General features: G+C 74.7%; 48 protein-coding genes and 1 pseudogene (2 of these 49 cut by a window edge). 29 read left to right on the top strand and 20 right to left on the bottom strand.

What is annotated here, in order from left to right; all coding sequences use genetic code 11:
- Window positions 1-576 carry the 5' end (the start) of a hypothetical protein gene (locus ACFZBX_RS03585; protein WP_391531297.1) on the bottom strand. The gene continues 2,256 nt to the left of window position 1, outside the view, so 576 of the gene's 2,832 nt are visible here — the first part of the coding sequence; its start codon is at window positions 574-576; the stop codon falls past the left edge of the window.
- Entirely contained in the window at window positions 573-3,932 is a 3,360-nt protein-coding gene (locus ACFZBX_RS03580; RefSeq protein ID WP_391531296.1) for an FtsX-like permease family protein, read from the bottom strand. Before ACFZBX_RS03580 ends, ACFZBX_RS03585 begins: the two co-directional genes overlap by 4 nt.
- Before the next feature lie 332 nt (window positions 3,933-4,264).
- Here ACFZBX_RS03580 and ACFZBX_RS03575 point away from each other — a divergent pair, with 332 nt between their 5' ends.
- Window positions 4,265-4,981, top strand: a complete 717-nt coding sequence (locus ACFZBX_RS03575) for an ABC transporter ATP-binding protein (protein WP_391531295.1) — start codon at window positions 4,265-4,267, stop codon at window positions 4,979-4,981.
- 130 nt (window positions 4,982-5,111) lie between these two features.
- Window positions 5,112-5,438, top strand: coding sequence for a putative quinol monooxygenase (locus tag ACFZBX_RS03570; protein WP_391531294.1), 327 nt, complete (start codon window positions 5,112-5,114; stop codon window positions 5,436-5,438).
- A gap of 91 nt (window positions 5,439-5,529) precedes the next feature.
- Here the strand turns inward: ACFZBX_RS03570 and ACFZBX_RS03565 are convergent, their stop codons facing one another.
- Entirely contained in the window at window positions 5,530-6,450 is a 921-nt protein-coding gene (locus tag ACFZBX_RS03565) for a CAP domain-containing protein (RefSeq protein ID WP_391531293.1), read from the bottom strand.
- Between the two features lie 82 nt (window positions 6,451-6,532).
- Window positions 6,533-7,483 (bottom strand): DUF5996 family protein, encoded by a 951-nt coding sequence (locus ACFZBX_RS03560; RefSeq protein ID WP_391531292.1) that lies wholly within the window; start codon window positions 7,481-7,483, stop codon window positions 6,533-6,535.
- Window positions 7,484-7,635: 152 nt separating this feature from the next.
- Between ACFZBX_RS03560 and ACFZBX_RS03555 the strand changes: the two genes are divergently transcribed.
- From ACFZBX_RS03555 to ACFZBX_RS03530, 6 genes are all read left to right on the top strand, one after another.
- Window positions 7,636-7,863 carry a hypothetical protein gene (locus ACFZBX_RS03555; RefSeq protein WP_391531291.1) on the top strand — a complete coding sequence of 76 codons (228 nt, stop codon included), beginning with the start codon at window positions 7,636-7,638 and terminating at the stop codon, window positions 7,861-7,863.
- Between the two features lie 771 nt (window positions 7,864-8,634).
- Window positions 8,635-10,626, top strand: a complete 1,992-nt coding sequence (locus ACFZBX_RS03550; RefSeq protein WP_391531290.1) for a B12-binding domain-containing radical SAM protein — start codon at window positions 8,635-8,637, stop codon at window positions 10,624-10,626.
- Window positions 10,626-12,287 (top strand): B12-binding domain-containing radical SAM protein, encoded by a 1,662-nt coding sequence (locus tag ACFZBX_RS03545; protein WP_391531289.1) that lies wholly within the window; start codon window positions 10,626-10,628, stop codon window positions 12,285-12,287. The genes ACFZBX_RS03550 and ACFZBX_RS03545 overlap by 1 nt, the downstream gene beginning before the upstream one ends.
- Before the next feature lie 5 nt (window positions 12,288-12,292).
- Complete coding sequence (locus tag ACFZBX_RS03540; RefSeq protein ID WP_391531288.1) at window positions 12,293-12,469, top strand: hypothetical protein; 177 nt, start codon at window positions 12,293-12,295, stop codon at window positions 12,467-12,469.
- Entirely contained in the window at window positions 12,460-13,836 is a 1,377-nt protein-coding gene (locus ACFZBX_RS03535; RefSeq protein WP_391531287.1) for a hypothetical protein, read from the top strand. The genes ACFZBX_RS03540 and ACFZBX_RS03535 overlap by 10 nt, the downstream gene beginning before the upstream one ends.
- The gene (locus tag ACFZBX_RS03530) at window positions 13,829-15,034 is read left to right on the top strand and encodes an MFS transporter (protein ID WP_391531286.1); all 1,206 of its coding nucleotides are present in this window, start codon (window positions 13,829-13,831) and stop codon (window positions 15,032-15,034) included. The genes ACFZBX_RS03535 and ACFZBX_RS03530 overlap by 8 nt, the downstream gene beginning before the upstream one ends.
- 132 nt (window positions 15,035-15,166) lie before the next feature.
- Here ACFZBX_RS03530 and ACFZBX_RS03525 read toward each other — a convergent pair whose 3' ends face one another.
- Entirely contained in the window at window positions 15,167-16,018 is an 852-nt protein-coding gene (locus ACFZBX_RS03525; RefSeq protein WP_391531285.1) for an NAD(P)H-binding protein, read from the bottom strand.
- A 342-nt stretch (window positions 16,019-16,360) separates the two neighbouring features.
- Between ACFZBX_RS03525 and ACFZBX_RS03520 the strand changes: the two genes are divergently transcribed.
- From ACFZBX_RS03520 to ACFZBX_RS03500, 5 genes are all read left to right on the top strand, one after another.
- Window positions 16,361-16,882 carry a MarR family winged helix-turn-helix transcriptional regulator gene (locus ACFZBX_RS03520; RefSeq protein ID WP_391531284.1) on the top strand — a complete coding sequence of 174 codons (522 nt, stop codon included), beginning with the start codon at window positions 16,361-16,363 and terminating at the stop codon, window positions 16,880-16,882.
- Window positions 16,883-17,006: 124 nt separating this feature from the next.
- Window positions 17,007-17,486, top strand: coding sequence for a hypothetical protein (locus tag ACFZBX_RS03515; RefSeq protein WP_391531283.1), 480 nt, complete (start codon window positions 17,007-17,009; stop codon window positions 17,484-17,486).
- 75 nt (window positions 17,487-17,561) lie between these two features.
- A complete protein-coding gene (locus ACFZBX_RS03510; protein WP_391531282.1) occupies window positions 17,562-18,440 on the top strand; it encodes an NmrA family NAD(P)-binding protein in 879 nt (292 codons plus the stop codon).
- Between the two features lie 368 nt (window positions 18,441-18,808).
- On the top strand, window positions 18,809-22,819 hold the full coding sequence (locus tag ACFZBX_RS03505; RefSeq protein ID WP_391531281.1) for a Pls/PosA family non-ribosomal peptide synthetase: 4,011 nt from the start codon (window positions 18,809-18,811) through the stop codon (window positions 22,817-22,819).
- Between the two features lie 138 nt (window positions 22,820-22,957).
- Window positions 22,958-24,301 (top strand): M1 family metallopeptidase, encoded by a 1,344-nt coding sequence (locus tag ACFZBX_RS03500; protein ID WP_391531280.1) that lies wholly within the window; start codon window positions 22,958-22,960, stop codon window positions 24,299-24,301.
- 48 nt (window positions 24,302-24,349) lie between these two features.
- On the opposite strand, the gene ACFZBX_RS03495 is transcribed toward ACFZBX_RS03500, so the two are convergent.
- Both ACFZBX_RS03495 and ACFZBX_RS03490 read right to left on the bottom strand, forming a co-directional pair.
- Entirely contained in the window at window positions 24,350-25,663 is a 1,314-nt protein-coding gene (locus ACFZBX_RS03495) for a YhgE/Pip domain-containing protein (protein ID WP_391531279.1), read from the bottom strand.
- Between the two features lie 153 nt (window positions 25,664-25,816).
- A complete protein-coding gene (locus tag ACFZBX_RS03490; RefSeq protein ID WP_391531278.1) occupies window positions 25,817-27,496 on the bottom strand; it encodes a carbohydrate binding domain-containing protein in 1,680 nt (559 codons plus the stop codon).
- 257 nt (window positions 27,497-27,753) lie between these two features.
- Between ACFZBX_RS03490 and ACFZBX_RS03485 the strand changes: the two genes are divergently transcribed.
- The gene (locus tag ACFZBX_RS03485) at window positions 27,754-29,133 is read left to right on the top strand and encodes a serine hydrolase domain-containing protein (RefSeq protein ID WP_391531277.1); all 1,380 of its coding nucleotides are present in this window, start codon (window positions 27,754-27,756) and stop codon (window positions 29,131-29,133) included.
- On the opposite strand, the gene ACFZBX_RS03480 is transcribed toward ACFZBX_RS03485, so the two are convergent.
- Window positions 29,127-29,636 carry a hypothetical protein gene (locus ACFZBX_RS03480; RefSeq protein WP_391531276.1) on the bottom strand — a complete coding sequence of 170 codons (510 nt, stop codon included), beginning with the start codon at window positions 29,634-29,636 and terminating at the stop codon, window positions 29,127-29,129. The genes ACFZBX_RS03485 and ACFZBX_RS03480 overlap by 7 nt on opposite strands.
- A gap of 281 nt (window positions 29,637-29,917) precedes the next feature.
- On the opposite strand from ACFZBX_RS03480, the gene ACFZBX_RS03475 reads away from it, so the two are divergent.
- Window positions 29,918-30,784 carry a GNAT family N-acetyltransferase gene (locus ACFZBX_RS03475; RefSeq protein ID WP_391531275.1) on the top strand — a complete coding sequence of 289 codons (867 nt, stop codon included), beginning with the start codon at window positions 29,918-29,920 and terminating at the stop codon, window positions 30,782-30,784.
- Complete coding sequence (locus ACFZBX_RS03470; RefSeq protein WP_391531274.1) at window positions 30,781-31,599, top strand: lysophospholipid acyltransferase family protein; 819 nt, start codon at window positions 30,781-30,783, stop codon at window positions 31,597-31,599. The genes ACFZBX_RS03475 and ACFZBX_RS03470 overlap by 4 nt, the downstream gene beginning before the upstream one ends.
- Before the next feature lie 173 nt (window positions 31,600-31,772).
- Here ACFZBX_RS03470 and ACFZBX_RS03465 read toward each other — a convergent pair whose 3' ends face one another.
- Complete coding sequence (locus ACFZBX_RS03465; protein ID WP_391531273.1) at window positions 31,773-33,356, bottom strand: MFS transporter; 1,584 nt, start codon at window positions 33,354-33,356, stop codon at window positions 31,773-31,775.
- Window positions 33,357-33,489: 133 nt separating this feature from the next.
- On the opposite strand from ACFZBX_RS03465, the gene ACFZBX_RS03460 reads away from it, so the two are divergent.
- From ACFZBX_RS03460 to ACFZBX_RS03450, 3 genes are all read left to right on the top strand, one after another.
- Window positions 33,490-34,173: a TetR/AcrR family transcriptional regulator gene (locus ACFZBX_RS03460; protein WP_391531272.1), complete on the top strand. Its 684-nt coding sequence runs from the start codon at window positions 33,490-33,492 to the stop codon at window positions 34,171-34,173.
- A 40-nt stretch (window positions 34,174-34,213) separates the two neighbouring features.
- Entirely contained in the window at window positions 34,214-35,173 is a 960-nt protein-coding gene (gene pip / locus ACFZBX_RS03455; protein WP_391531271.1) for a prolyl aminopeptidase, read from the top strand.
- 147 nt (window positions 35,174-35,320) lie between these two features.
- Window positions 35,321-36,868, top strand: a complete 1,548-nt coding sequence (locus ACFZBX_RS03450; protein ID WP_391531270.1) for an esterase/lipase family protein — start codon at window positions 35,321-35,323, stop codon at window positions 36,866-36,868.
- Between the two features lie 26 nt (window positions 36,869-36,894).
- Here the strand turns inward: ACFZBX_RS03450 and ACFZBX_RS03445 are convergent, their stop codons facing one another.
- Window positions 36,895-37,497 carry a MarR family winged helix-turn-helix transcriptional regulator gene (locus tag ACFZBX_RS03445; protein WP_391531269.1) on the bottom strand — a complete coding sequence of 201 codons (603 nt, stop codon included), beginning with the start codon at window positions 37,495-37,497 and terminating at the stop codon, window positions 36,895-36,897.
- Between the two features lie 94 nt (window positions 37,498-37,591).
- Here ACFZBX_RS03445 and ACFZBX_RS03440 point away from each other — a divergent pair, with 94 nt between their 5' ends.
- Window positions 37,592-38,938 (top strand): MFS transporter, encoded by a 1,347-nt coding sequence (locus ACFZBX_RS03440; protein ID WP_391531447.1) that lies wholly within the window; start codon window positions 37,592-37,594, stop codon window positions 38,936-38,938.
- Window positions 38,935-39,945: a YdcF family protein gene (locus ACFZBX_RS03435; RefSeq protein ID WP_391531268.1), complete on the top strand. Its 1,011-nt coding sequence runs from the start codon at window positions 38,935-38,937 to the stop codon at window positions 39,943-39,945. The genes ACFZBX_RS03440 and ACFZBX_RS03435 overlap by 4 nt, the downstream gene beginning before the upstream one ends.
- A 94-nt stretch (window positions 39,946-40,039) precedes the next feature.
- Here ACFZBX_RS03435 and ACFZBX_RS03430 read toward each other — a convergent pair whose 3' ends face one another.
- Window positions 40,040-40,582 carry a PaaI family thioesterase gene (locus ACFZBX_RS03430; protein ID WP_391531267.1) on the bottom strand — a complete coding sequence of 181 codons (543 nt, stop codon included), beginning with the start codon at window positions 40,580-40,582 and terminating at the stop codon, window positions 40,040-40,042.
- Here ACFZBX_RS03430 and ACFZBX_RS03425 point away from each other — a divergent pair.
- Complete coding sequence (locus ACFZBX_RS03425; protein ID WP_391531266.1) at window positions 40,581-40,904, top strand: hypothetical protein; 324 nt, start codon at window positions 40,581-40,583, stop codon at window positions 40,902-40,904. The two genes, ACFZBX_RS03430 and ACFZBX_RS03425, sit on opposite strands and share 2 nt — an antisense overlap.
- A 35-nt stretch (window positions 40,905-40,939) precedes the next feature.
- On the opposite strand, the pseudogene ACFZBX_RS03420 reads toward ACFZBX_RS03425, so the two are convergent.
- Window positions 40,940-41,116 (bottom strand): annotated as a pseudogene (locus ACFZBX_RS03420) (transposase family protein); the annotation flags it as partial.
- Window positions 41,117-41,151: 35 nt separating this feature from the next.
- Window positions 41,152-41,790, bottom strand: coding sequence for an endonuclease (locus tag ACFZBX_RS03415; RefSeq protein ID WP_391531265.1), 639 nt, complete (start codon window positions 41,788-41,790; stop codon window positions 41,152-41,154).
- A gap of 73 nt (window positions 41,791-41,863) precedes the next feature.
- Between ACFZBX_RS03415 and murQ the strand changes: the two genes are divergently transcribed.
- Complete coding sequence (gene murQ, locus ACFZBX_RS03410; protein ID WP_391531264.1) at window positions 41,864-42,769, top strand: N-acetylmuramic acid 6-phosphate etherase; 906 nt, start codon at window positions 41,864-41,866, stop codon at window positions 42,767-42,769.
- Between the two features lie 76 nt (window positions 42,770-42,845).
- Here the strand turns inward: murQ and ACFZBX_RS03405 are convergent, their stop codons facing one another.
- From ACFZBX_RS03405 to ACFZBX_RS03390, 4 genes are all read right to left on the bottom strand, one after another.
- A complete protein-coding gene (locus ACFZBX_RS03405; RefSeq protein WP_391531263.1) occupies window positions 42,846-43,250 on the bottom strand; it encodes a hypothetical protein in 405 nt (134 codons plus the stop codon).
- A 165-nt stretch (window positions 43,251-43,415) separates the two neighbouring features.
- The gene (locus ACFZBX_RS03400; RefSeq protein WP_391531262.1) at window positions 43,416-44,495 is read right to left on the bottom strand and encodes a hypothetical protein; all 1,080 of its coding nucleotides are present in this window, start codon (window positions 44,493-44,495) and stop codon (window positions 43,416-43,418) included.
- A 148-nt stretch (window positions 44,496-44,643) separates the two neighbouring features.
- Window positions 44,644-44,880 (bottom strand): hypothetical protein, encoded by a 237-nt coding sequence (locus ACFZBX_RS03395; RefSeq protein WP_391531261.1) that lies wholly within the window; start codon window positions 44,878-44,880, stop codon window positions 44,644-44,646.
- A complete protein-coding gene (locus ACFZBX_RS03390) occupies window positions 44,859-45,230 on the bottom strand; it encodes a hypothetical protein (protein ID WP_391531260.1) in 372 nt (123 codons plus the stop codon). Before ACFZBX_RS03390 ends, ACFZBX_RS03395 begins: the two co-directional genes overlap by 22 nt.
- Here ACFZBX_RS03390 and ACFZBX_RS03385 point away from each other — a divergent pair.
- Window positions 45,112-46,026 (top strand): tetratricopeptide repeat protein, encoded by a 915-nt coding sequence (locus tag ACFZBX_RS03385; RefSeq protein WP_391531259.1) that lies wholly within the window; start codon window positions 45,112-45,114, stop codon window positions 46,024-46,026. The genes ACFZBX_RS03390 and ACFZBX_RS03385 overlap by 119 nt on opposite strands.
- A 177-nt stretch (window positions 46,027-46,203) precedes the next feature.
- A complete protein-coding gene (locus tag ACFZBX_RS03380) occupies window positions 46,204-50,094 on the top strand; it encodes an amino acid adenylation domain-containing protein (RefSeq protein WP_391531258.1) in 3,891 nt (1,296 codons plus the stop codon).
- 49 nt (window positions 50,095-50,143) lie between these two features.
- Here the strand turns inward: ACFZBX_RS03380 and ACFZBX_RS03375 are convergent, their stop codons facing one another.
- Entirely contained in the window at window positions 50,144-50,479 is a 336-nt protein-coding gene (locus tag ACFZBX_RS03375; protein WP_391531257.1) for an ArsR/SmtB family transcription factor, read from the bottom strand.
- Window positions 50,480-50,579: 100 nt separating this feature from the next.
- On the bottom strand, window positions 50,580-50,927 hold the full coding sequence (locus ACFZBX_RS03370) for a hypothetical protein (RefSeq protein ID WP_391531256.1): 348 nt from the start codon (window positions 50,925-50,927) through the stop codon (window positions 50,580-50,582).
- Between the two features lie 373 nt (window positions 50,928-51,300).
- Between ACFZBX_RS03370 and ACFZBX_RS03365 the strand changes: the two genes are divergently transcribed.
- A complete protein-coding gene (locus tag ACFZBX_RS03365) occupies window positions 51,301-52,953 on the top strand; it encodes a cytochrome bc complex cytochrome b subunit (RefSeq protein WP_391531255.1) in 1,653 nt (550 codons plus the stop codon).
- Between the two features lie 72 nt (window positions 52,954-53,025).
- Here ACFZBX_RS03365 and ACFZBX_RS03360 read toward each other — a convergent pair whose 3' ends face one another.
- Window positions 53,026-53,403 carry a hypothetical protein gene (locus ACFZBX_RS03360; RefSeq protein WP_391531254.1) on the bottom strand — a complete coding sequence of 126 codons (378 nt, stop codon included), beginning with the start codon at window positions 53,401-53,403 and terminating at the stop codon, window positions 53,026-53,028.
- Between the two features lie 335 nt (window positions 53,404-53,738).
- Here ACFZBX_RS03360 and ACFZBX_RS03355 point away from each other — a divergent pair, with 335 nt between their 5' ends.
- From ACFZBX_RS03355 to ACFZBX_RS03345, 3 genes are all read left to right on the top strand, one after another.
- Entirely contained in the window at window positions 53,739-54,182 is a 444-nt protein-coding gene (locus ACFZBX_RS03355) for a hypothetical protein (protein ID WP_391531253.1), read from the top strand.
- Complete coding sequence (locus ACFZBX_RS03350) at window positions 54,179-55,258, top strand: polyprenyl synthetase family protein (protein ID WP_391531252.1); 1,080 nt, start codon at window positions 54,179-54,181, stop codon at window positions 55,256-55,258. The genes ACFZBX_RS03355 and ACFZBX_RS03350 overlap by 4 nt, the downstream gene beginning before the upstream one ends.
- A gap of 145 nt (window positions 55,259-55,403) precedes the next feature.
- Window positions 55,404-55,897, top strand: partial view of a cupin domain-containing protein gene (locus ACFZBX_RS03345; protein WP_391531251.1) — the 5' portion only. 178 nt of this gene lie beyond the right edge of the window; 494 of the gene's 672 nt are visible here — the first part of the coding sequence; its start codon is at window positions 55,404-55,406; the stop codon falls past the right edge of the window.

Genomic DNA, 55,897 nt, shown 5'->3' with positions numbered 1-55,897 from the left:
GATGCCGACGGTCTCGGCGACGCCGCGGCTGATCGCGATCGGGACGGGCCCGTCCTTCGCGGGGGTGCCCGGCCAGTTGCCCTCGGCGAGCGTCACGTGGTCGCGCAGGCCCTGGACGTAGAGCAGGTCCATGGCCGGGTCGGCGTCGTCGGGCCTGGCCAGGCCCGGGTTGGTGAGCAGGCGCGGCTTGACGCTGCGGGCGCCGTAGACCGGTCCGCCGGGGCCGACGCCGAGCAGGCCGGTGCGCGCGGCGAGCCGGGCGGCGTCGCTGTCGAGGCGCTCGGCGTTGTCGACCGGTCCGCCGGCGTCGCCGCCGAGGTCGGCGGTGGCGAGGATGCTGGTGGCGGCCGGGCCCCGGTCGTGCAGGAAGTCGCGCAGGCCCTGGTCGGCGGTCCGGTCCAGGAGCCGGGGGAAGGCGGCCGCCAGGAAGACGGTGCCGAAGGCGAGCACGGCGGCGAGCAGCGCGGCCAGCGGGGCCGCGCGCAGCCGGGTGCGCACCCACGCCGCGGGGCGGTGGGCGGCCCCCGGTCCGGAGTCCGCGGGCCGGGGGGCCGCGGTGTCGGCCGGGCTGGTCACATCTCCTCCAGGTGCCGCAGTCGCTGGGCGACGTCGCGCCGGCGACGGCCGCCGAGCAGGGCCGAGAGCAGGGGGACGGCGGCGATCGCGGCGGCCAGCAGCACGGCGGTGCCGAGCGGCAGGTCGACGAGGGCCTCCGGGACGGGACGCCGGGCCGCCGGGGTGAGGACCACGAGCGGCACGATCAGTCGGACGATCAGGGCGCCGAGGGCGAGGCCGACGACGCTGCCGAGGCCGACCAGGAGGGCCTGTTCGGCGGCGGCGGTGCGCGTCAGGCGGCGCCTGGGGGCGCCGAGGGCCAGCAGCAGCGCGGAGTCGCGGGCCCGTTCGCCCGCGGCGGCGGCCGAGGCGGCGCCGAAGCCGATCGCGGCGAGCACGGTGGTGACGACGGCGATGGCGGCGAGCGCGTTCTGCGGGGCCGCGCTGAGCGGGTCGCCGAGCAGGTCGGCGGCGACCTCGTCGCGGAGCTGGAGTCCGGGAGTGCCGGGGGCGGCGCGCAGCGCGGCGGCCGCCTGGGCGGGGACGGGGTCGTCGGGGCCGGTGCCGGGCAGCCACCATTCGGTGGGCAGCGGGGTCTCGCGGCCGGTGGCGGCGAGCGCCCGGCCGACGGTGCCGAGGTCGACGAGCAGGGCCTTGTCGCCGACGACGGGCAGTGACTCCACCTCGCCGGTGATCCGCACCTGCACGGTGGCGAGGCCGAACGGCACCCGCACGGTCGATCCGACGCGGGAGCCGGTGGCGGCCAGGTAGCCGCGGGTGGCGACGCCGGTGACCTCGGCCTGCGGCGGGGCGCCGGCCGGGGTGATGACGGCGCGCTGGGTGCCGCGCTTGCTGATGCTGGGCGCGTAGCGCGCGCTCAGCAGCAGCCGGTCGTCGGACGGCTCGGGCCGGACGTCCACATGGGCGTTGCCCGCGGTGCCGTCGCCGGTGTTGGACCAGCCGAGGCCGGCGGGGACGGCGGCCGGCACGGCGGGGGTGGTCGCGTCGTCGGCGGCGGAGAGCCGGTGGACGGTCAGCAGGCCGCCGTCGGCGGGGCCGAAGGAGAGGGTGACTCCGATGACGGTCAGCGGCGCGGACACCGAGCTGAGCCCGCCGTCGGTGAGCACGGAGAGGTCGACGGTGGCGCGGCCGCTGCCGAAGGAAGGCACGCCGATGAGCGGGGCGACGAAGGAGACGTCGTGGCGGTCGCGCAGCAGCAGCCAGACGTCCGGGGCCCTGACCGCGGGTTCGAGTGCCTCTCCGGGCTCCGGCCGCCGGGCGTTGGGGGTGAAGGTGACCTCGGCCTCGATGCGCTGCGGCCGGCCGGGCAGCGGGATCCCGGCCGCGGCGCCGGCGGGGGCGCTGCCGGCGAGCGGGGTGAAGAGCCGCTTCGGGTCCTGTCCGTCGAGCAGGTCGGGGCGGACCGGGACGCGTTCGGCGAACGCGGCGGCGTTCAGGGCGAGGATCTGGCCGTGGCCGTTGGCGGGCAGGGACTGCTCGCCGCGGCTGACCGGGAGGATCCGGTCGCCGCCGGGCAGGGCGGCGAACCGGCTGCCCTGGCCGAGTGCGTCGGTGTGGGCGCCGTGGATGCGCAGGCCGCCGGCGGTGGCGAAGGAGGCCTGGTCCTGCTGGGAGGTGTTCCAGGTGGCGTGCTGGCCGAGCGCGAGGACGCCGGTGGAGACGCCGAGTACCAGCAGCAGGACCGGTCCGGCGGCCCGGCCGGGTTGGCGGGCGAGCTGCCAGCCGACCAGGGCCGGCCCGAGGCCGCGGCCTCGGGCGGCGATCCGGGCACCGAGGCGGGCGGCGAGCGGCAGCAGGCGCAGCGCCAGCAGGGTGCCGGCGCCCAGGGCCAGGGTGGGGGTGGCGATCAGGACCGGGTCGAGGCCGAGGCGGCCGTCCGCGTCCGGCGACAGCCCGCCGCTGTACTGGGAGAGTTGCTGGTAGGCGAGGACGGCCAGGGCGAGCAGGGCGAGGTCGGCGCCGGAGCGGGCGGCGCCGGCGGCCAGGTTCTGGCGTCGGCCGGCCCGGCGCAGTACGGCGGCGCCGGCGCCGCGCAGCAGGGCGGGTACGGCGGCGAGCAGCACGCACCCGAGGGCGCAGGCGATCGCGACGGGCCAGAGGGTCCAGCGCAGCGAGGTGTCCAGCGGGACGTGGCGCAGCGGGCCGAAGCCGCCGAGGACGCGCAGCAGTGCCGGGGCGAGCAGCGGGGCGAGCAGGGCGGCGGGCAGCGCGAGCAGCAGGGCCTCGGTGGCGGTGAAGCCGCCGAGGCGCAGGCCGGAGGCGCCGCGGGCGGCGAGCAGGGCGTTCTCGGCCTGCTGGCGGCCGGCGATGAGGTGGACGACCAGCAGCAGGGCGGCGGAGGCCAGCACGATCAGCTGGAGGGCGCCGATCAGCAGGGTGGAGCGGGCGACCAGGGCGCCGGAGTCCAGCTCCCGCAGCAGCTCGGGCAGTTCGGTGCGGGCGACCAGTCCGGCGTTCTTGTCGAGCTCGTCGCGGGCCGGGGCGATCCGGTCGCGCAGGGCGTCCACGGTGGCGGCGCCGACGCCGGTGAAGTCGGCGTCGACCAGCCAGCTGCGGCCGTTCTGCGGGATGCCGGCGGCGGTGAAGGCGGTGTCGTCGACAAGCAGCGGACCGTAGGTGGTGAAGCCGCCGACCAGGGTCTCGCGGCCCTCGACCGGGTCGAGCCGCCAGTAGAGGTCGGCGGGGTCGTTGGCCCGGTAGACGCCGGTGATCCGGACGGTGAGCGGGGCGCCGCCGTAGCGGTCGGTGAGCCGGACCTCGGCGGGGAGGGCTTCGGCGGCGAGGCCGAGGCGGGTGAGCGCGGCCTGCGGGACGGCCGCCTGGACGGCACCGGGGGTGCCGGGCGCGGCGGCGGCGGGCCAGTCGCCGGCGAGCAGGCGCACGTACTGGCGGTCGAGGGCGGCGAGGAGGGTGAGGTCGTCCTCCTTGGCGGCGCCGGGCTGCGAGGTGGGCTGGGCGGCGGGCTGCGCGGTCGGCTGCGGGCCGGCCGGGGTGCCCGGTCGACTGCCCGTCGGGGCAGTACCGGCCTCCGCCGCCGGGGCGCCCGGCAGGCCGTAGGACCGGCTGCGGGACAGGCCGCGGGTCTCGGTCGGCAGGTCGCCGAAGAGGGCGCGGGCGTACTCGCCCACCGCCGCGTCGTCCTTGTCCCGCTGCCCCAGCCCGTGCTCGGAGTTGACCACCACGGTGGTCCTCGGGTGGCCGCGGCCCTGGAGGGCCTGGCGCTGCCCGATCTCGCCGATGGTCTGCTGGAAGGCGACCAGCGCCGTCAGCACCGCCGTCGTGATCAGCACGGTGAGCAGGGCGGCGGCGGCCAGGGGCAGTCGCCCGCGCAGACGGCGCACGACGAAGCCGAGCATCCCGTTCCTCCCCCGGTCCTCATGGTGTCCGCGCGGCGTCGCCCGTTCCGGGCGGACGTTTCCCGTGCGCGGATGGGCGCCCGTCGAGGGCGCCGTCACGGTGATCACCGGCGCTTGATCACCGGATAGCGGACGATGCTGTCAGATCCGGTCTGAGAAAGGAAGGGACTTGCGCGAAGGATGAAAGTAGTGAACAAATGCTGCAAACCACGGTCGGACCGATAGTGACGGAATGTCAGGTTGACCGGCTTTCCCAGGCCATGAACACTTCAATGAATTCCCGGTGCCGCCCCGTCGGCGGGGCGCGCCGTCGCACCCAGGGGGGACACCGCATGACGCAGCAACCGGCCGGCACCGTGACCGCTCCCATGGTGGCCGTCACCGATGTCCACCGCAGTTTCGGCACCGGCGAACGGGCCGTGCACGCCCTGCGCGGTGTCTCCTTCACCATCGGCCGGGGCGAACTCACCGCCCTCAAGGGCCGCTCCGGCTCGGGCAAGACCACCCTGCTCAACCTGGTCGGCGGTCTCGACAGCCCGACCGGCGGCACCATCACCCTGGACGGCACCGAGCTCGGCGGCCTCGACGAGGACGGCCGGCTCGCCCTGCGCCGGGACCGGCTGGGCTTCGTCTTCCAGTCCTTCGGCCTGCTCCCGGTGCTCACCGCCGCCGAGAACGTCGGCGTCCCGATGCGGCTGCGCAAGGTGCCGGCCGCCCAGCGCGAGGAGCGCGCCCGCACCCTGCTGGGGCTGGTGGGCCTCGCCGACCACGCCAACCAGCGCCCCGGCGAGCTGTCCGGCGGCCAGCAGCAGCGCGTCGCCATCGCCCGGGCCCTGGCCAACGAGCCCGACCTCATCATCGCCGACGAGCCGACCGGCCAGCTGGACTCGGAGACCGGCCGCTCGATCATGGAGCTGCTGCGCGCGGTGGTGCACAGCGAGGGCGTCACCGTCCTGGTCGCCACCCACGACCCCAATCTGATGGAACTCGCCGACCGGGTGGTCGAACTGCGTGACGGCCGCGTCGTCGAGGAGGCCCCGGTCGGCTGAGGAGGCTGCTCCCCCGCTCGCCCCGTGTCGCAGAGAACCCGTCTGACCTGCGACGATGGTGGCCGTGCGCGCTGACCGGCCACCACCGACCGGGTGGCCGCGCGCACGCGTGAAAGGAAAGGCAGCCCCCATGATCTTCATCACCGTCAAGTTCGCCGTCCGCCCGGAGCGTGCCGACGGCTGGCTCGACCTCGTCGACGACTTCACCCGGGCCACCCGCGAGGAGCCCGGGAACCTCTTCTTCGAGTGGTCCCGCAGCATCGAGGACCCCAACGAGTTCGTCCTGGTCGAGGCGTTCCGCGACGGCGACGCCGGCAAGGCGCACGTGGAGTCCGTGCACTTCGTCAAGGCGATGGAGGACCTGTCCTACGCGGTGGCCGCCAAGCCGCGGATCGTCTCGATCGAGATCCCCGGCATGGACGGCTGGGCGGAGATGGGCGAGATCACCCCCCGGTGACCTCCTCGGGCCGGTCCCCGGTTCCGGCTCGCAGGGTGCTGCGGGCCGGAACCGGGGGGCCTGGCGGGCTCAGCCGGCTGGGCGATCCGGGCTAGCGGGCGCCGAAGTCGGCGTTCCAGGAGGCCGCGCCCACGTGGGAGAGGCCGACCTCGGTGTAGTCGCCGATCATGATGTTGAAGTGCAGGGAGGACCGGACCCACCCGTCGAAGGCGGCATCAATGGTGGTGGGACCGTAGAAGGCGATCTCGCCCCACCCCCGCGTCCAGTTGTAGCCGAGGCTCTTGGCGATGGCGGCCGAGTCGCAGAAGTGGCCGGAGACGTGCCGCTGGTCCATCTGGCCGGCGTTGCACTGGGCGGCCCGGGCGAGCGTCGCGTCGAGCCGCACCGGCGCCTTGCCGTACTGGGCGCGCAGCTCGTTGAGGCGCTGGAGGAAGCGCTGCTCGGCGGAGGACGGCGGGGGGACGTCGTTGACCGGCACCAGGTCGAACCGCTGGGCCGCGCCGCCGTCGCAGGTCTCGACGGTGACCTCGCGGTCCAGGCCGTGGTAGGTCAGGCAGCGGTTGTCCCGGGCGTTGTGCACGTACGTACCGCCCTCACCGGCGTTCTCCAGCGTCCACTGCTGGTTGTCGCCCGCCCACCAGTGGATGAACTGGGTGGTCCGGCCGTCGTTGAGGTCCATCTCGATCACGCGCTCGGTGCCGTTGACGGAGCGGGTGAAGTCGACCCGGCCGCCCGGCTTGTTGGAGATCCAGAACCGGGTGGAGGCGTCCTGGTAGCCGCGCGCGACGATCCGGGAGGCCTCCCCGTCCGCGGTGGCCAGCGCGTGGTGGTTCTGGTGGTCCTGGATCGTGATCAGCTGCTCGACCACGGCCGTTGCCGCGGCGTTCGGGGGCACGGCGCCGGCCGGCGCGGCGGCCAGGGCGAGGCCGCTCGCGGATATCGTGCAGGCGGCGAGCGCCAGCCTCGCCAGCCGGGCACCGGGGCCGGCGGTCCGGGCGGAGGTGTCTGACACAAGGTTCTCCTTCGGCTCGAAGGCCCGCGGCCGGTTGCGGCGGCGGGCACGAGCAGAACACCAGGAGGGTGTCGACAGACCGTCAGCGATCGGTGGACGCGCGGGCCGTCACCGGGTCGGTGACGCCGCCGGGCGAGGCCTCGCCGCCGATGTCCCAGCCGGCGAGGGCGGCCGCCGGCTGGTAGACGGACTCGTAGAAGTCGAGGACCGCGGCGCGCGGGTCCGGGCCGGCGCGCACCTCGTCGTAGTCCAGGACCGCCAGATGGCCGCCGTTCCGCTCGACCCAGCGGGCGGCGGCGGGGCGGAGCGGGTGGTCGGCGAGGCCCGCGGGTTCGGGCGCCGCGTAGGAGTAGAAGGCCGGCCTGGGGAAGGCGTCGTCGCCGAACCAGAAGCCGGCGCTGATGACCTCGCGGGAGTACGCCTCCCGGGTCACCGGGTCGACGCTCGGGGGCTGGTCGATCGCCCGGCCGGAGAAGCGGGTGACGGCGATGTCGAAGGTGTGCCAGAAGTGGTGCACCGGGCTGATCTTCCCGCAGAACCGGGCGGCGGACTCCTCCAGGACCAGGTTGACCTGCCCGAGCACCTGCCAGTAGCGGTTCACCCAGAACGGGTCGTAGGCGGCGTGCTCGGTGTCCTCGGTGAACGGCCGGCCGGCGTCCGGCAGGTCGAACGGGTGCGGGAGCGCGAGGGCCACCGGCACTCCGACCGCGGCGAGGGCGTCCAGCGTCTGCCGGTAGAACGACGCCACCGACTGCCCGGTGAGCGGGAAGGACACCGTGCGGCCGTCCGACGAGCAGACCACCAGCCGGTGGCCGACGAAGTCGAAGTCCACGCAGAACGTCCCGCCCCCGTCCCCCACGGCCATCGGCCGGGTGGTGATGCCGCGCCCGGTGAGGTAGTAGGGGACGTTCCACCAGTGGTTGCGCCGCACGCTGCGCGCCAGCCGGATCTTCCCGACGACCTGGGCGAACCGGTGCACCGTCGCCTTGGAGTCCTGCCACCGCGCGAGCGGAATCGGAGGAAACAGCTCCATGGGCCCAACGTAGGTCCGCCGGAGCGGCCCCGCACCCGGGGATGGCCGAAACCCGCCCGCGAACGGCGCGCGATCCCTACGCCGGGACCCCTCGGGGCGGGGTGCGGACCGTGGGGGTTCCGGCTGCCGCAACGCATGGGTCTGGGGGCGACGTGATCAGTGTGAGGGTTCCCGAGCGGCTGTCCGAGCGCCCTCTGGTGCTCGCGGCGGACTCCCCGGCGCGGGGTGGGGGCACGGAGCCGGCGGGCGGCGCGGAGCCGCCGCTGGAGGGGCGCGTCGTGCTCGGCGGGCCGCTGACCGCGGTGCTGACCGAGGAGTTCACAGCGGGTGACGCCGAGCTCAAGGCGTTCGTCGCGCAGGAGGCGGCGACGGCCAGCTGACGGCGGGCGCCGGCGCCGCCGCGTCCTTCCTGGACGCCCTCGACCGCGACCCATCGCCCCGGTCCTCGTCACCCACACCGGCCGCCTCGACGACGCCGCCGCCCGCCGCTTCGCGTGGCACCTCTACCGCCGCGTCGGCCCGCGCTCGGACCCGGTCCTGGAGCTGGCGGCGGCCGCGCGGCTCGCCGCCGTGGAGACGGCGGCGGAGCTGGGGGACGTCTACGGCGCGGCCCTGCGGGACGGCCTGTGCGTCCACGAGGGCCCCGCCCCGGCCCGCCGCTGACCGGTGCCCGGCCGTGCGGGCCCCGGGCCTCGGTCAGCGCAGGCTGTCCCACAGGAGCCGTTCGGCCCTGGCGGGGTCCTGGTGGACGGCGGGTGCGGTGGCGGCGGCCGCGCGGAGTCGAGCCGGAGTTCGCGGCCCGTGCCTCCCACAGCACCACCACCGTGGCCTCGATCCGCCTCCGGCTCCGACCGTGACCCGCGGACGCCTGGACCCTACGCAGATCGGCGGAGTCGGTGGACTGCCGTTCGGGCGAGCCGGTGTCCGCCCGCCGGTCGGCGGCGATTCGAAGGCCGGCACCACGGCCCGGCCGCGTTCGCGCACCCCACCGCCGGAAGGGGACGGTGACGAGGGCAGCGGGCCGAGCCGGCGCATTCCCGGTAGCGTCGCGACCATTCTTGACAGGTCTGCGCCACCCTCCCATCCTCAAGGGACACAGGTCCCCGGGCCGGTTCTCCCGGGCTCGACGCCAACGGATCAGGGGGCTCGGCATGCGCTGGTCGCTGGTGTTTCCGCCGTTCGAGGACAAGCGCGACCGGTCCGCCTACTACGTGGCGCCCCCGCTCGGCCTGCTCTCGATCGCCGCCTATCTGGAGGCCGACGGCCACGACGTGGCGATCGAGGACTTCGTCCTGAGACTCAAGACCGGTGACCTGAAAGCCGGGCCGCGCATCTACGACGAGTGCGCCGAGCGCATTCTGGCGAGCGAACCGGATGTCGTCGGATTCGGCACCCAGTGCTCCACCGGCCCGGCCTCGCTGAACATCGCACGGCGCATCAAGGCGGCGCGGCCCCGGACGGCCATCGTCCTCGGCGGCCACGACGTGAGCTTCCTCGGCCCGAGGTACCTGGAGGCGTTCCCCTACGTCGACGCGGTGCTCGGCGGCGAGGCCGAACTCACCGTGCCCAAACTGGCGCGGGCGCTGGACGGTTCGGGCCCCTGGGAGGGCATCGCGGGCCTCACCTGGCGCCGGCGCGGCACCATCACCGCCCGGGCCGGCGAGGAGCGGGTCGCCGACCTCGACTCCTTGCTCGCCCCCAGCTACCACCTGGTCGACGACCTCGGCACGTACTTCGAGCACAGCCGCAAACCCACGATCCTGGTGGACAGCGGAAGGGGCTGCGCGTTCGCCTGCGAGTTCTGCCAGACGACGCTGCTGAACGGCCGCAAGGTCCGCTACCGCAGCACCGCCTCGCTGATCGCCGAGCTCTCCGCGCACCGGGCGCGGTACGGCGGGTTCGAGGCCTATTTCGTCCACGACCTCTTCACCGCACGCCGGGCCTTCGTCGAGGAGCTCTCCCACGCGCTCATCGACGCCGACCTCGGCCTGCCCTGGCAGTGCCGCTGCCGGATCGACGAAGTCGACCGCGAACTGCTCGGCCTGATGAGCGAGGCCGGCTGCCGCATGCTGCTCTACGGGGTGGAATCCGGCTCGGACGAAACACTGTCACGCATGAACAAGAGGCTGCGCCGGGGAGTGGCCTCGCAGACCACCGAACGCGTCCGCTGGACGGTGGACAGCGGGATATTCCCGTCCCTGTCGATGGTCGTCGGAATTCCGGAGGAGAAACCGCAGGACCTCGACGCCACACTGCGCCTCGCCGCCGAGTTCATCCAGGTCGGCCGGGTGAACGCGTTCATCCAGCTGATGAGTCCGCTGCCGGGAACCGCCCTCGCCCAACGGGTGGCGCACCGTCTGGAGTACCGGGCGGAGGACGCCCCCACCGCCTTCTCCCAGGGCATCGAGTTCGCCGACGGCCGCCGGCTGCCCGAGGACGAGGAGCTCATCGCCGCTCTGCCCGACGTCTTCCAGTCGTTCCACGTCGTCACCCCCGACCACGGCGACCTCGACATCTGCGTCGACATCTCGCTCGGGTACTGCAAACTGCTGGAGGTGTACGGCTGGACGTACATCGCCCTCGCCGAGCACCTGGACCTCAGCCTGCTCGAACTGTTCCGGCAGTACCGCGACCGGGTGGCCGCCGACCGCGGACCCGGCGGCCGGCGCGGCCTGGTGGGCCTCAAGGACCACGAGATCTGGGGCGCCTTCGCACGGTTCACGGCCGGCCTGCTGGCATCCGGCGACGCTCCGGTCCCGCTGCGCGAGACGTTCCGCTTCGAATCCCTGGTCCAGGAGATCTCGGTGCTCCCACCGGTCCCGGACGACGGCCCGACGCAGTCCCCCGCCGGCCGGTTCCGGCTGCGCCCGGCGGCCCGGCTGTTCCGCTCGCCGGTCGGACTGCCCTGGACGGACCCGGACTCCGCCGGCCCCCGCGACCACCTCGTGTTCATGGGACCCGACCGGCTGAAGGTGGTCGCGGTCGACGGCGGACGCGCCCGGGCGCTGGAGATCCTCGACCGGGCCGGGCGGCTGGAGGGCGTCGACGAGAGCCTGTTCGCGAACCTTGCCGAACTGCTGCGCCCGGTGGCCGAACTGGGCGTGTTCGAGCCGGTGCCGGTCCCGGCCGGCGTGGCCGGCTGATGTTCCGGGGCCTGGTCGTCCTGGTCCAGCCGCCACTGGCGATGGGGGCCTCCTACCACCTGGCGGAGCCGCTCGGCCTGCTGCTGACCGCCGGCGCCCTGCGCCACGCCCCGGGCGTCGAGCGGGTCGTGGTGGTCGACCAGGCGCTGGAACTGGCCGAGGGCACCCTGCCCACGGGGGCCGGACTGGTCCGCGCGGCGACCGACCGGCTCCTGGAGGTGGCCGCCGACGTCTACGCGTTTTCGGTGCAGTGCGTGGACCTGCCGATCGCGCTGGCGATCGCCCGGGCCCTCAAGTCCGCCCGCCCGGACGCGACCCTGGTGTTCGGCGGCCACCAGGCGAGCCTGCTGGGCCCGGAGATCCGGCGGGCCTTCCCGTTCGTCGACCACGTGGTCACCGGCCCCGGCGAGAGGGCCGCCGGCCCGTTGCGCGCCGGCGCGTCGCCCACCGCCACGTCGCCCGCCGGCCCGGCCGCCGAGTGGACGCTCCCGGCGTACGACCTCGCCGCGCCGTTCGAACGCTACGCCGCCGTCAGCGCGCAGCCGACCGGCCTCGTCGAGGTGGCACGCGGCTGCCCGTACGACTGCGCGTTCTGCTCGATCCCGGCGACCTCCGGACGGCGCGTCACCTTCAAGCCCGTCGACCGCATCATGCACGAGCTCGACGTCCTCGCCGACCGCGGCTGCACCAGCGTCCACCTGGTGCACGACACCCTGACCATCAACCCGCGCTTCACCGCGGAGCTGCTCCGGGCCCTGCGCCGACGCGAACGCCCGGTCGCCTGGACCGGCATGACGCGCGCGGACCTCACCGACCCCGCGCTGCTGCGCGAGATGGCGGCGGCCGGCTGCGAGGGCCTGCTGGTCGGCGTCGACGCGGTCGAGCCGGCCACCCAGAAGCTGATCAGCAAGCGCGCCGGCCGGTACCCGGCGGTGGTCGACCTGGTCCGGTGGCACGCCGAGGCGGGTCTGGCCTCCACCTTCTACTTCCTGGTCGGCTTCCCCGGCGAGGACCCCGCCTCGGTCGAGCACGCGCTCGGCGAGGCCGCGCGGGCGTCGGTGGTCGACCCGGGCAGCTGCCACGTCCAGTACCCGCGGCTGGTCCCCGGCACCCCGCTCGGAGCGGCCGCCGGCCGGGACGGCCTCGTCCTCGACCTGGACAGCCCCTACGCGCAGTGGCTGATGCGCACCGCGGAGGGCGAACCGGAGGTCCTCGACCTCGTCGCCCGCCACCCCGCCGTGTTCTCGACCTACTACGCGAGCACGGGAGGCCAGGACCGGCAGCTGCTGCTCACCCTCGCCTGGACGGCGTCCAAGCTGCTGTCCGCCCTCCCGATGACCCTGGCCGCCCTCGCCGAACTGCACGCGCTGGTGCCGCTGTTCCGCGCCGTCGGGCGGCGGCTGGACGACCCGGCGAGCCTGCGGGAGGCCTCCGTGCGCACCCTGTTGCCGATCGTGAGCGCACACGTGGCGGACACCGCTCCGGCACTGCTCCCATTCGTCCGGTTCGAGGACTGGCTGTACGGCGGGCACGGCGACCACGTCTCCGTGGTCGACCGGGCCGCCGCCCGTGCGGCGGTCCTGGACCGGCAGCCGGTGTCCGCCGCACTGTCGGGCGGGCCCCGGAGGTACCGGCGCACGACCGGCATCGAGGGGAGGTGAAAACCATGGGTCCGACCGGTGCGAGGAACGAGGACACGCTCGGGAGCGAGAAGGCCGACGCGACGGTCTCCGAACTGGAGAACCAGCTGGAGGTCCTCCTCGCGGAGGCGTCCAAGCACGAGCTGTTCGTCCACGAGGTGGCGGTGGCTCCGCGATCGAAGCTGAGGGTCGCGTGCGAGTAGCGCACACACAGGGCCGCGGCGGGCCGCACTCCGGCCCGCCGCGGCCCGCCGCGCCCCGGGTGTACGCCCTCGACGTCCTGCTGCCGCTGGACCACGGGCAGGAACCCGTCGTGGTCGACGCCAACGGCGCGCGGTCCGGCGTCGAGGCGCAGCGGCGGCTCTACGGTGACGACCGGGTCCAGCGGGCCGTCCTGGAGGCGCTCGCCGGCGCGGGCGACGGCACGATCGTCAGCCTGTCCCAGCGCACCTCCCTGGAGCTCCAGGACCGGTTCAGCGCCGAGCGGCTGCGCCGGGCCTGCGGACCGGGTGGAGGCTGGTACGTGGCGGCCGAGGCGTACGCGCCGGCGGGCGATCCGCACGCCAGGCAGCGGGAATCGGTCCACGAGGAGGTGGCCAGGGACCTGGGGATCGCGCTGCTGAGGTACGAGGTCGGGGTGCTCGACGACCGGCCGGTGCTGTTCGGGGCCGACGGGCGGGTGGTCGGCGAGTACGGCGACTGGGAGCCGCGGGGCGTGGTCTGGCCGTACGCGTTCGACCAGCGGACCGTGCCGTTGCGGGCCGACCTGGTGTGCAACCCGCTGGCGTACGCGCTGCCGACGACGGACAAGCTGCTGCTGGCGGCGCTGGTGCCGGGGCTGCTCCCGGTGACGCGCCCGGCCGGTCCGTGGCTGGCCCGGGGGGAGAAGCTGGCGGAGGCGGCCGACTGGGCCCGCGGAGAGGACTTCGTGGTGGTGAAGCCGGCGGCGGGCCGGCGCAGCTTCGGCGTCGTGGTGGTACCGGGCGGACGGTTCGCCGAGGTGGCCGGGCAACTGGGCGTGGTGGCGCCGGACGCCGGACGACTGGACGTGCTCGCCCGGGTGGCGTCGATCGGGATGCTCTGGGGGCAGTGCGGCGAGCTGTCGGCGCTGGTGCAGCCGTACGTGCGGCCCAGGCTGGAACGGAACCCGGGCACCGGGCGGTGGCACGCCGTCGTGGCCCGGGCGACGGTGGTGAGCGACCAACAGGGCGCGCGGTGCGTCGACGCGTGCAAGTTCGTGGCGCCCGTGCCGGCCGGGGAGCGGGCCGGGCGGGCATCGATGATCTTCACTCATTCCGGTGATCCGCTGGTCGAGGGTCTGTCGGCGGCGGACGAGGAGGCCGTCACCGGGTGCGCGGTGCGCTTCGTTGCCGCGCTGGAGGCCGCGGTGGACGTCCGGTTGGGGCACGACGACGCCGCGGCCACACTGCGCGCGGAGACGGACCTGCTGGTCGGGATGCTTGAGGAGGGCAGCGACCTGCCGATCCGCGCCCCGGCCGAACGGCTCAGCGACACGCCGAGGGGGCTCGACCTCGTGGCGGCCGGGTACCGATGGGGACGGCATGGGTGAGGGAGAGGGTTCCGCGGCGGGCTGGTCCAGCCTCGCGCCGCTCGTGATGGGCACGTTCGTGGTGGCGGTCGAGGGTTCGATCCTCACCGGCGTGCTGCCCCGGGTGAGCGCCGACCTCGGTCTGAGCGCCTCGGGCGGCGGACAGGCCCTGGCGGTCTACCCGCTGGTGTGCGTGGTCGGCGCGCCCGCGGCCTCGGTGCTGATGGGCGGGCGCTCGCAGCGCGCGGTCTGCACCTTCGGGCTGCTGCTGTTCGCCTTCGGGAACCTGGTCACGGCGGCCTCGACCGGGCTGGGCATGCTGGTCGCCGGACGGCTGGTGTCGGCCCTGGGCGCCTGTTGCTACCAGCCGGGGGCCGCGGCGCGGGCGGTCCGGCTGGGCCCGCGCAGACGCGGCCGGGCGCTGTCCGTGCTCGCCTCGGGGCTGACCATGGCGACGATCGTCGGCGCACCACTGGGCGTCTGGGCGTCGTCGGTGGTCACCTGGCGTCAGATCCTGGTGCTGCTGGCGGTGCTCGCCGTGATCGTGGCCCTCGTACAGCGGTCGGGCCGCCTGCCGGACGGCGCACTCGCCGCTGCGGGGATGCGCGAGCGGGCCGCCTTCCTCGGCGACCGGCGCCTGCTGTCCGTGGTGGCGCTCTCCTTCGTCGTGGTCGCGGGGGAGTTCGTGGTGTACGCCTACCTGTCGCTGGTCGCGGGCCACGTGGGCGGGCACGAGAGCGCCACGGTGGCCCGGACGCTGATGGTCTTCGGCGTGGGCACGACGCTCGGAACCATCGTGGGCGGGGCGGCCGTCGACGCCCTGGGCTGGCGCACGGTGCTGGTGGGCAGCATGAGCGGGATGACGCTCTGCCTGTTCCTGCTGCCCCTGGCCCACACCGAGGCACTGCTGTGCGCGGTCCTGCTCGGCTGGGGCCTGGCGGGCTGGTCGTTCACCCCCGCCCAGACCTGCCGGCTACTGGAGACGTTCCCGGACCACGGCCCGATGCTGCTGACCTTCAACGCGTCGGCGGTGGCCCTGGGCGTCTCGGGCGGCGGTCTGCTCGGCGGCTGGGCCCTCGGCGCGGTGGGCGTGGCCCGGCTCCCCCTCGTGGCGGGCACGACGGTGGCGCTCGCCCTGTGCGTCCACCTCCTCCAGCCACGGACAGCACCGTCGCGCGCGGCCGGCAGCCCGCGGGACTCCGCCACGGCCGACGCCTGAACGGCCGCCCGCGTGCCCTCTCCATGACCGGTCAGGACGGCAGGATGACCGACTGGGCGTGGTGGAAGACGTTCTGGTCCCACCACGCACACAGACGATCCTGTCGGACGCGGAGCGAGTCGGGGTGGCCGGTCAGCGGAAGTCCGCCAGATGGTCCGCGACCCACTGAGCGAACGGGCGCGCCGGGTGGCCGGTCAGCTTCGCGACGGTGTCGTTCACGGCCAGTGCCGGTTTGCCGGCCGTTCCCACCATCAACTCCAGCAGAGCACCGACGAAGTCGGCGTCCATGAACTGGCTGAGCTGCTGCTGCGTGATCTGCTCGGCCACCTCCTCGAAGCTCAGCTCACGGACCAGGGCCCGGCCGAGCAGCACGACCTGCTCGACGTGCTCGGTCTGGGTCGGCGTCCGCGGCCCGGTCGGCTCGTAGATCCGGCCGAAGTGTTCCGCTTCGCCGAGCACGGCGGCGGCCACCTCGGCGACATCGCGCTCGTGCGCCACCGCAGCGGCCACCGCGGCGTGCGGGCCGCGGACGACGTCGCCGCCCTGGAACCGCATCGCCCGGGACGACGAGCCGATCGCCGGGACGTACAACCGCAGGAACGTCCAGGCGACGCCCGTCGCCCGGATCTCCCGCTCCACCCGCGCGTGGTGGGCGGCGATCACATCGCTCTGCGGGTCCCCGCCTTCGGCGACGGCCCCCGAGGACAGGAACACGATCTGCCGCACTCCTGCCTGCCGCACCCGGTCGAGCAGCGGCTGTACGTCCACGCCGTGGGGCAGCACCAGGAACATCTCGGTGACGCCGTCCAGCGCGGGCCCGAGCGTCTCGGGCCGGACCAGATCACCGTGCACCACCTCCACGCCCTCGGGCAGGCCGGCCAGCTCGGGGGTGCGCGACAGGGCCCGGACCCGCCGCCCGCCACTCGCCAGCACTTCCACCGTCCGCCGCCCGAAGTGCGCGGTCGCGCCGATCACTAGAATCATGACGGATCCCTCCGAATCACCGTTTCGATCAGTGCCTTCCGGCCAGACGGTAGAGACCATCTAGGACAGATTCCGTCCTAAGTGGAGCAAAGCGCTTCAGCCGTCCAGCCGCGCCCGGGACAGCAGCCGCGGTCAGCGTCGGCACCCTCGCCGTCAGCACCCTGGGCCTCTACCTCTCCCACTTCCGGGGCGGGCCCCGCCTCCGGTAGCCCGTCGCCCCGACGACCGACAGAGCCGCGGCCCCGCTCCAGGACACGGAGCGGGGCCGCGGCCCTTCATCGGCGGCCGGACAGGCGGGCGGGCGACTTGACGGCGCATCTGATTAGCCGCCATATTACTTCCATGGCACAGCAGCACGAAGCCGGCAGCGGCGCACCCACGCTCGACCAGGCCCGCCGCCAGCTCTCCCGGTACGGCCTGGCGGCCGACCCGCAGGCGATCCTGGTCGCGGCGCGGCTGATGGCCGCCGGGTCCCGGCTCGGCCAGGCCGGCGAGGCGCATTTCGCGCGCTTCGGCCTGTCCACCGGCCGCTACCGACTGCTGGCCGAACTGGAGGACCACGGCGGCGAGAAGTCGCCCTCGCAACTGGCGGCCGCGCTCGGGGTGTCCCGGGCGACCGTGACCGGCCTGGTCGACGGGCTGGAACGGGACGGCCTGGTCGCCCGGCGCCCGTCCACCGAGGACGGGCGGGGCAACGTCGTGGTGCTCACCACGCGCGGCGCGCGGCGGCTGCGCGACATGGCACCCGAGCACTTCGAGCGGATGCAGGCGATGGTCGGCGGCCTCTCGATGGAGGAGCGCACGCTCTTCCTCGACCTGCTGGCCCGACTGGTCGAGGGCATGTCCGCCCTGACCGACGACTGACCCGGACCTCCCACCGGGACCACTCCCCCGCCGGCCGCCGAGGCTGCGGACGAAGCCCCTCACGCCCCGATAGTTAGCCACCTGATCACTTATAGTTAGCCTCCTAATCACCTGGAGCCCGGTCATGCCCACCACCACACCCACCGAGCAGCGGCCGCCGGCCGCCCCCGCCACTGCCCCGCCGCCCTTCGTGCTCTGGCGCGAGGTGCTGGTCTCCTACGCGGCGCCCGCCGTCATGGCCGGGATCGGCGGCTTCGCCACCGGCCAGCAGGAGCTCAAGATCGCGGCCGTCACCACCATCGCCGGCACCTCGGCCCTGGTCGCCGCCCTGGTCGGCGCCCGGCACCGCCGGCGCCCGGCGGGCTCCTGGGCGGAGCGCGGACCGCGCCCGCTCATCACGGCCCTGTTCGGCCTCGGCGCCGCAGCCCTCGCACTGGCCGTCGGCATGGCGGGCGCACAGCTGCTGCCCCGGATCCCCGCCCTGGCCGACAGCCCGTGGCCGGGACGGCTCCGCTTCGACCTGCCGGTCTCCGCCGCGATCGCGGCGACCGCGATCACCTGGCGCTGGCGCGGCACCCGCCCGCGGCGCCGCCGGGCCCGCTGACCGGCCCGACCCGGCCTGGTCCGACCCGGCCCGAACCGACCCCGCACCACCACCACGAGAAGAGAGAGACCCACCGTGATCACCATCATGGGCGCATCCGGCGCCACCGGCGGCGCCACCCTGCGCAGCCTCACCGCCCAGGGCGTCCCCGTCCGCGCGCTCAGCCGTGACCCCGGCCGGCTGCCGGCCGGCCTGGACCCGCGCACCCGGCCCCTCGTCGAGGCGGTCTTCGCCGACGCCGACGACCCGGAGTCGCTGCGCACCGCCTTCAAGGGGACCAGCCAGCTCTTCCTGACCATGGCCAACGGCCCGCGCCAGGTGGAGTACGAGCTGCGAGCCGTCGAGCTCGCCCTGCACGCCGGAGTGGCGCACATCGTCAAGGTCTCCGCACCCGCCGCCGAACCGCACTCCCCGGTCGCGGTCTCCCGCGGCCACCACCTGATCGAGGAGCGGCTGCGCGCCTCCGGCATCACCACCACCGTGCTGCGGCCGTACGCGTTCATGCAGAAGCTGCTGCTGCTCGCCCCGGGCATCGCGGCGGCGGGGACGATCCACGGCGCCATGGGCGCGGCCCGGTGCAACTACATCGACTGCCGGGACATCGGCGACGTCGCGGCGGCGGTGCTCACCCGCCCGGAGGCGGCCGGCGGCAGCCTCGCGCTCACCGGCGGCCGGGCGTACAGCCACCTGGAGCTCGCCGGGATGCTGAGCGACCTGCTCGGCCGTCCGGTCGGCTACATCGACCTGCCGCCCGAGGAGCTGCGCGCCCACCTGGTCGTCCGGGCCGGGATGCCGGACTGGCTGGCGGCCCATGTGGTGGAGATCCAGCGGCTCGCCGTCGAGCGTCCGGAGTCCCCGGACGACGCGGCCACCCGGCTGACCGGACGGCCCCCGCGCACCCTGGAGGCGTTCCTCCAGGAGCACGCCGAGCAGTTCCGCCACCCGTTCCACTGATCCCCGCACGACCCGACGGGCCCGCCGCACCCCCGGGCGGCGGGCCCGTCACCCCTTGGGAGCAACATTCGATGTGGCATGGATCACGGTCGGAAAATCGACCTGACGGTCCGTCAAAATGACTGACAGTTCGTCACATGTGACCCCCGGGGCATCAGTTGCGAGCTGACATGCCGTCAGATTCGGCCACTGCCGGGCCAGTTGGGCGGAGTGTCGGCCGATCCGCTGTTCACCACCCCGGGCTACCATCGGTCGGGTTGTCCGCTCCGGCCCCGGAGTGGGGTCACCCGGACAGGCGAGTGCTCCCACCGCCCCCAAGGGTCGGACATCGATCGGGACGGGGCGAGGACAAGGAGCGCACGGCACTCATGACAGCCGAACCCAGCCTGGAACCGGGCCCGGACGCCGCCCAGCAGCCGGCCGCCCGGCCCACCGACGAGCAGCCCGCCGCCACCGACCGGACCGACACGGACCGGACCTCCACCGACCGGACCGACGCCGAGCAGGCCGAGAAGCAGGCCCGCTACCCCGGCCGCCCCGCCGCCGCCCCGCGCACCCTGGTCGACATCCTCGACGCGGCCGCCCGGCAGCACCCCGCCGAGCCCGCCCTCGACGACGGCCGCACCGTGCTCAGCTACCGCGCCCTGGCCGCCGAGGTCGAGCAGCTGCGCCGCCGCCTCGCCGCCGCCGGCATCGGCCGCGGCGACCGGGTCGGCATCCGTGTGCCCTCCGGCACCAACGACCTCTACGTCTCCGTGCTCGCGGTGCTCGCCGCCGGCGCCGCCTACGTCCCGGTGGACGCCGAGGACCCGGACGAGCGCGCCCAGCTGGTCTTCGAGGAGGCCGCCGTCGCCGCCGTGCTCGGCGCCGAGCGCGCGCTCACCCCGGTCGGACCGGCCCGCCCTCCGCTGACCGACCAGCCGCTCGCCGACCCGTCGGCCACCGCGCAGCGCCCCACCCCGGCGGACGACGCCTGGATCATCTTCACCTCCGGCTCCACCGGCCGCCCCAAGGGCGTCGCCGTCACCCACCGCAATGCCGCCGCCTTCGTCGACGCCGAGGCCGCGCTCTTCCTCCAGGACGAGCCGATCGGCCCGGGCGACCGGGTGATGGCCGGCCTGTCCGTCGCCTTCGACGCCTCCTGCGAGGAGATGTGGCTGGCCTGGCGGCACGGCGCCTGCCTGGTGCCCGTCCCCCGCTCCCAGGTGCGCTCCGGCGCCGACCTGGGCCCCTGGCTGGCCGAGCAGGAGATCACCGTGGTCTCCACCGTGCCGACGCTGGCCGCGCTCTGGCCGGCGGAGGCGCTCAACGAGGTCCGGCTGCTGATCTTCGGCGGCGAGGCCTGCCCGCCCGAGCTGGTCCAGCGCGTGGTCACCGAGGGCCGCGAGGTGTGGAACACCTACGGCCCCACCGAGGCCACCGTGGTCGCCTGCGCGGCGCTGCTGACCGGCGAGGGCCCGGTGCGGATCGGCCTGCCGCTGGACGGCTGGGACCTCGTCGTGGTCGACGAGGCCGGCGAGCCGGTCGCGCCCGGTGGCACCGGCCAGCTGGTGATCGGCGGTGTCGGCCTGGCCCGCTACCTGGACCCGGAGAAGGACGCCGAGAAGTACGCGCCGCTGCCCTCCATGGGCTGGGAGCGCGCCTACCGCAGCGGCGACCTGGTCCAGGCCGACCCGGCCGGCCTGCTCTTCCTGGGCCGCGCCGACGAGCAGATCAAGCTCGGCGGCCGGCGGATCGAGCTCGGCGAGGTCGACGCCGCGCTCCAGGCGCTGCCCGGCGTCGCCGGGGCGGCCGCGGCCGTGCGCACCGCGCGCGGCGGCAACCAGCTGCTGGTCGGCTACCTGGTGACCGGCGAGGGCTGGGACCGCGAGCAGGCGGTGCAGCGGCTGCGCGCCGAGCTTCCGGCCGCGCTCGTTCCGCTGCTGGCGCCGGTCGACACCCTGCCCACCCGTACCTCCGGCAAGGTGGACCGCAACGCACTGCCCTGGCCGCTGCCCGATCTGGAGACCGCCGGGCCCACCGAGCAGCTCTACGGCACCGAGGCCTGGCTGGCCGAGCAGTGGACGGAGATCCTCGGGGTGCCGGTGAGCGGCCCCCGGGAGGACTTCTTCGCGATCGGCGGCGGCAGCCTGGCCGCCGCCCGGCTGACCACCCTGCTGCGCACCCGCTACCCGAACGCGGCGGTGCTGGACATCTACCAGCAGCCGACGCTGCGCAAGCTCGCCCGCCACCTGGAGCGCACCGCGGCCGAGACCGGCGAGGCCCGGACGATCGAGCCGGTGCCGACCCGCGCCAAGCTGCTCCAGCTGCTCCTGCTGATCCCGCTGTTCACCGTGGTCGGCCTGCGCTGGACGGTGGCCCTGCTGGCGCTCGGCAACCTGCTCTCCCACCTGGACGGCTACGCCTGGGCGCCAACCGCCTCCTGGTGGGCGGTCGGCGCGGGCGCGGCGGTGCTGTTCACCCCGGCGGGCCGGCTCGCCCTCGCGGCCGGCGGCGCCCGGCTGCTGCTGCGCGGCCTGCGCCCGGGCAGCTACCCCCGCGGCGGCGGCGTCCACCTGCGGCTGTGGGCCGCCGAGCGGCTGGCCGAGGTGAGCGGCGCGACCTCGCTCTCCGGCTCCTGGCTGGTCCGCTACGCGCGGGCGCTCGGCGCCAAGGTCGGCGAGGAGGTGGACCTGCACTCGCTGCCGCCGGTGACCGGCATGCTCAAGCTGGGCCGGGGCTGCGCGGTGGAGGCCGAGGTCGATCTGAGCGGCTACTGGCTGGACGGCGACCGGCTGGAGGTCGGGCAGCTCAAAGTCGGCTCGGGCGCCGTGGTCGGCACCCGCTCGACCCTGCTGCCGGGCGCCCGGGTCGGCAAGCGGGCCCAGGTGGTGGCCGGCTCCAGCGTCACCGGGCACGTCCCGACCGGCCAGCGCTGGGGCGGCGCGCCCGCCGTCAAGCTGGGCCGCGCCGAGCGGAGCTGGCCCAAGGAGCGCCCGGTGCGCCGGGCCCGCTGGTCCGCGCTGTACGGGGTCAGCGGTGCGGCGCTGAGCCTGCTGCCGGCGCTGCCCGCGGTGGCCGGCCTGGCGGTGCTCGCCCCGTTCGTCGACCCGGCGGACGGCCTGGGCGGCGCGCTCGGCGGCGCCCTGCTCGGCCTGCTGCCGGCCACCCTGGCGTTCGGTCTGGTCTACGCGGCGCAGTTGGTCGCGGCGGTGCGGCTGCTGTCGGTCGGCCTGGAGCCGGGTGTCCATCCGCTGCACGGCCGGGTCGGCTGGCAGGCCTGGACGGTGATGCAGCTGATGGACCAGGCCCGGGAGATCCTCTTCCCGCTGTACGCGGGTCTGGTGACCCCGCTGTGGCTGCGGGCGCTGGGCATGCGGGTCGGCCGGCACGCGGAGGTGTCCACGGTGCTGGCGCTGCCGAGTCTGACCACGGTCGGTGACGGCGCGTTCCTGGCCGACGACACCCTGATGGCGCCGTACGAGCTGGGCGGCGGCTGGGTGCGCCTGGGTGAGGCCAAGGTCGGCGACCGGGCGTTCCTGGGCAACTCGGGGATGACCGCGCCGGGCCGCTCGGTGCCCAAGCGCGGCCTGGTGGGCGTGCTGTCGGCGACGCCGGAGAAGGCGAAGAAGGGCGGCTCGTACCTGGGCATGCCGCCGGTGCGGCTGCCGCGCTCGGCCGACCAGGCGGACCAGAGCCTGACCTACGAGCCGCCGGCGCGGCTGCTGTGGGCGCGCGGCCTGGTCGAGGTGGGCCGGCTGCTGCCGGTGCTGGCCTCGGGGGCGCTGGGCGCGCTGACGCTGGCGGCGCTGTCCTGGCTGTCGCAGGCGTGGTCCCCGCCGGCCGCGGCGCTGGTCTCCGGGGCGGTGCTGCTGACGGCCGGTACGGCGGCGTGCGCGGTGGCGGTGGCGGCGAAGTGGCTGCTGGTCGGCCGGTTCCGGGCGGTGGAGCACCCGCTGTGGAGCGGCTTCGTGTGGCGCAACGAGCTGGCGGACACCTTCGTGGAGGTGCTGGCGGTGCCGTGGCTGGTGGGCGCGGTGCCGGGTACGCCGGTGCTGAACCTGTGGCTGCGGGCGCTCGGCGCGAAGGTCGGGCACGGCGTGTGGTGCGAGAGCTACTGGCTGCCGGAGGCGGACCTGGTCACGCTCGGTGACGGGGTGTCGATCAACCGGGGCTGTGTCGTGCAGACCCACCTCTTCCACGACCGGATCATGCGGATGGATACTGTCGTCCTCCGCGAGGGCGCCACCCTGGGGCCCGGCGGCATCGTGCTGCCCGGCAGCACGGTGGGCGCGCGCAGCACGCTGGGCCCGGCCTCGCTGGTGATGCGCGCCGAGTCCGTGCCCGCCGACAGCCGGTGGCTCGGCAACCCGATCGAGGTGTGGCAGGCCACCTCCTGACCGCCGTCCCCCGGGGGGCCGGCCGGGGTCCGCCCCGTCCGGCCCCCGGGCGTCCCTCCCGACCCCGACCGTCCCCGACCCCCGACCGCCCGTCGCCGTCCCCCGTCCAGTCCCGTGTTTCCAGGAGCGTACGACCCGGTGAACCCCCGCCCGGCGCAGTCCCCGCAGCCCCCGCAGCCCGTCGCCCCGCCGGACCCCTACTTCCCGAGCAGCGGTGATCCGCGCTACCGGGTGCACCGCTACGAGCTGGCGCTGGACTACCGGCCGGGTCCGAACCGGCTGGGCGGCACCGCCCGGCTGAGCGCCGTCGCCGTGACCGCGCTGACGGAGTTCGCGCTGGACCTCGCCGAGTTCCGGATCGGCCGGGTGCTGGTGGACGGCAAGGCGGCCCGCTACACCCACCGGGCGGGCAAGCTGCGGATCCGTCCGGCGAAGGCGCTGTCGGCCGGCGCGGCGTTCACCGTCGACGTGCACTACACCGGCAATCCCCGGCCGGTGCGCAGCCCGTGGGGCGGCCTGGGCTGGGAGGAGCTGACCGACGGCGCGCTGGTGGCCAGCCAGCCGGTCGGGGCGCCCTCCTGGTTCCCGTGCAACGACCGGCCGGCGGACAAGGCGACGTACCAGATCGCGGTCACCACGCCGTCCCCGTACGCGGTGGTGGTGGGCGGCCGGCTGCTGACCCGGACCACCGGCTCGTCCAGCACGACCTGGGTGTACGAGCAGTCGGCGCCGACCTCGACGTACCTGGTGACGGTCTCGATCGGCCAGTACCGGCAGGTGGTGCTGGCCGAGCACCCGCAGGTGCCGCAGAGCGGGTTCGTGCCGGAGCGGCTGGCGGGCGCGTTCGCCGCGGACTTCGGGCGGCAGCCGAAGATGATGGCCTACTTCGGGGAGGTGTTCGGCCCGTACCCGTTCGGCGAGTACACGGTGGTGGTCGCGGACGAGGAGTTGGACGTCCCCGTGGAGGCGCAGGGGGTGGCCACCTTCGGCACCAACCACGTGGGCGGCGGCTGGGAGCGGGAGCGGCTGGTCGCCCACGAGCTGGCGCACCAGTGGTTCGGCAACAGCGTGTCGATCGGCGACTGGAGCCACATCTGGCTGAACGAGGGGCTGGCGAAGTACGCGGAGTGGCTCTGGTCGGAGCGCTCGGGCGGGCCGGCGGCGGGCGCCCGGGCCGCGTACGCGCACCGGCTGCTGGCCGGGCTGCCGCAGGACCTCCGGCTGGCCGACCCGGGCCGCAAGCTGATGTTCGACGACCGGCTGTACCAGCGCGGCGGCCTGGTGGTGCACGCGCTGCGGCTGGCGCTCGGGGACGCCGCCTTCTTCCGGATGCTCCGGGACTGGTCGGCGTTCCACCGGCACGGGGTGGTGACCACGGCGGACTTCCGCGCCCATGCCGCCCGCTACGGGCGGGAGCCGCTGGACGAGCTGTTCGACGCCTGGCTCCGGCGGCCGGAGCTGCCGCCACTGCCGGCGGGCTGACCCGCCCCGCGCCGCCCGTCCCCGGGACCCCGACGTGCTCAGGCATGCTCAGACGTGCTCGGGGACGGTGCGGTGCAGGCCCTTGCGGTCGTAGTAGCGGGTCATCGCGAAGCCGAAGAGCAGGGCCGCGACGGTGCCGATGCCGATCCAGATCCAGGCCCGGGTGAGGCCGGCGTCGGCCTGGGCGTCGAAGAACAGGATGGCCCGCACGCCGTCGGTGAGCTGGCGCATCGGTTCGAACAACGCGAGGAAGCGGTAGAACGACGGCAGGGCGTCCAGCGGCACGGTCGCGCCGGAGGACGGCAGGCCGAGCACGATGAACACGAACATGCTGACCAGCAGTCCGAGGCCGCCGAAGGCCGCGTTGATCGCCTGGACGCCGAGGCCGACCGCGCTGCTGGCGCAGACCGAGAAGACCCACAGCAGCGGCAGGTGCGCGGCGTCCATGTCGAGGACCACCACCCCGGCCAGCATGATCAGCGAGGAGGTGAGCAGCGACAGGCCCACCGACATCACGCACTTGACGGCGAGGGTGCTGCTGCGGCTGATCGGCACCACCGGGTGGCGGGCCCGCCAGGGGCCGACCTCGTTGTCGGCGTAGCCGAGCGCGACGTCGACGCCGTTGCCGATGATGTTGGCGCCGAAGAAGCCGGCCAGCACGAGCAGCAGGGTGTAGTAGAAGGCGGAGAGCCCGAGGCCGCTGCGGTTGCCGATCGGGTGGCCGACGCTGGTGCTCAGGGCGATCGGGTCGGCGATCAGCAGCCGGGCCGCGTCGTCCAGGCCCTGGGCCTGCGGGAGCGCGGTGAGCCGGGTGCCGAGGGCGAGCGAGGCCTGGTGGACGGCCTGCTGGCCGATCTGGGCGGCGAGCGAGGAGCCGAGGCTGCCGACGCCCGGATTGGTGTACTGGAGCACGGTGGGGCGCGCGGGCTGGGCGCTCGCGCCGCCGAGGGCGGCAACGGTGGCGGTGAACTCGGGCGGGACCTGGAGCGCCCCGTAGAGCTTGCCGGACGCCAGTTGCTCCCGCGCGGCGGCCTCGTCCAGCCGCCGCCAGGAGACGGCGTCACCCTGGCCGGGGGCCTCGGCGATACCGGTGACCACCTGCTCGCCGAGGTTCTGCCGCTGTCCGGCGACCTCGGCGCCGCGGTCGGTGTTCACCAGGGCGATCGGCAGGTGGTGCAGGTCGGCGCGGGGGTCGAGGATGCCGCCGAGGTAGAGCAGCGACATCAGCAGGCTGAGCAGGCCGACCAGCACGGCCGGGACGGCCCAGACCCGGGGGTTGCGGAGCACCCGGCCCGCTCGGACGCCGCTGGGCGGCTCGGGCCGGCGCGGCTCGGGAAGGGTCGGCTCGCGGTGGGAGGGCATGACGCTCCGTGGGGTGGTCGGTGGTCAGACGGACCCTAGGAGCGGAGCGGGGACGGCGTCCGGAGCCACGCCGCCGGGGTCACCCGCCCGCACGGCGGCGCGGAACGGCCCGGCCCCTCCGCCGAGGGGCCGGGCCGTGGTCACCGAGGTGCGTCAGCCGGTGAAGCCGGCCGTGATGGAGGTGAACTGCCAGTCGTTCTGGGCGATGCCGGAGCAGGTCTCCTGCTGGCCGCCGCCCGGGCAGCCGCGGTCGCGGTTGACCGACCAGAAGGCCATCCGGGCCAGGTGGTGGCTGTTGGCCCAGTCGCGGATCGCCGTCCAGGTCTGGACGGTGGTGATCTCGCCGGTGTCGCTGAGGCCGTTCATGCCGGAGATGCCGATGTGCGCGTAGGCGGTGGCGTCGTCCCAGCCGAAGACGGACTTCAGCTTGTTCTTCAGGCCCTCGGTGGCGCTGACGGTGGCGGCGTACATGTCGGTCGAGGCGTTGCCGAAGTCGAACGGCATGATGGTGAAGACGTCGATGTCCGCGCCGATCGCCTTGGCCTGCTCGATCAGCCGGTTGCCGTAGTAGGTCGGGCCGCTGGTGGCGGTGCCGAAGGTCACGATGGTGCGCAGGCCGGGGTTGTTCTGCTTGACGATCTTGAGCGCGCCGAGGATGCGGTCCTGGACGGCGGTGTTCTCGAACTCGTCGGTGTTCTCGATGTCGACGTCGATCGCCTTGAGGCTGTAGGCGTCGATCACCTTCTGGTAGGCGGCGGCGAGGTCGGCGGTGGTGGCGCAGTTGGGGCCGAGCTTGTTGCCGCTCCAGCCGCCGATCGACGGGACGACGTCGCCGCCGGCCGCGCGCACCGCGTTGATGGTGGCCTGGTCGACGCCGTTCAGCAGCGGCCGCTGGCTGTCCCAGGTGGGGTTGCAGCCGTTCTGGGCCAGGATGAACGCCAGGGTGAACCACTTGATGCCGGTGGCGTTCATGACGGTGGTGGCGGCGGGCGGGTTGCCCCAGCCGTTGTAGAGGTAGGGCGCGCCCTGCTTGAAGGCGCCCGGGGTGGGGCCGCCGCCGTTGGCGTCGGTGGTCACGGTCACGGCGGTGGAGGCGGCGGAGGCGTTGCCGGCCGCGTCGCGGGCCTTGACGGTGAAGGTGTAGGCGGTGGAGGCGGTCAGGCCGGGGACGGTGGCGGTGGTGCCGGTGGCCGTCGCGACCTTGGCGGTGCCCTGGTAGACGTCGTAGCCGGTGACGCCGACGTTGTCGGTGGCGGCGTCCCAGGCGAGGGTCACGCTGGTGGCGGACTTGCCGGTGGCGTGCAGGTTGCCGGGCACGGTGGGGGCCTGGGTGTCGGCCGGCGGGGTGCCGCCGCCGGGGCCGTCGAACACGATGTCGTCGGCGTAGTAGGTGCCCTGGCCGTACCAGCCGTTGACGTAGACCTCGGCGCTGGTCTGGTTGGCGCCGGTGGTGAACGAGACGCTCAGCTTGCTGTAGTCGGCGGCGGAGGTCCAGGCGGAGCCGCCGCCGGTGACGCCGAGGTACACGTAGTTGCCGCGGACCCAGCCGGAGAGCGAGTAGGTGGTGTTGGGCTTGACCGCGACGGTCTGCACGCACTTGGCGGTGTCGCTCGCGGAGGCGGCGCCGGCGAGCGCCTTGCCGCCGCCGTGCACGGGGGTGGTGACGACCGAGCCGAGACCGCCGGAGCAGGTCCAGCCGGACAGCGTGCCGGTCTCGAAACCGCCGTTGGCGAGCTGGTCGGCCGCGTGGGCGGCGGTGGGCGCGGTGAACGCCGCGGCGGCGGCGAGCAGCGCGGCGGCGCCGACGGCGGGCAGTCGGGTGCGCTTGTGCACCGTTGACCTCCAGTGGGGGGTGTGGGGGGGGTGGAGGTGCGGGGAGGGCCCCAAAATGGACTAGACCATTTGCTCATGTCAAGTACCGTCCGCCGAACGGACGGTGAGGGCGTGTCGGGGCGGGGGCGAACCGATCGGGCGAAAATGGGTGGAACGACCCGGCGGGGGCGAACTAGGTTGGGCCGCGGTGCCATGGCACTGCGGAACGAAACCGACCGAACCCGACCGAAGTCGACCGAAGAACGTCAGAGGATCAGATGACCGACCTGTCCGACGAACTGCTTCCCGCCACCCGCCGTGCGCTGCTGCACCGTCTGGCCGTCGCCCAGTCCGAGGGCCGCACCCCCTCGATGGTGGCCGCCGTGGTCCGGGACGGACGGCTGGTCTGGAGCGGCGCCCGCAGCATGACCGACGGCCACGCGCCCACCACCGACGTGCAGTACCGGATCGGCTCGATCACCAAGACCTTCGTCGCCGTCCTCGTCCTGCGGCTGCGCGACGAGGGCCTGCTCGACCTCGCCGACCCCGTCGAGCGCCACCTGCCCGGCACCCCCGCCGACGGCGCCACCGTCGCCCAGCTGCTCTCGCACTCCGCCGGCCTCGCCTCCGAGACCCCGGGGCCGTGGTGGGAGCGGACCGACGGCGCGCTGCGCCCGGAGCTCGCCGACCTGCTGGAGGAGGAGCGGCCGCGCCGCCACCCCGCCGGGCGGCTGCACCACTACTCCAACCCCACCTACGCCCTGCTCGGCGCGCTGGTCGAGCGGCTGCGCGGCGAGCCCTGGGGCGAGGTGCTGCGCCGGGAGGTCCTCGAACCCCTCGGCATGGACCGCACCACCCTGCTCCCCGAGCACCCGCACGCCGGCGGCTTCGCGGTCCACCCCTGGGCCGACGTCATGCTGCCCGAGCCGCTCACCGACACCGGCCTGATGGCCCCGGCCGGCCAGCTCTGGTCGACCGCCGCCGACCTCGCCCGGTGGGCCGCCTTCCTGGCCGCCGGCGACGCGAAGGTGCTCTCCGCCGACACCCTCGCCGAGATGCGCCGCCCCGCCGTCGCCCCGGACACCGACGACTGGACCGAGACCTACGGGCTCGGCCTCCAGTTGGTCCGCCGCGACGGCCGCACGCTGTTCGGGCACGGCGGCTCGATGCCCGGCTTCACCGCCGGCCTGTGGATCAGCGAGGCCGACGGCCTGGCCGCGCTCGCCTTCGCCAACGCCACCCACGGCTCCCGCACCGGGCAGGTCGCCGCCGAGCTGATCGCGATCACCGCGGAGCACGAGCCCCGGATCCCCGAGCCGTGGCGCCCGCTGCCCGAGGTCGACGAGGGGCTCCTCGCCCTGACCGGCCCCTGGTACTGGGGCGCCGCCCCGCACACCCTGCGGCTGGCGGCCGATCGGGCGCTGGAGCTCTCGGTGCTCGGCAGCGGCGGCCGCGCCTCCCGGTTCCGCGCCGAGGCCGACGGCACCTGGACCGGCCTCGACGACTACTACGCGGGCGAGACGCTGCGCGTGGTGCGGGCCGCCGACGGCTCGGTGAGCCACCTGGACATCGGCTCCTTCGTGTTCACCCGCGAGCCCTACGGGCCCGCGGAGGCCGTCCCGGGCGGGCTCGACCCGCGGGGCTGGCAGGCCTACTGACCACCGCTGCGCCCCGGGCCGCCCCGGTTGAGGCGGCCCCTGCCCGGCCCACCCCTGCCCGGTCCGCCCCTGCTCGGCCCACCCCGCAGCCGTCCTCCCGCAGCGCCCCGGCCGGGCGCCGGGGCGGCGGCGGGGCGGGCCGGGTAGGCCCCGCTGCGCAGCGCGTGCACGGCGCGCACCACGTACCCGGCGAGCAGCAGCCCGCCCGCCATCGCGCCCGAGGCGTAGGTGTCCGCCGCCTGCGCCTCGGCCCAGCCCGCCGCCACGCCGATCAGCAGGTACGGCGCCACCGCGACCAGCAGCGCCACGGCCAGCGCCACCAGCGCGGCCCTCGGGCGCCGATCGTCCTCCCAGCAGCGCTCGCCGACCAGGTGCAGCGCCAGCGCCATCGCCACCACCAGGCACCACCACGGCGAGGGCGCCAGTCCGACCGCCCTCGCCGCCAGGTAGACGACGGCGAGACCCGCCGTCGCCGCCGCCTGGCACATCAGAACCTCTGTCATGTCACTGGCGAATCGCCGCCAGAGTCCCGCCCCCGGAATCCACCCCATGCAGCGGAGGATAGGGCGGCGTCCTGGTGCCCAACAGATGTCCCGCACACGTCGGGTGGCCGCATTCAGCAGGTGCACATCTCCCCTCCCCCGAACGGCAACGTGGATGCCAGCCGACTTGGAGAGACATACGGGTGCCGGTTCGCAGACCCGTCGACCGTACGGGCCTGGCCGGGCCGGCGCCACGGAAACCCCGTGGCCGTCGTCGTCCGTGCTGCCCTGGAGGGTCCGCCATGACCACCGTCCCCTCGTACGCTCCGCCCGCAGTCACCCCCGCCCGGGCCGCCGCCGCGGTGCCCGCCCCGCGCCAGGACGGCGCGTCCGGCTCCGCCTCGGCCGTCTACACCGTCGCGCTCGCCCGCGACGAGGACGACGTCCGCGCCGCCCAGCGGCTGCGCCACCGGGTCTTCGCCGACGAGCTCGGCGCCACCCTGCACAGCACCGTCCCCGGGCTGGACGTCGACCCGTTCGACGAGTTCTGCGACCACCTGCTGGTCCGCGAGGGCGAGGACGGCGCGGTCGTCGGCACCTACCGCCTGCTGCGCCCCGAGGCCGCCCGCCGGGCCGGCCGGCTCTACTCCGACGGCGAGTTCGACCTCGCCGGCCTCGCCCCGCTGCGCGACGGCCTGGTCGAGCTCGGCCGCTCCTGCATCGCCGCCGAGCACCGGGGCAACGGCGCCGTCATCAACCTCATGTGGGGCGGCATCGCCCGCTACCTCGCCGATACCGGCAACACCTGGGTCGGGGGCTGCTGCTCGATCTCCCTGGAGGACGGCGGCGCCACCGCCGCCCGGGTGTGGGACACCGTCGCCGCCAAGCACCTCGCCCCCGCGCAGTACCGGGTCACCCCGCACCGCCCCTGGGACGCCACCGGTGTGGCCCGGGCCGCGAAGGCGCCGCTGCCGGCGCTGCTCCGGGGCTACCTGCGGCTCGGTGCCTGGGTCTGCGGCGAGCCCGCGTACGACCCGGACTTCGAGTGCGCCGACCTGTACGTGCTGCTGTCGCTGGAGCGCACCGACCCGCGCTACCTGCGGCACTTCCTCTCCGGCGTGGGCGGCGTCGGCACGGCCGCGGCACCGGCCGCGGAACGGGCCTCATGAGCGTCTGGCTGCCGACGGCCTCCTGCACCCCGGAGGCCTGCCTGACCGACCCGGCGCCCACCGTCGCCCTGCCCCGGCGGGTGCTGCGCCTGGCCGCCTGCCTGGTGGTGCTCACGGCGGGGCTCGCGCTCACCCTGCCGGCGCGGGCACTGCCGCGCGGGCCGCGCGACCGGCTCGCCCGGTTCTGGGCGCGCGGCCTGCTCGGCTCGCTGGGGGTCGCGGTGCGGGTCGAGCCCGGTCCGGGGCCGGGCGCCGGGGGCGCGGTGCTGGTGGTGGCCAACCACGTCTCCTGGCTGGACATCCCGCTGGTCGCCGCCGCCCGCCCCGGCCGCTCGCTGGCCAAGACCGAGGTCCGGAACTGGCCGGTGCTCGGCCCGCTGATCGCCTGGGGCGGCACGGTCTTCCTCGACCGCGACCGGCTGCGCACGCTGCCGGCGACGGTCGCCGAGGTGGCCGACGGACTGCGGGCCGGCCACCCGGTGATCGTCTTCCCGGAGGGTTCCACCTGGTGCGGCCGGGAGAGCGGCCGCTTCCGCCCGGCCTTCTTCGAGGCCGCCGTCCGCTCCGGCGCCCCCGTCCAGCCGGTCGCGATCCGCTACCGGCTGGCCGACGGCCGCCCCACCAGCGCCCCCGCCTTCGTCGGTGAGGACGGCCTGCTCACCTCGCTGGCCCGGGTCGTCGCCGTCCGGGGCCTGGTCGCCGAGCTGGCCTTCCGCCCGCCCATCCCGCCCCCGCCCGCCGACCCCACCCGCCCCTGGGAGGCCCGCCGATCCCTGGCCCGCACCGCCCAGAGCGCGGTGGAGGGCATTCGCTGAGCGGCGCCCGCTAGGGCGTGTCTTGTGGATCTTGTCGGATCAGGCCGCGGCGTTGGGGTGCGTGCATCGCAAGGCGGAGGAGGGAGCCACTGCGGAGCATTGGCGACCGACGACAACGCGGCGAGGTGCGTGCCCCGGCGCCGCGGACCCGGCAAAGATCCGCAAGACACGCCCTAGGCGCCGGCCCCGGCCCCGGCGGGGAGGTCCTGCCCGGCGGGGTCGGGGGCCGGGGCTGCCGGGGCCGGGGTGCCCCGGCCCGGGTGGCGCAGCAGGAGGGCGACCAGGACGGCGGCGGCCGCCAGGGCCGCCGAGCCGCAGCGCAGGGCGAGCTGGATGCCGTCGGTGAAGGCGTGCTCGACGGCCTGCCGCACCGGGGCCGGGAGCGGGGCGGCCGGGGTGGTGGTGGCGGCCGTCAGGGTGTCGGCGGGCCGGCCCAGGATGTAGGCCGGGAGGCCGAGGCGGGCCAGGGAGGCGGTCAGCCCGGTCGTCAGGCGGTGCGTCAGCACGGCGCCGAGGACGGCGATGCCGAGCACGCCGCCGAGTTCGCGCAGGGTGTTGACGGTGGCCGAGGCGGTGCCCGTCCGCTCGGGGGCGACCCGCTGGAGGACGGCGATCGAGACCGGGGTGAAGGTCAGTCCCATGCCCAGGCCCAGCACGAACAGCGTCCACAGGTACTCGGCGTAGCGGGCCTGCTCGCCGTACAGGGAGAGGCCGGCCAGGCCGAGCGCGCACAGGGCGATGCCCAGCACCAGCGGCAGCCGGGGCCCGTGACGGCCGGTCAGCCGCGCCGAGAGCGGGCCGGCGACGACGATCATCGCCGTCATCGGCAGACCGGCGAGGCCCGCCGCCGTCGGCGACCAGTCCAGCACGCCCTGCATCAGCAGCGGCAGGAAGAACAGCGCGCCGAACATCCCGAAGCTGACCGTGAACCCGCCGAGCAGCGCGCCGCCGAGCACGCGGTCGCGGAACAGCCGCAGGTCCAGCATCGGCTCGGCGATCCACCGTTCGAGCAGCAGGAAGGCGACCAGCAGCAGGACCGCGAGCACCGCCGTGGTGAGCACCCGGGGGTCCGTCCAGCCGCGGGCGGGGCCCTCGACGAGGGTGTGGACGGCGGCGCCGAGGCCGGCGGCGGAGAGCACCAGGCCGCCGAGGTCGACACGGCGGGCGCGGGCCGGGATCGCGGGCAGCACCCGGCCGGAGAGGAGGAGTGCGGCGGCGCCGATCGGCACGTTGATCCAGAACACGCTCGCCCAGCCGAAGGCCTCGACCATCGGCCCGCCGACCACCGGGCCGACCGCGAGGCCGAGCGCGGAGACGCCGGACCAGGTGCCGATCGCCCGGGTGCGCTCCCGCTCGTCGGTGAAGACGTGCCGCAGGATGGCGAGGCTGCCGGGGGTCAGCAGCGCGGCGCCGACGCCCTGGAGCATCCGCGCGGCGACCAGGGTGCCGACGGTCCCGGCGAGCGCGGCGGCGGCCGAGCCGGCCGTGAACAGGGCGAGGCCGAACCGGAAGACGGCGGTGCGGCCGTAGCGGTCGCCGAGCGCGCCGCCGGTGAGCAGCAGGGCGGCGAAGACCAGGCTGTAGCCCTCGGCCACCCACTGGAGGCCGGTGATGCCCGCGTCCAACTCCCGGCCGATCCGGGGCAGGGCGTTGTTGACGATGACGTTGTCCAGCATGAACATGGCGATGCACAGCGTCGCGAGTGCGAGCCGGCGGCGACGGGCGGCCGGTGCCGCGGCCTCCTCGGTCTCCCCCATCGGATGGTCCTCCCGGTTCGATCACTTGAAGCCCCTAACAGCGTTAGGGGCCGTTTCGACGGAGGACAGCGTGCACCTAACGGTGTTAGATTGCAAGCGCGATCGCAGCCAGCCCGAGGAACAGCGAGGATCCATGCCGGCCGACGAGGACGACGCCACCCCGCCCGCGCTCACCCGCGAGGCGCTCGCGCGGGCCGCGCTGCGGGTCCTGGAGCGCGACGGCCTGGCCGGGCTGTCGATGCGCAAGGTCGCCGCCGAGGTCGGGGTCAAGGCCGCCTCGCTGTACTGGCACGTCCGCAACAAGGAGGAGCTGCTGGACCTCCTCAACGACGCACTGATGGCCGACGTCGAGCCCCCGCCGCGCACCGGCGACTGGCGGGTCCAGTTGCGCGGCTACTGCGAGCGCTACCGCGCCCACCTGCTCGGCAGGCGGGACGCCGCCAAGGTGGTGGCGGGCCGCCTCGCGCCCGGCCCGAACCTGCTGCGCCTGATGGAGGACCAGCTCGACCGGCTGCGCGGGGCCGGCTTCTCCGCCGCCGACGCCGCGATGGTCTCCTACCTGCTCGGCGCGTACGTGCAGGGCTTCGTGCTCCAGGAGCAGTCCCCGATGGCGGCCGCCGAGACCACCGGCACCGGCCGGCGCCAGGTGGCCGACGCCGCCGCCGAGCGGTTCCGCGCACTGCCGGCCGCCGAGTTCCCCCGGCTGGTCGCGATGGCCGACGACCTCACCGGGCCGGACCTCGACGCCCGGTTCGCCTTCGGCCTCGAACGGATCCTCGACGGGCTGGCGGCGCTGCTCCCGCCCGAACACCGCTGACCATCCCCTGCACGACCCGTCCCGCCGAGGAGGCACCCGTATGACCGCGTTCCACCCCGCCGGCGAGCCTTACGCGGAAGGCCTGCTGGACGTCGGCGACGGCCAGCGGATCCACTGGGAGGTGTCCGGCAACCCGGACGGCAAGCCCGCCGTCGTGGTGCACGGCGGGCCGGGCTCAGGCCTCCGCGCCGGCAGCCGGAAGTACTTCGACCCCCGGCGCTACCGGCTCGTGCTGTTCTCCCAGCGCAACTGCGGGCGCAGCGAGCCGCACGCCGCCGACCCGGCGACCGGGCTGGAGCACAACACCACCGCGCACCTGATCGCCGACCTGGAGCGGCTTCGGGAACACCTGGGCATCGAGCGGTGGCTGATGTTCGGCGGCTCCTGGGGCTCCACGCTGATCCTCGCCTACGCCCAGGCGCACCCCGCGCGGGTGTCGGAGATCGTGATCAGCGGCGTCACCATGACCAGGCCGGAGGAGATCGACTGGCTCTACCGGGGCGTCGGACGCCTGCTGCCCGGCCCCTGGGAGGCCTTCCGCGACGCGCTGCCGCCCGAGGAGCGGGACGGCGACCTGCTCGCCGCGTACGACCGGCTGCTGAACGACCCGGACGAGTCCGTCCGCCGCGCGGCCACCACCGCCTGGGCGACCTGGGAGGACGCGGTGATCGCCCACGAGACCACGGGCTCCCCCAACGCCTACACGGACCGGCCCCCGGAGGCGCTGACGGCCTTCGTGCGGATCACCGCGCACTACTTCTCCCGCAAGGCCTTCCTGGAGCCCGGCCGGCTGCTGCGCGACGCGCACCGGCTGGCCGGCATCCCCGGCGTGCTGATCCACGGCGCCCTCGACCTCGACAGCCCGCTGGAGACCGCCTGGACGCTCGCCAAGGCCTGGCCGGACGCCGAGCTGACGGTGATCCAGGACGCCGGGCACACCGGCTCGCCCGCCACCGCCGCCGCGGTGCTGGCCGCGATCGAGCGCTTCGCGGGGCGGTAGCCCCACACGGGCAGTGACAGGCTGTCAACGGTCCGGAGTCAGAGGTGACAGGCCGGCGCCGGCCGCCGACACTGGGGGGAGAAGTTCCCCATCCCAACGGGTCGGCCGGTGCCGGCCGGTGCCGGCCGCGGAGAGGGCAGGCCGGCCATGAGCACGCCGTCCGCCGGGCTCCCGATCATCTATGTCCGGGGATACGCCGGAGGCACCCCCGGGATCGAGAAGGCCGTCACGGATCCGTTCTACGGATTCAACCAGGGCTCGACGCACGTCCGCGTCGGCCGCCAGGACAACCCCGTTCTCTACCAGTTCGAAAGTCCGTTACTGCGCCTGCACCTCGACGAGGGCTACCACATCGTCGTCGAGGGCCCGCGCCCGGAGAAGACGGAGGCCCCTCCCCCCGAGAGCATCTGGATCCACCGCTTCTACGACGTCTGCTCCGGCACCTGGGGCGGCCAGGCCCAGGCCTTCGACCTGGAGTCGGCCGCCCGTGACCTGCTGGAACTGATCGACCACGTGCGGGAGCGGACCGGCGCGCGCCGGGTCAACCTGGTCGCCCACTCGATGGGCGGGCTGATCTGCCGCTGCCTCCTGCAGAAGATCATCCCGGTCGAGCGCGGCGAGCGCGCCACCGAGTACGTCTCCAAGCTGTTCACCTACGGAACGCCGCACGGCGGCATCACCTTCGCCGTCGGCTTCGGCGTCCCGGAGGCGTTGCGCGACCTGTTCAACATCAACGGCTCCGACATCTTCGGCCCCGAGCGGATGTACCAGTACCTGACCCCGCACCCCGACCCGGACGGTCCGCCGGACGGCTGGCGGGCGGTGGACATCACCGACGACGACGGCAGCGGGGAGCCCGCTGAGGCCGCCGGCCGCTTCCCGCTCGACCGGGTGTTCTGCATGATCGGCACCAACTCCCGGGACTACGACGTCGGCCACGGCATCTCGGCCGAGGCCGTCGGCCCGCGCAGCGACGGGCTGGTGCAGATCGAGAACGCCCAGGTCACCGGGGCCAACCGGGCGTTCGCCTACCGCAGCCACAGCGGCTGCTACGGGCTGGTCAACTCCGAGGAGGGCTACCAGAACCTGCGCCGCTTCCTGTTCGGCGACCTGAAGGCCGCCACCGACCTCGTCGGCGTCCGGCTGCCCGCGGAGGAGGAGGTCACCTGGCAGGCGGAGGTCCGGCTCACGGTGCGCGGGCTGCCGGTGCTGATGCACGAACGGGTCGCCCCGCACTGGTGCCCGATCCAGCTGTCCGACCCGACCGAGGCGAGCCGGCGCGCCCGGGCCGCCACCGCCGGGGACGGCGCCGTCCCGCTGGCGACCACCTTCCTCTCCAGTCGGCTGCGCCGGCGGGACGCGGGCCCGCTGCGGTTCGTCCTCGACCTGAACCTGCTCTCGCTGCGCCAGACGCACGGGCTGTTCGGCTTCGGCGACCACCTGGAGCAGACCGCCGACTTCGCGGACACGCTCATCGTCGACGTGGACGCCGGCGGGCCGCGTCCGGCGGCCTGGGCGCACTGGAACTCCGAGGTGCCCGGGGCGATCCGCGATCTGCACCCGACCGGCGACCCGCTGCCCGACGAGGACCCGCAGGCCGCCTCCTGGCTCGCCCACATCCCGCTGCCGGCCACCACCCGGCCGATCCTCGGGCCGGACGCCCGGATCCGCCTCTCGGTCGGGCCCTGGAACTGACGGGCCGGTGACGGGCGGGCCCGCTCTCAGGCGTGCCAGCCGGCCTCCGGACGGTCGGCCCCGGCCCCTGAACCGGTCCCGGCACCGGTCCCGGCACCCGTCTCGGGCACCGGCTGTTCGGCGGCCACCAGGACGCGGCGCAGCAGGTCGGAGAGCTGGCGCCGTTCGACCGGGCTGAGCACGCCGAGCAGCCGGTGCTCCTCGCGGCCGACCACGTCCAGCGCCTGTCGCCAGGCCAGCCGGCCCGCCTCGGTGAGCTCGACGTCGACCCGGCGCCGGTCGTCGCTGGAGGGGGTGCGGACGACGAACCCGCGCCGTTCCAGCGCCTCCAGGCGGCCGGTCACCGAGGCCGGCGCCAGGTTGAGGTCGGCGCGCAGGTCGGACGGGGTGGCCCGGCCGCCGCGCCCGGCCAGGCCGTGCAGGGTGTCGAACTCGTGCTTCTGGAGGCCGTAGTCGGCCACGCCCTGCTCGCGGACCCGGCCCAGGTGGCGGATGAGCTTGCCCATCCGGGTGACGGCGCCCTCGACGTCCGGGTCGAGGTGCGGCAGCACCGGCCGCCAGCGTTCGACGTGGCCGTCGGTCCAGTCGCGGGGCCGGTCGGCCGCCGTCCGGTGGGTCGCGGGTGTCATGCCCCGAGTGTAGGGGTCCGTGAGCTGCGGCTTTCGGGGCGCAAATAATTCGTTGCCGAAACTTCGGTACCGAAATACAGTCGCCTCCGTGACCCTGCATCAGCACCCGCTGCGCCTGCCCGACTTCCGGCTGCTGTTCCTCGGCCGGACGATCTCCACCCTCGGGGACGCCGTCGTCCCCGCCGCCCTCGCCATCGCCGTCACCCGGGCGACCGGCTCCTCCGGCGCGCTCGCGCTCGTCCTGGGCTGCGCGATGGTCCCGCGGCTGCTGCTGCTCCCGCTGGGCGGCGTCGTCGGGGACCGCGTCAACCCCCGGCTGGTCGCGCTCGTCACCGACCTCGTCCGGGCCGCCGCCCAACTGGCCGTCGGCCTCGAACTCCTCACCGACCAGCCCCGGCTCGTGCCGATCGCGGCCGCCGCGGCGGTCGGCGGGATCGCCTCCGCGTTCGCCATACCGACGGCGACACCGCTGGTCGCCGCCACCGTCGCCGGGCCGCAGCGGATGCGGGCCAACACGCTGCTCGCCTCGGCCGCCAACGCCGCCCGCCTCGGCGGCCCGGCGCTCGCCGGGGTGCTGGTCTGGACGGCCGGCGCCGGCTGGGCGTTCCTGCTGGACGGCGCCTCCTTCCTGGTCAGCGCCGCGCTGCTGACGCGGCTTCGGGTCCGACACACCCCGGGCGAGCGCCGCTCGCTGCGCACCGACCTGCTGCACGGGTGGGGCGAGGTGCGCTCGCGCGACTGGTACTGGACGAGCCTGGTCGGCCACGGCGTGTGGAACGGCGCCGCCGCCGTGCTGCTGACCCTCGGCCCGCTGATCGCCTCCCGGCGGCTGGGCGGGGAGGGCGTGTGGATCGCCATGACCCAGGCCGCCGCGTTCGGCGTGCTGGCCGGCTCCCTGCTCGCCGGCCGCTACCGGCCACGACGACCGGTGCTGGTCGCCAACCTGGGCCTGTCGCTGTACGCCCTGCCGTTGGCCGCGCTCGCCGTGGCGGCCCCGGCCCCGGTCACGGTGGCCGCGTACGCGCTGGCGATGACGGGGCTCGGCTTCCTCAGCCCGGTGTGGCAGACGGTGGTACAGCAGGAGTTCCCGCCCCAGGTGCTGGCCCGGGTGACCTCCTACGACTGGCTGCTGTCGCTGGCCGCCGCCCCGCTCGGGTACACGCTCGCACCGCTGGCCGCCGACGCCTGGGGCAGTACCGGGCCACTGCTGGTCACGGCCGCCCTGGTCGCGCTCGCCTGTGCCGGAACCGCGGCCGTCCCGGGCGTCCGACAGGTCGGGCGGCCGGCGGGGACGGAGGCGGGCGTGACGGGTGGCGCGGACGCTGCGGGAAGCCCGGAAGGCGTGGACGAGGATGCCAAATCGGACGTTTCCGGCGGGCGTCCCACCGACCGGGAGGCCCCCTCCGGCGCCGTCCGGCGGAACCCTACGATACGGGCATGATCGCCTATGCCCCAGCGGCCTTCTTCTTCCTCCTTTGCGGAATCGGAGTCCTTCGCGACCGACGCCAGTTCAGCAACGCCGTCCTGCTCGGCATCGCGGTCTCGTTCCTCGCCCTCGCGCTGATCGCCGAACTGCGCCGGGCGCCCACGCTGGTGGCCGAGCTGGCGGTCGCCCTGATCGCCCTGTTCCCGACCGCGGGCACCGTCGCCCTGGTCTGGTTCCTGCTCTCCAACGGACTGACGATGATCCGCAAGGAGGGACGGCGGCCGGCGAACCTGCTGTCGTTGCTGGCGGGCCTCGGCATCCTCGGCCTGATCGCGCTGTTCGCCGCGGCGGTGATCACCGAGTCCGAGCGCATCGGCATCCTCGCCGCCACCGCGCTGCTGGTGGTCGGCTACATCTCCTTCCTCTTCGTCTGCTTCGTCGGCTACGCCTTCCTCTACCAGCGCCACCACCCCCGCGGCGACGTCGACTTCGTGGTGGTGCTGGGCTCCGGGCTGATCGGCGGCGAGCGGGTGCCACCGCTGCTCGCCAGCCGGCTGGAACGCGGCCGCCAGGTCTTCGAGAAGCAGGCAGCGCGCGGCAACCCGCCCGTGCTGATCACCTCGGGCGGCCAGGGCCCGGACGAGAAGCTGCCGGAGTCCCACGCGATGGCGGACTACCTGGTCGAGCGCGGCTTCCCGGCCGAGCACCTGGAGCGCGAGGACCGTTCGCGGACCACCGAGGAGAACCTGCTGTTCAGCAAGGCGATCATGGAGCAGGCCAAGCCCGACTACCGCTGCGTCATCGTCACCAACAACTTCCACGCCTTCCGGGCCGCCCTGATGGCCCGGAAGACCGATGTCAGCGGCCAGGTCTTCGGCTCGCCCACCGCCCGGTACTACTGGCCGAGCGCGACGATCCGCGAGTTCGCGGCCGTCTTCCTCTCCCACAAGCTGGTCAACCTGGGGATCTGCGGCTTCCTCGCCGTCTGCGGGCTGCTCGCCGCGACCTTCGGACCGGAGTGACCCGCCGAGCACCACTTGAGCAGGACCGGCCGACGGGCCCGGTGGTCGTGCGCGTGCCTCGTGTACGCGTGACCGCCGGGCCCGTGCGCGTCCGTCAACCGGCGCTGCGCGGGGCCAGGATGGCGCAGGTGGTGGTCGCGTGCGCGATCAGCCGGTCGTCCCGGCCCGCGAGGATCCGCGCCTCGCCGGTGGCCATCGTCCGGCCCATGTGCAGGACCACGCCCTCGCAGCGCACCTTCCCCGAGTCGGCGAACAGCGGTCGCACCATGTGCACGTTCAACTGGGTGGTGGTGTAGCCCACCCCGGCCGGCAGCCGGCTCATCACGGCGCAGCCGAGCGCCGAGTCCAACAGCGTGGCCAGGTAACCGCCGTGGACGGTGTTCATCGGGTTGAAGAGGTGATCGCCGAGCACGCCCTCGAAGACGGCCGTCCCGGGCCCGGCCTCCACCAGCCGGAAGCCCATGGTGCTCCCGATCGCCGGCTGCGGAATCCGGCCGGCGATCATCTCCTGGAGGATCTCCTCCCCGGTGAGATGCGAGAACGCGGAGACGGGCGGAGCGGCCCGCCACTCATGGGTACGGGTACGCAGCGCCCCGTCGGCCGACGCTTCGGCGGGATCGATATCAAACGTGGTCATGGCACCACCTTTTCCCGTCCCCCGGCACTCGATCAAGGGTGCTGCCCGACGACGTCCCGTACTCCTCCCCCACCCCCACGGCTGGGAGGACCTGGGGGCGGTCGATGTCGTGATGTTCCGCATCCAGCGCGTGGACTTCGCCCTCAGCCGGCTCGACGGGGCCGTGGACCCGAGCACGTTCGTCCGGGTGGTGCGCTCGGAGCAGGACGCCGACGCGGCGCTCGACATCCTGCTCGGCGCACTCGGCATCGGCCATGACGCACTCGCGTTCCGCAACGGGGTGGAGACGGGCTTCGAGTACCTCGACGGCTCGTCGCACTGAAGCAACCTGCCGGTTCAGGCTCCACCGCCCGGCCGCGGGCGTGGAGCGGCCTCCAGCGCCGGCAGCGGGCCGCGGCACTGGACGATGCGGCACACCGTCGCCGTCGAGACGCCGAACAGCGGAGCGGGCTGTCGCATCGTGAGGTTGGTCCGGCTATGGACGGCGACCAGCAGGACCCGGTGGGCGGCAAGGCGCCACGAGCCGCCCTCTCCCGCCTTCTCTGGAACAGGGCTCAGGGGCGGGAGGGCTACGCCGCGAGGAGCTCGTCGGGGCTTGCGTGGCTCAGGCTGAAGCGGGTGAGGGCGGCGGCGAGGTGGGCGAGGTCGTGCGGTGGGGTGAGGGCGGCGAGGCCGGTAGGGGTGTGAGGGAGGCCGAGGTCGGCGGCGGCACGCAGGGTGCGGTCGTCGAAGGACGGGCGCAGGCTCGGCCAGACGGCCTGGGCCTCGCGGCAGAAGATGCCCGCGCCGACCGGGCCGATCCGGGGGAACTCGCGGAGCAGGTCAGCGATCCGCGCCGGGTCGCCATCGGCCTCGTCGCGGAGGCGGCGGAGGTCGCCGTGCCAGCGGTCGAGGAGGAGATCGGCGCCGCGGCCGAGGGCGGTGGCGGTGCTCTCGTCGTAGCGGACGTAGTGGGCGCGGCCGAGGGCGTCCACCCTGGCCTGCCAGCGGGAGGCGGCCATGGCCTTCGGGGTCCGCAGGCCGGCCGCGGAGAGTTCCCGGGCGGCCGTGACGGCGATGTCGGCGTTGATCCGCACCGAGCTGAGCGTGGTGAGGACCAGCAACCGGTAGAGCGGGGCCGGGGTGTCGCGGAGCGTGATGCCCGCCTCGTCGGCGTAGGTGCGGCCGAAGCTTTTCAGCAGGGCGGCGACGGCTTCCTGGTGGCCCATGGTCGGCCTCCCTTCCTCGCCTGACCGGCACCTGCCCGGGTTGGCGGCGGTCATGCGCGGGGAGGGAGGCGGTATGGAGAACGCCGACCGTCCGGCCACGGAGGAGGTGCGGCCGGAGTGGGCCGGCCTCGACCGGCTGGGAACGCTGGACCTGCTGCGGCTGCTGAACGCCGAGGACCAAACGGTCGCCGGGGCGGTGGCCGGGCAGCTGCCGCGGATCACCGTCGTGGTGGACGCGGTCGCGGCGCGGATGGCCCGGGGCGGGCGGCTGGTCTACGCGGGCGCCGGGACGGCGGGGCGGCTGGGGGTCCTGGACGCGAGCGAGTGCCCGCCGACATTCAACACCGCCCCGGGTCAGGTGGTGGGCGTCATCGCGGGCGGCGCGGGGGCGCTGGTGCGCGCCGTGGAGGGCGCGGAGGACCGCCCCGAGCTGGCGGCCGCCGACCTGGCGGCCCTTGCGCTGACCCGCGAGGACACCGTCGTGGGCGTCTCCGCCTCCGGGCACACCCCGTACACGGTGGCGGCCGTGCATTGCGCCCGCACCGCCGGAGCGCTGGGCGTGGGGCTGGCGGGGACCACCGGGTCACCGCTGGTCGCGGCCGCCGAGCTGGGCATCGAGGTGGTGACCGGGCCGGAGGTGGTGGCCGGTTCGACCAGGCTCAAGGCGGGGACGGCGCAGAAACTGGTGCTGAACCTGATCTCCACGGCGGTGATGGTCCGGCTCGGCAAGACGTACGGCAATCTGATGGTCGACGTCCGGGCGGGCAACGCCAAGCTGCGCGACCGGGCACGGCGGATCGTCACCGACATCACCGGCGCCGACGAGGAGACGGCACAGCGGGCGCTGGCGGCCACCGGCGGCGAGGCGAAGGACGCCGTCCTGGTCGTCCTCACGGGCGTGGACGCCCCGACAGCCGCCCGGCTGCTCGGCGCAACGAACGGGCGGCTGCGCGAGGCACTGGAGCTGGCCCGGCGCTGAGTCCGGCGGTCACGCGGACGGTCAGGGTTGCGCCCAGGTCACCAGCGCTCGGCCGCCCCGAGCCGCTGTGGCCCGGTCACCACTCCCTCCAGCGGTCGGTGATCTCGTGGCGGCCGAGTCCCTGCCGTTCGGTGAGGGCCTCGATGTCGACGCCGGCGGCGACGAGGGAGTCGTCGATGTAGGCGCAGAGCAGTTCCCGCTCGTCGGTTTCATAGCCGGCCCCGTCGTGCGCCTCGTTGACGCGGTTGAGCTCCAGCACGACCCGCTCGACGACGCCGAGGACGTCGCCGTCGGCCGGGCTGCCGCCCAGCGCGGCCACGTCGGCCTCGAAGGCGGTGAGGACGTCGTCGGTGACGGTCAGGAGGCTCACGGGAAAGAGTGTGGCGCTGTACGCGCACTCCGGGTCGAGTGTTCCCGCCGCCACCGCTGCGGTTTCTTCGGCGATGTACGCACGCCAGACCTCGGTCGGTCTCTTGGGCATGAGGGGCACTGTAGTCGCCGGGGCCGGGCGACTGCGGTCACGGTCCGCTCCCGCCGTCGGGAACGCCGCATCCGTGCGGTCGTCCCGCAGCCCGTGGAAGCAGTGGCACGGCCTGGCCGTGCGTCCACCGGGCCGTGCCCCACCTCGCGGCGATCCTCGTCCGGATCAGGCGATGCGCCGGTAGAGGGCGGCGATCTCGCTCTCGGTGGCGATCAGCGGCAGCGTGTCGAAGAACAGCTCCCACGCTCCCCCGGGGCCGAAGCGCTCGACGATGCCGAAGGACACCTCCGTGCCCTTCCCGGTCACCGGGTCCTTGCTCCACGCGGGAACGGCCGTGCCGTACCACTCCACGTAGGTCATGGTCCGGCCGAAGGCGACCTGGCCGGACTTGAACCGGACGTCGGCCTGCTCGAAGAGGCGCCGGAGGTAGTCGGCCTTGCCCTCGGCGGTGGCCAGCGGCGCCGCCAGGCCGGGGCCGCCGAGGCGCGCGCCGCCCGTGCGGCCGACCAGGGCGGCGACGTCCTCGCCGTTCCAGGCGGCCAGTCGGGCGGTGATCTCCCCGGCGCGGAACCGCTCCGGGGCGCGCCGGTCGGCGGGCGCGCCCGCGCCGGCCGGGTCGGCGATCCCGGCGAACAGCGGGCTCAGTTCGGGGGCGACCGGCTTGAACAGTTCGTGGCGGTCGTAGTAGCGGCGGGCCTGCATGGTCCGGCCGTCGTCCGACAGCACGTTCCTGGCGATCTGCGGGTAGGCGATCGGGTGGCCCTTGACCGTGCCCTCGTTCCACTGGCCGAACATCACCACGGCGCCGTCGGCGACCACCTCGGTGCCCCGGTAGCGGAAGTCCGGGACGAGGCCGAGCGAGCGGGTGATCGAGGTGCCGATGGCGGTCAGCCCGCGCTGCGGGGCGGTGCCGGCCTCCCAGAGGGTGGCCTCGTCGTCGAAGATGTCCTGGTAGACCCGGACCCGGGGATGGCTGAGGTCACCGGGCACCGGCGGGGTGCCGGTCGGGGTCTCGCCGAAGGCGATCTGGCGCTTGAGGAAGGCGCAGCCGTTGGGGGTGAGCCGGCCTTCGAGGCGCTCCAGCTTCCCCTGGACGCCGGCGCACTCCGCGAGCACCTCGCCGGCCCCGGCCGTGGGACCGGCGGTGGCGCCCGTCGCGGCGGTGACGGCGCCGAGCGCGACCGCGGCGGCCGTCCCGGTGGCGAGCAGCGCGGTGCGGCGGGTGAGCCGGCGAACCATGGTCATGTCGATCCCCTTCCGTGGGTCCAACGCCAGGTCGGAGGGGTTCTCCGGCCTGCGGTGATCACCTTGCCGGACCGGGTTCGGGGGGTCGATTACCTCGGAGGTCATGCGCGGCACGCGGGCCCACCGCGCTGCGACGGGGGCCGGGCCGTCAGGCCTCCTGCGCCTCCAGCCAGTGCAGCAGCACGGTGCGCTCGGTCTCGGTGCCCGCCGGGCTGGCCGGGTCGAGCGCCCAGGTGCGGATCCGGTGCAGCGTCTGCGCGTCGAGGTCGTGGTAGAGCCGCCAGTGGGCCTGCGGGTGGCAGTCGGCGTCGCGGGGTTCACCGCACTCCTGGCAGTAGGTGAAGAAGGCGTCGACCAGACGGTTCACGATCGTCTCGACGGGCATGGGCGGCGTACGTCCTCACTCACTCGGCTACCGGGTCTCGCTGGTGGGCCCGCCGGTCTTCGTGAACCGGCGGACCCGTGTTCCAGGGTGCGGGGCCGGTCCGGCGGGCGGCAGGGACCAACGTCACCTCCGGAGGCGCGGGGGCCCGGTCCCCGTGGGGGTGGGGACCGGGCCGTCCTGGGCGGCGCGGCGGCCGGTCGGCCCCGGCCGCCGAACAGGCTGGTCCCGCCGATGACGGCGGCCGCGATGGCGCTCATCAGGACGTTGCCGCCGGCGAGCGGCCTGTCCGCCGACCCCTGCTGCGAGGCGATGAACAGACCGCCGAGGCCCGCCGGCGCGGCGGAGACCACGAACACCGAGATCCGCACCCGGGCCACGTTGACACCGGCCCGACGGGCGGCCTCCACACCGAGCAGCGCCACCAGCGGCAGACCGCTGTCCTGGTTGAGCCTCCAGGCGCCGGCCGGCGCGACCACCGCCACGGCTCCGGCGCGCAGCGCAATCTCGCCGGGCGGCCGGGCGGCCGGGCGGGCAGGCCGGGTCCCGGGCCAGCCCGGCAACGGCTTCAGCAGTCAGCAGGGCCCGGGCCGGGAGATGACCTGGCACCGGCCGGGGACCATCTGGGCCGAGGGCCTGACCGCCGTCGCCTCGGTCGCCGACGACATGTACCACAGCGTGGCGGTCACCCCCCACCGGCCAGATCTTCTCCCGGGGCCGCACCATCTACGGGGAGGCGGGCAGCGGCAGCATCAGCGACCCCTGCTGCCGGTCCCGATCGCGCTCGCGCAGAACACGGTCGAGGACCTGCGCGAAACGCTCGGCCCCGAACACCCGTTCACGCTCAACGCCCTCGCCAACCTGGCCAACACCCTCGCCGAGTCCGGCCGGCTCCTCCTCGCGCAGCAGGCGGGGCGTTCCGCGTGGCAGCGACTGGCGCAGCACTGCGGCGCCGAGCACCCGGACCCGCTGGCCGCCCAGGCCGATCTGGCCGTCACCCTCCGGGCCCGGGGCGAGGCCGAGGAGGCCGGCCGGCTCCACGGCGACGCGTTGCGGGGCTTCGCCGCGCTCCTCGGCGATGAGCACCCCGACACCCTCGCCGTCCGCGCCTGGCAGCGCGTCGACCGGCACCTCGAACCGCAGCCCTGACCGGGCCGGGACGTGCCCGGGACACCCGGGACCGGAGCGCGCCCCGGCCCGGGCGGAAACCCGGGCCGGGTAGCGGCCCTCGCCCCAGGCGTTCGGGACACCGGGCGGACGACCTTGGTAGCCACGCCCGGTCGGCGCACCGGGCGGCCGTATCGGCCCGACCCAGGGAACCCCCTCATGACCGCAGAGTCCGTCCCGTCCGCCGTCCTTCTCGACGCCCGCCGCTCCCTCTGCCTTCCCGACCTGCTCCGCGCCCAGGCCGACGCCCGGCCCGACGCCACCGCCGTGACCGGCGACGGCGGGCGCCTGACCTTCCGCGAGCTCGGCGCCGCCGCCGACGCGCTGGGCGCGCGGCTGCACCGGCTCGGGGTGGCCGCCGACGACTGCGTCGGCCTGTACACCGAGCCCTCGCTGGAACTGATGACCGGCGCCTGGGGCATCCTGCACGCGGGCGCCGCCTACCTGCCGCTGTCCCCGGAGTACCCGCAGGAGCGGGTGCGCTGGATGATCGAGTCCAGCGGGACGCGGGTGATCGTCACCCAGGAGCACCTGCGGGCCCGGCTGGCCGAGCTGGTCCCGCCGGGCACCCGGATCGTCGTGCCCACCGACCTCCCGGACACCCCTCCGAGCGCGGATCCGCACGGAATCCCCCACCAGAGCCCGGGGCCCGCCGACCCGAGCCCGGAGTCGCTGGCGTACGTCATCTACACCTCCGGCTCCACCGGCCGGCCCAAGGGCGTGATGATCGAGCACCACAGCATCGTGTCCCAGCTGCGCTGGCTGGCCGACGCCGGGCACCTCGGCCCGGACGCCGTCATCCTGCAGAAGACGCCGATGAGCTTCGACGCGGCGCAGTGGGAGATCCTGGCGCCCGCCGCCGGCGCGCACGTGGTGATGGGCGCGCCGGGCGTCTACCGCGACCCGGACGCCCTGATCGACACCGTCCTCGCGCACGGGGTGACCGCCCTGCAGTGTGTGCCCACCCTGCTCCAGGCGCTGCTGGACACCGAGCGGCTGACGGAGTGCGCGACCGTACGCGGCCTGTACTCCGGCGGCGAGCCGCTCTCGGTGCGCCTCGCCCGGGCGCTGACGGCCGCGCTGCCGGGCGCGGAGCTGGTCAACCTCTACGGCCCCACCGAGTGCACCATCAACGCCACCGCCCACCGGGTCGACCCGCAGGCGCTGGGCGACGGCGCCGGCTCGGTGCCGATCGGTGTGCCGGTGGACCGCACCGGCTGCTTCGTACTGGACGAGGAGCTGGCGCCGGTGGAGTTCGGGGCGACGGGCGAGCTGTACATCGGCGGCGTCCAGCTGGCCCGGGGCTACCTCAACCGGCCGGACCTGACGGCGGAGCGGTTCGTCGCCTCCCCGCACCTGCCGGGCGAGCGGCTGTACCGCACCGGCGACCTCGCCCAGTGGAACCCGGACGGCACGCTGCAGTGCGCGGGCCGGGTGGACAACCAGGTCAAGCTGCGCGGCTACCGGGTGGAGCTGGACGAGATCGCGCTGGCGATCGAGGAGCACACCTGGGTGCGCCGGGCGGCCGCCGTGGTCACCGACGACGCGCGCACCGGGCACCGGAACCTGGTGGCCTGTGTGGAGCTGAATCCCAAGGAGGCCGCCCTGATGGACCAGGGCAACCACGGCGGCCACCACCAGTCCAAGGCGAGCAAGCTCCAGGTGAGGGCGCAGCTGTCCAACCCGGGCGTGCGCGGCGCGGCCGAGCTGGCCGGGCGGCCGGTGGTGGAGCTGCCGGGGCGCCGGGAGAGCGGGCGGCAGCGGCGGGAGACCTTCGCCCGCAAGACCTACCGCTACTTCGAGGGCGGCCCGGTGACCAGGGACGACCTGCTGGCCCTGCTCGCCGCCCCGCACCCGGCCGCCACGGCCGGCACCCGCGACCACGACCACGACCTCACGCTCGCCGAACTGGGCCCGGTACTGCGCTGGTTCGGGCAGTTCCACAGCGAGGAGCGGCTGCTGCCGAAGTACTCCTACGCCTCCCCCGGCGCGCTGTACGCCACCCAGCTGTACCTGGAGACGGACGGCTCGCACGGCCCGGCCGCGGGCGTCTACTACTACCACCCGGTGGAGCACGCCCTGGTCCGGGTCGGCGAGGCCGCTCCCGGGGGCGTCGCGCTGGCGCTGCACTTCCTGGGCCGACGCGGGGCGATCGAGCCGGTGTACCGCAACAACATCCAGGAGGTACTGGAGTTCGAGGCCGGCCACATGCTGGGCGTGCTGGAGGAGGTGCTGCCGGAGTACGGTCTGGCGGTGCGTCCGCTGGGCCACGAGCCGGACGTGCAGCACCGGCTGGACGTCGCCGAGGAGGACTTCTACCTGGGCAGCTTCACGATCGTCCCGGAGGACGGGCGTCCGCGCCGGGACGACACCGAGCTGTTCGTCCAGGCCCATCCGGGCGGGGTGGAGGGCCTGGCGGCGGGTCTGTACCGGTACGAGGGCGACACCGCGGGCGGCGAGCTGGTCCGGATCTCGGACGAGATCGTGGAGTCGCGGCACGTGATCGCGATCAACCAGCAGGTGTACCGCCGGGCGGGGTTCGGTGTCACGGCGGTGAGCCGGGCGGCCGAGCCGTGGCTGGAGTACATCGGCCTCGGCACCCGGCTGCACCACCTCCAGCGCAACGGGCTGGGCTTCGGGTTCATGTCCTCCGGCTACAGCTCGAAGAGCGGTCACCCGCTGCCCTCCGCGCGGCGGATGGAGGCGGTGCTGGCCGGGTGCGGCATCCCGGGCGGGGCGTCGTACTTCTTCCTCGGCGGGCGGGTGAGCGAGGAGCAGGTGCGCAGCGAGGGCATGCGGGAGGACGCCGTGCACATGAAGGGCCCGGCGGAGCTGATCAGGGACGAGCTGGCCGCGCTGCTGCCGGACTACATGATCCCGAACCGGGTGCTGGTGCTGGACGAGCTGCCGCTGACCGCCAACGGCAAGGTGGACGCCAAGGCGCTGGCCGCCGCCGAGCAGGTGCGGGACGCCGGGACGGGCGCGCCGTTCGTGGCGCCGTCGTCGCCGACCGAGCGCCGGCTGGCCGGGGTGTGGGCGGCGGCGCTGAAGTACGAGGCGGTCTCGGCGGCCGACGAGTTCTTCGCGGCGGGCGGGAACTCGCTGATCGCGGTGGCGCTGGTCAACCGGGTGAACCGGGAGTTCGGGACCCGGCTGCCGCTCCAGGTGCTGTTCGAGTGCCCGGGGCTGGCGGACCTGGCGGCGCGGATCGACGCCGCCCGGGCCGGCGGCGGGGCGGCGGACGACGCGGTGTCCCGGCTGGTGCCGCTGCACCGCGACGGCGCCGGGGAGCCCGTGTTCTGCTGGCCCGGGCTGGGCGGCTACCCGATGAACCTGCGCCCGCTCGCCGGGCGTTCGGGCCGGCCGTTCTACGGGGTGCAGTCGCACGGCATCAACCCCGGGGAGACGCCGTACCCGACGATCCGGGAGATGGCCGCGGCCGACGTCGCGGAGATCCGCCGGGTCCGCCCGCACGGCCCGTACACGCTGTGGGGGTACTCCTTCGGCGCCCGGGTGGCCTTCGAGGCCGCCTGGCAGCTGGAGCGGGCCGGGGAGGAGGTGGCGGACCTGCTGCTGATCTGCCCCGGCAACCCGGAGCTGCGGCGGGCCGACGGGGAGCGGTACGGGCGCGAGTCCTCCTACCGCAACCCGGGGTACCTGACGATCCTGTACTCGGTGTTCGCGGGCGCGATCGCCGGGCCGGAGCTGGAGCGGTGCCTGGCCGAGGTGCGCGACGAGGCCGGGTTCGCCGCCTTCGTCCACCGGCTGCTGCCGGACCTCGACGAGGAGCTGATCCGCCGGATCGCCCGGATCGTCGGGGAGACGTACGAGTTCGAGTACAGCTTCCGCGAGCTGGCCGAGCGGCGGCTGTCGGCCCCGGTGACCGTCTTCAAGGCCACCGGTGACGACTACTCGTTCATCGAGGGCAGCTCCGGCTGGTCGGCCGCCGCGCCCGGGACGGTGCGGCTGGCCGGCGACCACTACGGCGTGCTGCGGGAGCCGGGTGTGGCGGAACTGACGGCCGCGATCGCCGCCGTGGCGCACGGCTGACCCGCCCTCACCCGGCCGCCGCCCGGGGGCTCGACGGCCCCCGGGCGGCTCAACGGCGGTCCAGGGCCGGGCGCCGGTCCCAGTCGGCCGCGAGGCCGGCCATCCAGCGGGCCGTGTCGGCCAGGGCGGCCGGGCGGACGGCGTAGCGCACCTCGCGCCCGGCCCGGTGCCCGGCGACCAGCCCGGCGGCGTCCAGCACCGCGAGGTGCTTGACGACGGCCTGCCGGGAGACCGGGAGCCGCCCGGCAAGGGTGGTCGCGGTGGCCTCGCCCTGGGCGGCGAGCAGGTCGAGCAGCCGGCGGCGGGTCGGGTCGGCGAGGGCGCCGAGCACACCGTCGACCGTCTCGCCGCCGGTGCCGCGGCCGGCCGTCGCGGTGTCGTTCATGGGGCTGCTCCTCGGCCGTCGCCAGCGGTTGCAGCCAGAGGCTGCAACCTCATGGTTGCACGTGGCCCGAGCAGCGGCAATCCGGCGCCGGCCGGCGGGCTCAGCCCCACCACTGCTCGGGGACGGCGGCTGGCTCCGCCCCCTCCGGCCCGTCCGGCGCGGCGACGGCCCGGACGGGACCGCCGGTGACGACCAGTTCGTCGGCCCCCACCTCCGCCACCCGGTAGCCGGACTCGCGCAGCACCGCCGCGACGGTGCCGGTGACCGTCGCCCTGATGCCCTCGGCGGGCGGCCGATCGCCGGCCGGGCCGTCGGCGGGCGGCCAGCCGATCACCACCCCCTGCGGGCCCCGGTCGATCCGCAGGCCGGTGGGCCCGCGTCCGGTGTCGAAGCCGGCCCTGGCCAGGTCGGCTGTCACGTCCTCGAAGAGTTCCCGGTGTTCCACCATTGGCGCAGCGTAGGCCCGCTCCCGCACCCTCCCCCGCCGCGGCGCGCGCCGAAACGCTTCGCCGCGCCGCCAACAGCACCCGAGCGCAGCATCGGCGCCGCGGCCGGGCCCGGGACGGGGCCGCGGACCCCCGGACGGGCCGACACGAGCGGCCGGACGGGCCGATGGACGTGCACAGTCGGCGCGCTCCCGACAGCATGACAGAGTAAGCGCTCCATCACTTTGAGCAACGGGGCGGCGGGTCGCCGGATCCGCGCGCCGGCCTGCCCGGCACCCCCGTATCGAGAGGTCCGATGATCACATCACTCCATCGGCCGGCCGTCTCGCGGCCGGGCGCCCAGGACGTGCCGCGGCGGACGCCGGGGAGCCCGTCGTGAGAGCCGAGCAGCAGCCGAGCCCGGGGCCGGCCACCAGCACCCGCGCGGCGCCCGCCAACAAGGCCGAGGCCCTCGCCGACTGGACCGACGGACGCCTCGGCATCTACGCCCTGTCCAAGTCCAACCTGCGCAAGATCTTCCCGGACCACTGGTCCTTCATGCTGGGCGAGATCTGCCTCTACACCTTTCTGATCATCATCCTGACCGGCGTCTGGCTGACCTTCTTCTTCGTCCCGTCGATGGGCGAGGTGACCTACGAGGGCAGCTACATCCCGCTCAAGGGCATCCGGATGTCGGAGGCCTACGCCTCCACGCTGAACATCAGCTTCGAGATCCGCGGCGGCCTGCTGATCCGCCAGATCCACCACTGGTCCGCGATCGTCTTCGTGGCCGGCATGTTCACCCACATGTTCCGGGTCTTCTTCACCGGCGCGTTCCGCAAGCCCCGCGAGATCAACTGGCTGTTCGGCGCGGGCCTGCTGATCCTCGGCATGTTCGACGGCTTCATGGGCTACTCGCTGCCCGACGACCTGCTCTCCGGCACCGGCATCCGGTTCATGGAGGGCGCGGTGCTCGCCGTGCCGATCGTCGGAACGTACTTCGAGATGTTCATGTTCGGAGGCCAGTTCCCGGGCTCGATCATCGTGCCGCGGCTCTTCACGGTGCACATCCTGCTGATCCCGGGCATCATGCTGGGCCTGCTGGTGGCCCACCTGATCCTGGTCTTCTACCACAAGCACACCCAGTTCGCCGGACCCGGCCGGACCAACGACAACGTGGTCGGCATGCCGCTGATGCCGGTCTACATGGCCAAGGCCGGCGGCTTCTTCTTCCTGGTCTTCGGCGCGGTCTCGGCGATGGCCGCGATCGCCACCGTCAACCCGATCTGGGCGTACGGCCCCTACCGGCCCGACCAGGTGTCCACCGACGCCCAGCCGGACTGGTACATGGGCTTCTCCGAGGGCCTGATCCGGATCATGCCGGGCTGGGAGATCGGCCTGTGGGGCCACACGCTCGTGATGGGCGTCTTCGTGCCGCTGATGATCTTCCCCCTGATCCTGGTGGCGATCTGGGTCTACCCGTTCCTGGAGGGCTGGATCACCGGGGACAAGCGCGAGCACCACATCGCCGAGCGGCCGCGCAACGCCCCGGTGCGCACCGCCTTCGGCGCCGCCTGGATCACCCTCTACGTGATCCTGCTCGCCGCCGGCGGCAACGACCTGCTGGCCACCCACTTCCACCTGTCGATCAACGCGATCACCATCGCGGCCCGGATCGGCTTCTTCGTCGGCCCGGTGATCGTCTTCGTGATCACCAAGCGCTGGTGCCTGGGCCTCCAGCGCCGGGACCGGGAGAAGGTGCTGCACGGGCGCGAGACCGGCGTCATCAAGCGGCTCCAGCACGGCGAGTTCGTCGAGGTGCACGCGCCGCTGGGGCAGGACCGGCTCTACACGCTCACCTCGCACGACCAGCCGCAGCCGGTCGTGCTGCCGCCCGAGGTGGACGAGAACGGGGTGGCCCGCAAGGTGTCGATCTGGACCCGGGCCCGGGCCAAGCTCTCTCGCGGCTTCTACGGCGAGGGCGCCCAGATCGCCAAGCCGACCGCCGAGGAGCACGAGGAGGTCACCAGCGGCCACGGCCACCACTGACCGCCGCGCGCACGGGCCCGCCGCGCACCCGAGGGGTGTGCGGCGGGCCCGTGCGCGCCCGGTGGCGGGCCGTCAGCCGCGCAGCGCCACCGGGAGGACGGCGAGCAGCGCGGCGGCGAAGGCCACCGACAGGCAGACCGCCGCCCAGCGGGCGCAGATCCGACGGCACTCGGCGCGGTAGCGGGCGGCCAGTTCGCGGCAGCGGCCGACGGCCCGGTCGACGACCTCCTCGGCGTACCGGAGCCGGTCGTCGGCGTAGGCGCGCTCCAGCGCCTCGCGGTCGTCCTCCGGGAGCCAGGGGAAGAGGCCGGCGAAGGCCCGGGCGTCCCGCTCGGCCGCCGCGACCTCCGCCTCCCAGGCGAGGTAGCCCTCCAACCTCGCGATCTCCGCTCCGGTGTCGACCACCGACCGGACGCTCCGCGCCTTCGGCGGACGCTGCCTGCCACCCATGACCGCTCCCTGTCCCGTGCCGTACCCCCGGCGGATCGCTCCGCGACCAGGCCATCACTACCAGTGACCGGCGGGCGCCCGGCCGCCGACTCGCCGGACCGCCGCACCGGGCCCCGGGAGCCGCCCGGGCGGCAGGCGGCGCGCGCTCCGCGTCGCACGCCGGGCTTGCGACCGCGCACCACGGCACGCGCCCACGCCGGACACCACTCCCGTGCCGCCGTGGACACGCTCCGCACACGGCCGTGTACCATCGGCGATCAAGAGGGCGCCCGGGCGGCGCCGCACCGGCCCGCCGTCCCCGGCCCCCGGCCGGGACGTGAACCAGGAGGTCAGCCATGCCCGACGCCGGTCGGTTCAGCGAGTTGGGCGAGCAGGGCTCGCGCGCGGTGATGGAGGCGGCGGCCGTCCTGGAGCGCGAGCTGGCCGCCGGGATCTCCGACGCCAAGGTGGCGACGGAGCGCCTGGCCGACGAGCACCGGGTCGACCAGGAGGAGTTCGACCAGCTGGTGCACCGCGTCTCGGAGAACACCCACCAGCTCATCGACGCGGTCAGCGAGCGGGTGCTCGCCGGCACCGGCGGCGAGGTCTCCGAGCACGCCCGGCGGCTCACCGCCAACGCCCATGACGTCCTCGACCTGCTGCTCCGGCTCGGCTCGCTCGCCCCCGGCCTCGCCAACCGCGGTCTCCAGGACGCCTTCGGACCGCAGCACGCCGCCCGCCCGGCCGACGGCGCCGGCGGCGCGCCCGGCACCGGGCCGGACGAGCGGCCCCGGGGGTGACGACCCAGGCCGCCCCTCCCGCCCTCGGCGCGCCCCTGGTCGAGCACGTGCTGGCCCGGTACCGCGAGCGGACCGTCGCCGAACTCCTGCGCCACATCCCCGAGCAGAGCCCGCCCTACCTCTACGAGCTGGCCGCCGACTACCCGACGCGCCCCTGCAAGGGCCTGCGCGCGGCGCTCTGCCTGGCCACCTGCGCGGCCTTCGGCGGGCGCTCCGAACGGGCGCTCAACCCGGCCGTCACCGTGGAGCTGTTCCACAACGGCTTCCTCGTCCACGACGACATCCAGGACGGCAGCGAGCTGCGCCGCGGCGCGCCCACCCTGCCCGCCCGCTACGGCGTCGAGGTCGCACTGAACGTCGGCAACGCGACCAACCTGCTCGGCCTGCGCCGGGTGATGGCCAACCGGCGCGGACTCGGCGGGGAGCTGGCCTGGCGGCTTTTCGAGGAGACCGAGCTGATGTGCCGCCAGTCCCTGGAGGGCCAGGCGCTGGAGATCGCCTGGATCCGGGACAACGTCTGCGAACTGACCGGCACCGACTACTACCGGATGTGCCTGAAGAAGACCTCCTGGTACACCTTCCTCTACCCGTGCCGCTCCGGCCTGCTGGTCGCCGAGGGAGCCGGTGCCGACGCCGACCGGCTGGACCGGTTCGGCTGGTACCTGGGCGCGGCCTTCCAGATCCAGGACGACGTGCTCAACCTGGCCGGGGAGGCCGAGGAGTACGGCAAGGAGATCGCCGGGGACCTCTGGGAGGGCAAGCGCACCCTGATGCTGATCCGGCTGCTGGAGCGCGCCACCCCCGCCGAACGGGCCCGGGTGGTGCGCCATCTGAGCCTCACCCGGGCACAGCGCGGCCCCGGCGCGGCCGAGGAGGTGGCCTGGCTGCTGGAGCGGATGACGGCCTACGACTGCGTGGCGCACGCCCGGGAGGCGGCGGCCGGGCTGGTGGCCGCCGCCGGGCGGGAGGTCGCGGCGGTGCTGGCGACGGCGCCGGAGCCGGCCGACGAGGAGGCGGCGCAGGCCCTGGCCTTCCTCGCGGCGCTGCCGGACTTCGTGGTGGCCCGCGGCCGTTGATTCCGCGTCAGCGCACCGTTCTGGGCGTTGTCACCCCGGTTGCGTAGGATCCGCAACGCCGGTCCCCGAGCGGGGGAACCGGCCGCGCGGCGGTCCGCGTCACCGGGGATGACGTCGCACAGGTCGAGGTGGGGGTGGGTGGCCGATGTCCGTACGGTCCGGTCTGCGGGAACTCGAACGACTCGCCGGGCGGCTGCCGGCCGGAGCGGAGCTGTACCGGCTGCGCCCGGACGGCCGGGTGCTGCTCGCGGACCGCGACGGCGCCCGTGAGCTGGGGCCGGAGTCCGCGCACGGCCCGGCCGGTGAGGATCTGCTGCGGTTCATCGACGAGGGCCAGTTCGCCCACTACCTGGTGGGCGACGCCAAGACCTCGCCGGAGCGGCCGTCGAACGCCACGTACAAGCTCGGCATCGTCGCGCCGCGCAGCGCCTTCACCCCGCACGCGCACGGCGGCGAGCACCTGGTGCTCAGCCTCGGCCACGCCGCCTGCGGCCTGTACGACGCCGAGCGGCGCCGGGTGGTCGACCTGCCGCTGACGCCCGGGATGCTGATCCGGATACCCGAGCTGATGCCGCACTCCTTCGCCAACCGGGGGCGCGAGCCGCTCAACATCCTGGCCGCCAACACCGGGTACGGCAT

This window comes from Kitasatospora sp. NPDC008115 (genome assembly GCF_042957205.1).
Lineage (GTDB): Bacteria > Actinomycetota > Actinomycetes > Streptomycetales > Streptomycetaceae > Kitasatospora.
Note: the sequence above shows the minus strand (reverse complement) of the source record. Positions and strands in the feature narration are given on the sequence as shown.

Bases quoted from the DNA above. Each gene is read 5' to 3' on its own strand.
- ACFZBX_RS03580 (WP_391531296.1), bottom strand. From the start codon at position 3,932: ATGCTCGGCTTCGTCGTGCGCCGTCTGCGCGGGCGACTGCCCCTGGCC.
- ACFZBX_RS03575 (WP_391531295.1), top strand. From the start codon at position 4,265: ATGACGCAGCAACCGGCCGGCACCGTGACCGCTCCCATGGTGGCCGTC.
- ACFZBX_RS03570 (WP_391531294.1), top strand. From the start codon at position 5,112: ATGATCTTCATCACCGTCAAGTTCGCCGTCCGCCCGGAGCGTGCCGAC.
- ACFZBX_RS03560 (WP_391531292.1), bottom strand. From the start codon at position 7,483: ATGGAGCTGTTTCCTCCGATTCCGCTCGCGCGGTGGCAGGACTCCAAG.
- ACFZBX_RS03550 (WP_391531290.1), top strand. From the start codon at position 8,635: ATGCGCTGGTCGCTGGTGTTTCCGCCGTTCGAGGACAAGCGCGACCGG.
- ACFZBX_RS03545 (WP_391531289.1), top strand. From the start codon at position 10,626: ATGTTCCGGGGCCTGGTCGTCCTGGTCCAGCCGCCACTGGCGATGGGG.
- ACFZBX_RS03540 (WP_391531288.1), top strand. From the start codon at position 12,293: ATGGGTCCGACCGGTGCGAGGAACGAGGACACGCTCGGGAGCGAGAAG.
- ACFZBX_RS03530 (WP_391531286.1), top strand. From the start codon at position 13,829: ATGGGTGAGGGAGAGGGTTCCGCGGCGGGCTGGTCCAGCCTCGCGCCG.
- ACFZBX_RS03525 (WP_391531285.1), bottom strand. From the start codon at position 16,018: ATGATTCTAGTGATCGGCGCGACCGCGCACTTCGGGCGGCGGACGGTG.
- ACFZBX_RS03520 (WP_391531284.1), top strand. From the start codon at position 16,361: ATGGCACAGCAGCACGAAGCCGGCAGCGGCGCACCCACGCTCGACCAG.
- ACFZBX_RS03515 (WP_391531283.1), top strand. From the start codon at position 17,007: ATGCCCACCACCACACCCACCGAGCAGCGGCCGCCGGCCGCCCCCGCC.
- ACFZBX_RS03505 (WP_391531281.1), top strand. From the start codon at position 18,809: ATGACAGCCGAACCCAGCCTGGAACCGGGCCCGGACGCCGCCCAGCAG.
- ACFZBX_RS03495 (WP_391531279.1), bottom strand. From the start codon at position 25,663: ATGCCCTCCCACCGCGAGCCGACCCTTCCCGAGCCGCGCCGGCCCGAG.
- ACFZBX_RS03485 (WP_391531277.1), top strand. From the start codon at position 27,754: ATGACCGACCTGTCCGACGAACTGCTTCCCGCCACCCGCCGTGCGCTG.
- ACFZBX_RS03480 (WP_391531276.1), bottom strand. From the start codon at position 29,636: ATGACAGAGGTTCTGATGTGCCAGGCGGCGGCGACGGCGGGTCTCGCC.
- ACFZBX_RS03475 (WP_391531275.1), top strand. From the start codon at position 29,918: ATGACCACCGTCCCCTCGTACGCTCCGCCCGCAGTCACCCCCGCCCGG.
- ACFZBX_RS03470 (WP_391531274.1), top strand. From the start codon at position 30,781: ATGAGCGTCTGGCTGCCGACGGCCTCCTGCACCCCGGAGGCCTGCCTG.
- ACFZBX_RS03465 (WP_391531273.1), bottom strand. From the start codon at position 33,356: ATGGGGGAGACCGAGGAGGCCGCGGCACCGGCCGCCCGTCGCCGCCGG.
- ACFZBX_RS03460 (WP_391531272.1), top strand. From the start codon at position 33,490: ATGCCGGCCGACGAGGACGACGCCACCCCGCCCGCGCTCACCCGCGAG.
- pip (WP_391531271.1), top strand. From the start codon at position 34,214: ATGACCGCGTTCCACCCCGCCGGCGAGCCTTACGCGGAAGGCCTGCTG.
- ACFZBX_RS03450 (WP_391531270.1), top strand. From the start codon at position 35,321: ATGAGCACGCCGTCCGCCGGGCTCCCGATCATCTATGTCCGGGGATAC.
- ACFZBX_RS03445 (WP_391531269.1), bottom strand. From the start codon at position 37,497: ATGACACCCGCGACCCACCGGACGGCGGCCGACCGGCCCCGCGACTGG.
- ACFZBX_RS03435 (WP_391531268.1), top strand. From the start codon at position 38,935: ATGATCGCCTATGCCCCAGCGGCCTTCTTCTTCCTCCTTTGCGGAATC.
- ACFZBX_RS03425 (WP_391531266.1), top strand. From the start codon at position 40,581: ATGGCACCACCTTTTCCCGTCCCCCGGCACTCGATCAAGGGTGCTGCC.
- ACFZBX_RS03430 (WP_391531267.1), bottom strand. From the start codon at position 40,582: ATGACCACGTTTGATATCGATCCCGCCGAAGCGTCGGCCGACGGGGCG.
- ACFZBX_RS03415 (WP_391531265.1), bottom strand. From the start codon at position 41,790: ATGGGCCACCAGGAAGCCGTCGCCGCCCTGCTGAAAAGCTTCGGCCGC.
- murQ (WP_391531264.1), top strand. From the start codon at position 41,864: ATGGAGAACGCCGACCGTCCGGCCACGGAGGAGGTGCGGCCGGAGTGG.
- ACFZBX_RS03405 (WP_391531263.1), bottom strand. From the start codon at position 43,250: ATGCCCAAGAGACCGACCGAGGTCTGGCGTGCGTACATCGCCGAAGAA.
- ACFZBX_RS03400 (WP_391531262.1), bottom strand. From the start codon at position 44,495: ATGACCATGGTTCGCCGGCTCACCCGCCGCACCGCGCTGCTCGCCACC.
- ACFZBX_RS03395 (WP_391531261.1), bottom strand. From the start codon at position 44,880: ATGCCCGTCGAGACGATCGTGAACCGTCTGGTCGACGCCTTCTTCACC.
- ACFZBX_RS03385 (WP_391531259.1), top strand. From the start codon at position 45,112: ATGACGGCGGCCGCGATGGCGCTCATCAGGACGTTGCCGCCGGCGAGC.
- ACFZBX_RS03380 (WP_391531258.1), top strand. From the start codon at position 46,204: ATGACCGCAGAGTCCGTCCCGTCCGCCGTCCTTCTCGACGCCCGCCGC.
- ACFZBX_RS03375 (WP_391531257.1), bottom strand. From the start codon at position 50,479: ATGAACGACACCGCGACGGCCGGCCGCGGCACCGGCGGCGAGACGGTC.
- ACFZBX_RS03370 (WP_391531256.1), bottom strand. From the start codon at position 50,927: ATGGTGGAACACCGGGAACTCTTCGAGGACGTGACAGCCGACCTGGCC.
- ACFZBX_RS03360 (WP_391531254.1), bottom strand. From the start codon at position 53,403: ATGGGTGGCAGGCAGCGTCCGCCGAAGGCGCGGAGCGTCCGGTCGGTG.
- ACFZBX_RS03355 (WP_391531253.1), top strand. From the start codon at position 53,739: ATGCCCGACGCCGGTCGGTTCAGCGAGTTGGGCGAGCAGGGCTCGCGC.